Origin of the sequence: Blautia sp. HCP3S3_H10_2 (assembly GCF_052122375.1) — a bacterium.
In the GTDB taxonomy this organism is placed as follows: domain Bacteria; phylum Bacillota; class Clostridia; order Lachnospirales; family Lachnospiraceae; genus Blautia_A.
The window spans coordinates 57,672-115,342 of the sequence record NZ_JBQKCL010000007.1 but is presented as its reverse complement, the minus strand read 5'-3'; the positions used below and the strand labels follow the sequence as shown (position 1 = coordinate 115,342).

Genomic DNA, 57,671 nt, shown 5'->3' with positions numbered 1-57,671 from the left:
CTCGTCATATACGATAGCAGCTGCGTCATCTGTCATCTGGCAGCCATCTGGACCATAAGCCTTATATCCATTATATTTAGCAGGGTTATGGGATGCTGTAACCATGATACCTGCATTGCACTCATAATAGCGTGTCGCAAAGGAAAGTGCCGGTACAGGCATTAATGCATCGTAAATTCTGACCTTGATTCCATTGGCAGCCAGTACTCCTGCTGCATTTTTGGCAAATACGTCACTTTTCAGACGGCTGTCATAGCTGATGGCAACGGTCTGGGTACCGCCCTGTGTCTTCACCCAGTTGGCAAGTCCCTGTGTAGCCTGACGTACTACATAGATGTTCATACGGTTGGTACCTGCTCCCAGGACACCACGAAGGCCTGCTGTACCAAATTTCAGGGCTACTGCAAAGCGTTCCTTGATTTCTTCGTCGTTTCCTTCAATCTTAGATAATTCCGGTTTCAGATCTGCATCTTCGAGATCAGCTGCCAGCCAGCGCTTGTACTCTTCGTTATACATTTTAACCACTCCTGCCATTGTTATTCTGTTAATTTTGTCTATTATTACTACAGATATTAATAATATACCACATTTTTTACGAAACGGCAAGATGAGGGTGGAATTTCTGTCGGACAATTTTTCTCTATTTTTCGACAAATTCTGGCTATCCTCAGCACAAACATATCTGACGGTTGCAGGAACACCCACGACACATAGCAATACAATCCCATAATTTTTGATTTCCTCGTAAATTCCCTCATTTTTATATGGCACTCCCAGCATTTTTACGCTATAATAAGATAGTGTGAAAAAGAATTGTTAAAATGTCGAAATACTTTTCGTGAATTTCGCAGCTGCAGAACGGAGGATATTATGGAAATTGTTTGCTTAGACTTAGAAGGTGTACTTGTCCCGGAGATCTGGATCGCATTTGCCGAAGAGACCGGCATTCCGGAATTAAAAAGAACCACAAGAGACGAGCCCGATTACGATAAATTAATGAAATATCGTCTGAACATTCTGAAAGAGCATGGACTTGGGTTGAAGGAAATCCAGGAGACCATTGCAAAGATCGACCCAATTCCTGGTGCCAGGGAATTTCTGGACAAATTAAGAGCACAGACCCAGGTGATCATCCTCAGCGATACTTTTTCCCAGTTCGCAGGCCCTCTTATGAAAAAACTTGGCTACCCGACCATCTTCTGCAACACTCTGGTAGTCGGTGAAAACGGCGAAATCACAGACTTCAAGATGCGCTGTGAGAAATCCAAATATACCACTGTCAAAGCCCTGCAGTCTATTGGCTACGACACCATCGCCAGCGGCGACAGCCATAATGACCTTGGCATGATTCAGGCAAGTAAGGCCGGTTTCCTCTTTAAGAGTACTGATGCTATTAAGGTAGAATACCCGGAAATCCCGGCATATGAGACTTATGATGAGCTGTATGAGGCGATTATGGAGGCAATCCGCGCGTAAGACAAGCGCTTTTTACTATAAACCAAAAGATTTTTCCAAATATCTTTAAACGTGTCTTCCAAAGACTTGGGACAAGATATGCGTCACAATTTACTACAAACAGTATCAAAAAATAAAAATCCTGCTTTTCCAATTACCGAAAGCAGGATTTTTTATTTTTCCACATATCATTCCAAATCAATCATTTCGAACTGATTCTATATTTTCTTAACGCTTTTTCGCTCAATAAACTGGGTACACATCTGCATCTTGATCTTTGTACCGTCATTATCTTTCAGAATATCCCGCAGCCTGCGTACAACTGCCCTTCCCATCTCCTGCTTCGGCACCCGAAGTGTTGTCAGCGGCGGATAGGAAATAGAGGAAAAGGTAAGATCATCAAATCCCACAATGGAGATATCCTCCGGGATCCGGATTCCAAACTCTGCCATAGCCTTCATGGCGCCAAGGGCGATCATGTCATTGTCTGCAAAAAATGCTGTCGGCAGTTTCACCTTCTGGGTCAGGCAGTGCTTCATATCCTCATACGCCCCATCAATGGTAGTTGACATGGTAAAAATATAATCCTTATTCAGCCCTAACCCCGCCTTTTGTAACGCAGTCTGGTAGCCTGCAAAGCGGGACCTGAACGGTTTGATGCGGAAATTTCCGCGCAGATAACCGATTTCCTTATGTCCGTTGGCAATCAGGTATTCCGTTGCCATACGAGCCGAATCAGCATTATTGATCAGCATGGCATCGAAGCTCATGTCTTCTTTCCAATAATCGATCACAATAAACGGACAGGTCATTCCCCGGATCAGGTCGATATCTGCATCCACCATCTCTGTTCCAAGAAGGATCACGGCAGAAGCTTTATCATTCATGATCCATTTCGCCTGCTCCTGACATCCAGGATCACGTTTGTCCAGATTGCACATCTGCATTTCCATTCCACAGGCGCGGCATTCCTGCTCCACTCCGGAAATCAGCTGGATAAAAAACGGAGAATCCTCTACCACGGAGCCGTCCCTTTTGAACATTACGAATTTTATTTTGCGGATATGATTTTCTTCATAATAGCCAAGCTCCCGGGCAACTTTAAAAATCTTCGCGGATGTCTCAGCATTCACACCTTTTTTATAATTTAATGCATTCGATACGGTTGCCGGAGAAAATCCTGTAATCTCGCTGATTTTTCTCACACTTACCTTCATGTTGATTCCTCCTATGTAAAAAACATTTGCAATCTGCCAGCCCCACTTACTTATTTCGTCCTTTGGTAGGGTTCTAGTACAACATCAGGAATACAGATTGCTGGAATATTTAACAAAACATGTCTGGTCTCACTACTTGCAGAAACCAGCTTTCCCCAGCAGCAAATTATTACGCAAAAAGACGCTGCCAGACAAGTTCCCCCGTCTTTTGCAGCGTCTTCTCTCATCACCTTTATGCCGGGAAAGCAACTCCCGCTCTCAAAATTACATTCGGATACGGTGTAAATTCACCTGTGCGGATCGCAAATTTGCACTGTGCAGACATTTTCTTCAAGTCTATGTGGTCAATTCTGCTCTCCTCTGCCTCAGGAAGGCTCTGCTGAATATATGCAAGAAGCTCCGGATTCTTTTCCTCGATCTCATTGGCAATGGTGTAGGCTTCTACCTCAGTTTCCGCCAATACCGCATCCATTACCTGTTTAAAGGTAGGAACTCCTCCACATACAACCAGGTCAACAATCTCCACACCTTTGGGAATTGGCATTCCTGCATCACCGATCATAAACAGGTCTTTGTGTCCCAGCTCTGCAATGCAGCGGATCAGCTGGGCATTTAAAATTCCTGACTTTTTCACGCTTATTCCTCCTGCTTCTCTGATTTATTACTATAAATCTTTTTTTGATTTTTCGCAACTGTTTCGAATACTTAGATAAATATCCTCATTATCGCGACTGTTTTTAGCCACTTCCGGGCAATTACCAATTATTTATTCTCGTTTCTTGCCTGCAGTGCCATCTTCGCCTGGAGATTTCTCTGTGTCTGGTCGATTACAACTGCAAGAATGATAACCAGACCACGGATAACCTTCTGCCAGAACTCGGATACACCACACATTGTCATACCATCATTGATAACACCGATAACGAATGCACCAACTACAGTTCCAATGATGGTTCCGGAACCACCACTCATGGATGTTCCACCAAGTACAGTAGCTGCGATGGCGTTCATTTCCCATCCATCACCGGAAGCCGGATGTGCTGCGGAAAGCTGTGCGGTGTTGATCATACCAACCCATGCTGCACAGAAACCGGAAATCATGTAAACGATAATTTTGATCTTATCAGCTTTGATACCGGAAAGGCGGGCAGATTTCTCATTGCCACCAACAGCAAGTACATACCATCCAAATGGAAGCTTTTTCAGAATGATTACGGAAATAATCGCAAGAACTACGAAAATGTAAACACCGGTAGGAATACCTGCGATGTTGCTTCCGAGAACCTTGAAGCCTGTATTTCCCAGTCCGTCATAACCTTTGATGTCTGAGAAGGTTGCACCGTTGGAACGCAGGTTCGCGAAACCACGGCAGATATACATGGTACCAAGGGTAGCAATAAATGGTGCTACGCCTAACTTTGTTACAATAAGACCATTGACTGCACCGATGATACAGCCCACAACCAGCATGGAAATCACGATCACCGGAACGCTGAAATAAAGAGTTACACCAGCAAATTTCAGGGTAATACCTTCCTGGATCATACCGCCGGCAAGCATACCAACCAGTCCGACTACAGAACCTACAGAAAGGTCAATACCGCCTGTGATGATTACAAAGGTCATACCAAGTGCCAGGATTCCGTACAGAGCCACGTGCTTCGCAACCATGGTCAGTGTGGAAGCTGACAGGAATGTGGTACCTTTTACAATGGTGAAAAAGATAACCAGGAGTACCAATACGATAAAGGTACGTCCTTTTAAAAGGGTCATTAACAACTGATTATTATTTGATTTTTTGTTATTCATTATTTTGCTCCTCCCCGGCTTACGCGTTTCTTCCGGTTCCAAGTCCGGCATAAGATGTACGTACAAGTGTGTCTTCTGTGATCTCATCACCGGTCAGCTCGCCGGTCTTTTTACCATTGGACAGTACACAGATCCTGTCTGCGATGGCCATGATCTCTTTCAGCTCAGATGAGATAACGATAATGGAAAGTCCTTTTTCCGCAAGGTCGTGAATGATCTCGAAGACCTCTGTCTTCGCACCAATATCAATACCACGGGAAGGCTCATCCAGAAGTAAGATCTTCGGCCTGGTCAGAAGTCCTTTGCCAATAACGACCTTCTGCTGGTTTCCACCGGACAGAGACAGGATTGGAAGTCTCTTATCCGCCACTTTAATATGAATATCTTTGATCTGCTCGTCAACTGCCGCATCTTCTGCTTTTTCATTCAGGAACAGACCTTTTACATAATCCTTCAGAGAGGAAATAGATGTATTTTTTCCAATATCAAGAGTCTGGATCAGGCCCTGGCTCTGACGATCCTCAGGTACAAGGGCGAAACCATTCTTGATCTGGGTGGCAACATCCTTGATGTTCAGCTTTTTGCCCTCGTAAAGAACCTCGCCGGTATGTTCCGGATGAAGTCCCATCAGGCACTCGAACAGCTCACTTCGACCAGCTCCAAGAAGTCCATAAATACCGAGAACCTCGCCTTTTTTCAGATCCAGGCTTACATGGTCAAGAGTCCAGCCGCCGCCTTTTTTCGGAAGGCACAAGTCTTTCACTTCCAGCACCTTCGGCTGTTTGGAAAGGTCAATGCTTCTCTCGAAGCGGTGATACTGGGTATTCTTTCCAACCATATTTTCTACGATCCAGCTAAGCTCGATATCTTTTACATCAGCATCTGCAACGTATTTTCCATCACGGAGAATGGTTACGTGGTCACCGATCTCCATGATCTCTTCCAGACGGTGGGAAATATATACGATGGAAATTCCTGCTTCCAGAAGCTCTCTCATGATCTTGAAAAGGACCTTAACCTCTGCTGCGGAAAGAGAGGATGTAGGCTCATCCATGATCAGCACCCGCAGGTCATCCTGATTCAGGTTTCGCGCGATTTCAACCATCTGCTGCTGTCCCACACGAAGATCTCCTACCATGGTTTCCGGTGGAATCTCATGCTCCAGACGTTTCAGGATTTTCTTAGCGCCCTCTGAATGTGCTTTGTCATCCAGGAAAATACCTTTTTTCTTTTCATGTCCCATGAAAATATTCTGGTATACTGTCATATTCGGGAAAAGGGACAGCTCCTGGTGGATAATCCCGATACCTTTTGCTCTGGCAGCATTAGTATCTTTGAAGTAAACTTCCTGTCCATCCATGTACATCTTGCCTGCTGAAGGCTGCTCGATACCAGCGATCATCTTCATCAGAGTGGATTTGCCGGCTCCATTCTCTCCGATCAGAACGTTTACCTTGCCTTTGAGAAGATCGAAGGAAACCTGATCAAGAGCTTTGGTTCCGGGGTAAATTTTATCTATTTTTTCACAATGGAGAACAACATTCGGGTCGTCAAACATAATGCTTCCTCCTTTTATTCAATCGTCAGCTCGACTGCTGTAACAGATACTGCATCTTTACCGGCTTCTGCGCCGCCTGTGAATGTAACAGTCTTGCCGACTACACTGTCGTCAATTCCAAGTGGATCGATTACCTGTGAGAGCGCCTGCTTATTCAGCTCTTTTCCATAGCTGGACCATTCTGTCTGATTGGTAAAGCTCTCGAAGTTCTTCAGGGACTGAAGATCACGGATCGCGGTACTGGAGTTCGGGCCGTCTGTACGCACCTGGACTTCTGCAGTTCCAGTGTAACCGTCCAGTTCTACTACAAGATAATGTTTCGGGGTGTCTGTATTATATTCTTTGATTTTTCCTGTGCCTTTTACTGCGGTTGTTTCTGTAATGCCATCACCATTTAATACTTCTGCAAGGTCCTGTGCTTTTCCGGAAATGTCGGATACAACTGCTCCCCAGTCACCTTCGGATTCTGCTGCAGAATCAAATTCCTGCTTACCGGTATAGGAGCCTTCTTCTCCGATGGGAACTACGGTTACGACACCGCAGCCCGTAAGGGTTACTGCTGTACATGCGGCCAGAACTGCCAAAATTCGTCTGCTTTTCATAATTTTCTCTCCCTGCTTTCTATTATAAAAGGCGGCGCTGGCGCACCGCCTTCTAAATTCATACTATTGATTTTACCAAAGCTTCTTATTTTCTATTATTCAGCATCTGGCTCTGTGTAAACGAATGCGTTCAGACAATCTGAATTCTCAGCTGTGATAGCTACACAAGGAACAAGCTGTTTCTCTTCTTCCGGAGCTGTTCCGTTCAGATAAGCGTCTGCCTGCTCAACTGCCATCTCAGTAATCAGAGCGATCTGCTGAAGTGCGGTACCAACCATGTCACCAGATTTGATGTAAGCGTTTGCTTCGTCAGATCCGTCAAGGCCGATGATCTTGATATCGTTACGTCCTGCATCAAGGCAAGCCTGAACAGCACCACATGCCATTGTATCGTTACCACAGATGATACCTGTGATCTCTGGGTTAGACTGAAGGATAGCTTCTGTCTTCTCATAAGCTTCTGTCTGATCCCAGTTAGCTGACTGCTGAGCTACCATTTCAAGATCTTCATACTCATCAATTACGGAATGATAGTTATCAGAACGAACCTGACAGTTTGTATCGGACTCAAGTCCAAGGAGCTCTGCGTATTTGCCTTCGTAGTTCATTGCTTCTACCCAGCACTCAGCGATTGCTGCTGCACCCTGTGCGTTATCTGCTACGATCTGTGCTACTGCAAGTCCTGACTTGTTAATTTCACGGTCAATAAGGAAAGTAGGGATTCCTGCATCATATGCTTTCTGAACTGCTTCGATGGAAGCATCTGCTCCAGCGTTATCGCAGATGATTGCTGCTGCGCCATCATTGATAGCTGCTTCGAAAAGCTCAAGCTGTGTAGCAGCGTCATCATCATGGGAAGCACATTTTACTTCGTATCCAAGTTCTTCAGCTTTCTCCTTAGCGATTACCTGCTCGGTGTTGAAGAATGGGTTGGATGTGGAAGGTGTGATACAGTAAATGATCTTGCTTCCGCCGCCTGGAAGTAATTCAGCGTTCTCTTCTGCCATTACCGGAACTGCCATTAAACCTCCAACCATAGCTGCTGTCATTGCTAATGCCATTGCTTTTCTTGCTTTCATAATTTCTTCCTCCTTGAAAAAAATAATTTAAGATCTCGTTTGCAGTCATTTTCTTTTCTGTACTGCTGATATCTTGATTATAAACGTTTACACAAATATTTCAATTACTATTTTAGTTTTGTTTGGTACTTTGTATGTTTGCACAAGGTTTTTAGGTGTTTTTTAGTTATTTATTACTATAAATGTGGTGGTTTTATAGACTTTCATTGTTGTTTTACAAAAACATTTATATAAACGTTTATAAACATTTTAATAAGCTGGCGCGTATTTAAAAAGCTTTCTGGAAAATGCGCATCACGATTTGTGAGAGATTTATATCGCAATCTTATGAATACAGCCTGCAAATATTTTTTATGGATACGCTTTAAGTATTTCGTCAAAAAAATAGGAGCGAATTTTGCCTCGCTCCCATTTTTCCCTATTACTCAATCCCAAGCTCTTTCTTCACTTCCTCCGCTGTCGGAATAGAAGGGGTTGCCCCTGGTCTCGATACTGCGATAGAAGATGCCTTCGCTGCAATGCGAAGAGATTCCTGAATGCTTCTGCCTTCAATAAGTGATGCGATAAAGTATCCGGTAAAGGTGTCCCCTGCTGCTGTGGTATCCACTGCTTTTACCTTGAAAATGTCCTGGAAAACTTTCTCCTTACCGTCGTAATAAACAGCGCCATCACCGCCAAGTGTCAGCACAAACCTTGCGCCTGGAAATTTCTCTGCCATGGCATCCAGGATCTGATCTTTATCCTTACAGCCGGTGATCTGCTCTCCTTCAATTTCATTTACCAGGAAAAGATATACTTTTCCCAGGTCACAGCTGTTCAGCTTATCATCATATGGAGATGGATTCATTACGATCTTCATCTTTTTCTCATAGGCCTGGTCGATGATGTAATCCAGCATATTGATCTCATTCTGCAGGATCAGGTAATCTCCTTCTCCAAAGTCAGCCAGAACCTCATCTACAAATTCCCTGGTCTGCATCTGATTGGTTCCGCCGTAGAGGATAATGCAGTTCTGGGCGTTTTTGTCCACCTGAATCATGGTGTGGCCGCCTTTTACAGGCAGTCTGCGGATATATTTTGTGTTTACCCCAGCCTCTTTGCAGGCATCCAGAAGAATATCCCCATCATTTCCCACAATACCAGCATGATAAACCGGAACCCCGGCCTTCGCCAGCGCGATAGACTGGTTCAGCCCCTTTCCGCCGCTGAAAATCTCCATTTTGGATGAATGCTGTGTCTCGCCACCCACGATAATGTGATCTACGGAATACACGTAGTCTACGTTAAGTGAGCCATAGTTTAATACCTTCATGTAAAAATCCTCCGTTTTGTTTCACTTTTGCTGCACAGACTTTGCCTAGCAACGATTATGATTATATTATGTTGTAGAAATTGGGTTACGTCAACCGGATTTTAGAGAATTTTCCTGCAACAAAGTATTTTAACATCGTTCACCAGTAATAACCATATTTTAAACGATTGAAAAAGTTTCAGCAAAGCAGTTACCACTTATAAAGCATATTCCTGTAACAGCTTTTGCTGAAATTTTCGATCTGAAACAGACCGTAACAGCTCGTCCTGCCTATTATCAGCTAACAATAAACGATTCAATTGGTTAATCTGGTTTTTTCCACGGCGTTCGCCACGACGCTCTCCGTCTCTAACCATATCATCAAGAGCTTTACACATATTCCATCCTCCTTCCGCATTTTTCGCATCATCTTTTAGCGTCTCCAATATTGGCGATTTTGCCATTATTGCCAATAGATTGTATGTATCTTCCGCCAGATTTTCAAAGACATTTTTATTCTCTGTCACATACTTTTGCAATTCATCCTTGTTTTGAGCCTTTTGCAAAAATCCTATAACCCATTTTAGGTCTGTATGAAAATTATTTATATTTTCAAACCTTCGCATATCTAAAATATGAATAGGATACTTGGTAAGAATTCCTCTCATTTTCTCTGATTCTGCAACTTTTCCAAACAGATTCTGCGCAGATTCTGCAGCATCCCATTTTTTCTCTCCAAAGTACACGATTAAAATTAACAAAGGATTAATCCTATCGTTTCTGCCCATACCAGACAAAAATTCTGCCCCTTTTAAATCCTTTTTCTCCCTATGTTTTCTCTCTAGTTCTTTCCATTGGCTATAATATTCTTCTGCTTCCTCATTCATCGCCCGAATCGGCATAGCATAATGTATTTGTGTCTGATTTTGTAAAAAAACACCTATTCTACAGCCATCAATTTCCACGTTGCGAAATAAATCTACAACATTTGCTTTCGTTGATACTTTTGTACCTTTTCCTTTTATCTTTTGCAGCACAGGATCTCTTTCCTGGACACTTTCCCAATGAACGACTTCAGCGCCATTGAAAAAATAGCCATTCAAAAGATCCGCAAACCGTTTCGGGTTCTTAAAAAACTCTATAGAAACCGCATTCTGTGGCTTCATAAGCTCCTTCCCGGAATATTGTACTTATTCGTCGGCATTTCCTATTAATATATAATTTATATTTTTATTATATATCCATAGTCATACTAATACAAGTACTTTATTCCTATTTATGTTATTAAAATGAGTTATCTGGTCGATCTGACCACACTGACAAAATTAGAGCTTAAATTGAAGTTCCAAATGATTTTCAGATATCTGATTGATTTAGTATAACTCTCAAGTACAGGCTAAGTCAATCAGTAAAAAATAAATATTATCCTGTTCTTCCTGACATATCAAAAAGCTCCAGTCAGGTGGCGCCTTTGTGCAGCATTTCTGAATGGAGCTTTCATTTTTATAATTTTTTCAAACAGGCTCTAAGGCTGGCTTAACATACATTCTTACAATAGCATATAGATTGCAATACACACCGAAAATACCGCCACGAAAATCTTCAGGCCCTGGACTGGGACTTTTCCGGCGAAGCGGCTGCCAAGCCAGACGCCGATACCGTGAGTTACAATAATCAAAGCCAGAAGACCCATCACGCTTATCCAGTTAATTCGGGAAAGATAGCCGATGCAGGCTGGGATGGCGATGAATACGGAGTCAAAAAGTGCCACACCAACTGCAATTCTGGCAGAGACACCACAAGCTACAAGCAGAGGCATGACAAGGACGGGGCCTCCGGCTCCGGAGAGGGAACAAATAGCGCCAGTGACGATGCCGAGTACGAGAAGAAAGGCCATGTTGTCGGTAAGCGTGCTGGAAGCGATTTCAGTTGATACTTTGTTTGAATTGCTCTTTTCCCGTTTTTTCTCATTCCACATTCTTACCAGTATGGATGCCCCGGAAAACAGCACCACCAGGTAAAGAATGGTCTTCGCCGTACTCTTCTCGATCAATGACTGAAGAAAAACGCCTCCCACCGCACCGATCAGGCTGCCAAACCCAAGCTTTACGGACATTTTCACATCCAGATTTCCAGCCTTGTAGTAGTTCCGGGAACCGATAATCCCAGATACAAGAAAGGCCAGGAAGCTAAGTGCCAACGCATAGGTTACATCAAAACCCAGCCCACCAGTATAAAGCATAGGCAAAAGGAATCCGGCAATTCCGCAGATTCCGATGCAACCGCCTACTGCCATATTTGCAACTGCGATAATAATGATCGTCAATATTGTTAATTCACCCAATTTTTCATTTTCCTCACTTCTACTTCCAAATATTATGGTAAACAGATCATTCGTCTCATCTGCTCATATTTATCTACTTTCACAAACTTTATAATGCAGCAAAATATTCTTTTGCCTGCCACATAATCTTCTCCTCATCCAGCGTCTGCACCTGGCGGTTTCTCATAAGGATTTTTCCACCTACAATACTATCGTTTACATCATTTCCGCACACACACTCCAGAAGCGTATTTACACGATTATTTGTAGCAAAAAGCTGGGGCTGATTCCAGTTAATGGAAATCATATCTGCCTTAAATCCTTCTTTTAACAACCCAGACTGCTCTTCTCCCAATGCAACAGCTCCGTTTCTTGTCACTATCTCCAGGATTTTCTTCGCAGGCATAACTGCCGGGTCTGCATTTTTCACACCCCAGAAGGCATTCATCACAGAACGGAAAATCTTCATCTCATTCCAAAGACTTAGTCCGCCGTGGGCTGCTCCGTCTGTTCCAAGTCCTACCGAAATTCCTCTTTCCAGAAGATCCGGAGTATTTGGAACACCTTTTCCACAATTACTAAACGGACAGTGCACCACTTTTCCACCTTTTTCAGCCAGAAGTGCACGTTCCTGTGGAGAAAGCATGATTCCATGGGCAGCAACAAAGCGGTCATTTAATACATGAAGGGAATCCAGATATTCTACCGGGCGCATCTTATATTTCTCCAGAGTATAATTCACTTCTCCCGCATATTCATTCATATGCGCCTGAAAAAAAGTGTCTCTCTCACTGGCTCTTGCCGCTGTTTTCTCGATCAGATCCTGAGAACAATTCATCAATGCACGAAGGGAATAGAAAATTTTCAGATTTCCCTTTCCATGAAATTCTTCGAAAAGGTGGTCTTCTGTTTCCAAAACCTCTGCCGTTGTCTGACGGATTGAATCAGGAAAATTCCCCTGATCCATGGCAGAATGGGAAAGTGCTCCGCGAAGTCCGGATTGCTGGTACACCCTGGCAGCCTCTTCCATGTAGTAACTTCCTGCATCAATAAATCCGGTTGTTCCATTTTTGATCATTTCCAATGCTGCCAGTTCTGCTGAAAGACGCATTTTCTCCGGAGTAAGAGTGCTTTCAAAGGGAAGCATGATGCGCGTCCAGATCATAGGAAGTTCGTCCAGAACCGCTCCTTTCAAGAGCTGCTGTCCTGTGTGCATATGACCATCCACAAGACCGGGCATCCAGAGGAGATTTTCACCGTTAATAGTCTCAGTCGACAGAAAATCTGATTCAGAAAAACATTCGTCTTCCATCTGCTTTGCAACTTCTCCGGCGAACTTTTTCTTGCCTTTTTCTTTTACTATTTTCAGTATTTTTCCCTCTGAAATTGCAATAGAAACCTTATCCTGAACATAATAATTTTCATCCAGATAAGACGTATTTTTTATCAGTACATCGCAAGTTATCTTCTCTTTCATCTTTTCCTCATTTCACATTTGTATAGTTTTGCTAATTAGCTCACCGGAACGTTGCTCCGCATGGCGGTGAATATACATTGTAAAATCGCGTCCGGGTAACAACATCCAGCACATAAAATAGCAATAAAGCGGATCCATAAAGATCCGCCCTGTTATCAGATTACCCCTGTCAGCGATAAGCCAGCCTGCGCAATAATTGCAGAAAATGTAAATGTTCCGATCATAACAAGTGCCGCAATAATCAGCATTTTCCATCCCTGTTTCGCAAACTCTTTCAGCTGGTCGCTGATGGAAATTCCAGCGTATGCGCCAACCATAGTCAAAGGCGCTGTAAAATTGATTTTTCCAGCAGACTCAATAACGAAATCTCTGATCGGGCTTAAAGGACAAGCCAGAAACAGTCCCAGAAGAGAACAATATGCAATTACTGGAAGCTTAAGAGGAACAATCTTACTAATCACCACTGCTGCCAGTGAAATCAGAAGCAGAATCGCGATTCCCGGAAGAGAATCCACAAAGCTTACCTGAAAACCAACAAAATTCGCAAGTGCAATACCAAGACCTGCTACAAGAAACATAACTGCCCACTCTATATATCTCATTTATTTGTCTCCTTTTTTGCAAATTTATCATGAATCGGACCAAGTTTCGGCTCCAGGACTCTGTAGAGCCAGTTGCATAAAGGTACACCAATAAAGATTGCCATATAAATTCCGTCAATTCCAGAAATCGTCTCACTGGCACTTGCCAATGCGGAAATCTGATCTGCCATAGCCGGGAACATTGCGGATAGGCTTGCTGTAGCAGAAGCCATCATGATTCCAGCCCCAACACCAGATGCCATTCCAAGGGCATATGGATGAAAGATTCCGGTAGATGCAATTACAGTTGCCATAAATCCAAAGAAAATAGTTCCTACCATTCCACCAATAATGTAGATAGAAAGACTTCCACGGGCTTCCGCTGAATCCGGGCCAAACATGTCCTGCATAAGCGCCAGGTTTGTCTCTCTGTTGATGGAATGACATGCACCAACTGCTTCTCTTTTCAATCCGAAAAGAAGAGCAATCGGAAGAGATAAAAATATAGTTCCCAGGTTTCCAAACTCCTGAAGAAGCAGTGCCGGTCCTGCGGAAATAACTGTCTCTATACTTGCACCTGCGTTAATTCCAAGCTTTGCAATAAAAGGACAAATACATACGATAACAAGTTTTGAGGCTGCTTTTACTTCGGGCTTCTTAAAAACTTTCAGTACCTGCGGTCCCGAAAGGATTCCAAGAAAAATAGAATAAAAGATAGGAAACAGAATCAGTGTTCCCGGTCCCAACGGTACCTTGATCTGGCCGATGGAATCAGCGATCACAATAAAGATCAATGCGGCGAGGTAGATTTTCCATTCTTTTTTCAGGCGCTCGCCAAGGCCTGAATACATAAACTCCTGTTGCTTCATTTCTTTCCTCCCTGATGTGTGTTTGTTTCTAAACAGTAACATTCGCGGCAATTCTCCGGGGCTCCCATTCCTTAAGTAGAGCGTGTTTGAAAAACATTTCAACTGCTCATGAACAACTTCACAAAGCATTCTGTTTCTCTCGCATACTTTAGGTAAGCAACTGGTTGGATGCAGAAAACCGCCGTTATAACTGCATAGCAGTGTTTTTCATTTGGAACCGCAAAAATTTCAGCTCCTTCACACCAGGCACTTTACGCTTTTTTTCAGGATAAAAAAAGGACAAATGGATGTTTTTATTAAATTTTTCTAAAAATCATGGTATAATTTTCTGTATAAGATATGAGCAAATGGAGGTTCTTATATGACACTTGAAGAGCTGATAAAAACCTATCCTGACGTGGAAACCTACTTCAAATATATGCCAGAGGAACTGAAATCCAGGTACACGATCCGCAAATTTCCTCCGGGAACAATCATCCATCAAAAAGATTACGCCCTTGATTATTTTGGCATTGTAGTCAGCGGAGATCACCGGGTAATCAATGAATTTGAAAATGGCAATATTTTTATGATTGAAAAGAATGAAGCAATTGATTTTATCGGCGAAGTTGCCATTCTGGCCGAAAAAGCCACTACCTCCGTTTCTATTGAAACATTGACAGAATGCATTGTCTTCATGATTTCCAGAGCGGATTTTGAAATGTGGATTTCCCAGGACATCCATCTGCTCCGGCTTGTTGCTCACAAAATCGCCTACAAGCTATACCGTTCCTCTTACAACCGTGGGGCTAAACTTTTTTATCCCCCGACCTTTCTTTTCCTGGATTATCTGCTGAAATATGCATCTAACCACCATATTGAAGAGACTGGCGAAATTGTGTTAAAAAAGACCCGGGAAGGAATCCGCGAAGAACTGGGAATGACAGTAAAAACCATCAACCGGACAATCGCCAAGCTAAAAGAGGACGGACTTATTCATACTCGTAAGGGAAAAGTTGTTATGTCTCTGGAACAATATAAACTGGCACAGGAAAAAATCAGCACTTATGTAACATAACTTTATTTTCCAGCTAAAATCCGTATTTTTTTCCCATCTTTTTCTATGATGCCTTCATCTGCCAGTTTTTTCAGTTCCCGCATCATTGCGCTGCGGTCTACACTAAGATATTCTGCCAGAGTTGTATAAGACATAGGCAAAATAAAGCAGGCGCTTTGTTTTTCTGCCGCAACCGAGTTCAGATATGCCATAATTTTCTTCCGGGTGGAGCTCCTTGAAAGCACATAAATCCGGCTGGCCTGCTGACTGGCGCGCATGGCGATCATCTGGAGCAGGTTGCTGACCAGCTGGCTGTGGAATTTACAGGCATTTTCGCAACGCTTGATCACATGCTCGTAGTCGATAAACAGAACTCTCGTTTCTTTTTTCGCACAGACATAATAGTGCTGGGACTCTTCCGGAAGGAGAAAGGGTTCTCCAAAAACACTGTCCTTTTTCAGATCATCCAGCATATATTGATTCCCATCTTCATCGCAGCAATAGAGCGCCGCCTGCCCTTCCAGAATCAGCCCGATCTTCTTCATGGAACTGGCGTATTCCATAATCGTTTCATTATTCTGATAAGTAACCTCACGCATACAGAAACAAACGCGCATACGCTCCTGCTCCTCCGGGGTTATGTATGAAAAAAGTGTCACTGGGTTCATCCTGAAAATCCTCCGTTTCGTACATTGTAAAGTTTCGTTCACTACAAAATAGAATACATTATTTTGTTGTATTTGCAACAGATTTTATTCCAAAATTTGGTTATACTACAAGCATATTAAGGAAATGCCAGAGCATAACATAATAATCGACTTCATTTATGGCGATTTCTACGGAAGCAGATATATCCGTTTACTATGTAAATTGTAAGCAGTAGCAATAAATATCTCATGAAAAAGGAGACGAAAATCATATGAAAATCACAGATACCATCCGATATGCAGGTGTAAACGATCATCAGATTGACCTTTTCGAAGGACAATACAAGGTGCCAAATGGAATGGCATACAATTCCTATGTTATCCTGGACGAAAAAATTGCAGTCATGGATACCGTAGATGCAAATTTTACCCATGAATGGCTGGATAATGTTGACCGCATCCTGGAAGGCCGCAAACCAGATTATCTGATCGTACAGCATATGGAACCGGATCACGCTGCAAACGTGGCAAATTTCCTGAAAGTATATCCTGATACAACAGTTGTTGCAAATGCAAAAACCTTCAGTATGATTTACAACTTTTTTGGCCTTGAGCTGGAAGGCCAGAAGCTGGAAGTAACAAATGGAGCCACCCTCAATCTCGGAAATCATAATCTGACTTTCGTTTTCGCGCCAATGGTACACTGGCCTGAAGTTATGGTAACCTATGACAGCACAGATAAGGTTCTTTTCTCCGCAGACGGTTTCGGTAAATTCGGTGCTTTGGATGTAGCGGAAGACTGGGATGATGAGGCTCGCAGATATTTCATCGGAATCGTTGGAAAATATGGAGTACAGGTTCAGAAGCTGCTGAAGGTTGCCGCAGGATTGGATATCCAGATCATTTGTCCGCTTCACGGACCAGTTCTCACAGAGAATCTCGGACATTATATTGGCCTTTATGACACCTGGTCCTCTTATACACCAGAAACTGAAGGAATCGTCATCGCTTATACTTCTGTATACGGTCATACGAAAAAAGCCGTTGAAATTCTTGCTGACAAGCTCCGCAGCAAAGACTGTCCAAAAGTTGTTGTATATGATCTTGCAAGAGATGACATGTCACTTGCTCTGTCCGACGCTTTCCGCTACAGCAAGCTGGTACTGGCTACCACAACCTATAATGCAAGTATTTATCCTTTTATGCACGACTACATCACCCGCCTGGTAGAGCACAATTTCCAGAACCGCACTGTGGGTATCATCGAAAATGGTTCCTGGGCACCTCTGGCTGCAAAGGTTATGAAAGAAATGCTTTCTAATTGTAAGAAAATCAACTGGCTGGATACTACTGTGAAAGTACTTTCCTCAGTAAACCAGGAAAATAAAGATCAGCTGGAGGCTATGGCAAGTGAACTTTGCAAAGAATATATTGCACAGAGCGATGAACTGGCAAACAAGAACGATATGACAGCCCTTTTCAGAATCGGATATGGTCTTTATGTAGTTACCTCCAATGACGGCAAAAAGGACAATGGACTGATCGTCAATACTGTGACCCAGCTCACCGACACTCCGAACCGTATCGCAGTAAATATTAACAAGGCGAACTACTCTCACCATGTAATTCGCCAGACCGGAGTTCTCAATGTAAATTGCTTGTCTGTAGACGCTCCATTCTCCGTTTTCCAGCAGTTTGGCTTCCAGACCGGGCGCAGCGTTGATAAATTTGCCGGACAGAAGGTTTATCGTTCCGGTAACGGACTGGTATTCCTGGACAAATACATTAACGCATTTATGTCCCTGAAGGTGGAGCAGTATGTAGATCTGGGTACTCACGGAATGTTCATCTGCAGTGTCACAGAAGCCCGGGTTATGAACGACCTTGATACTATGACCTATACCTATTACCAGAAAAATGTTAAACCACAGCCTGAAACTGAAGGCAAAAAGGGCTTCGTCTGCAAAGTCTGCGGATATATTTATGAAGGCGATGAGCTTCCCGATGATTTTATCTGCCCGCTGTGTAAGCATGGGGCTGCTGATTTCGAGCCTATTGGATAATAAGTTGCATTGGTGATTTTCTAAGGGATAGTAAGACACATAATCAAACTTGTCTTACTGTCCCTTTTCAAATTAACTGTTCATAAATAATAACAGTTCCCACTACATCCACCAGGAAAAAGCGCAGATCTCATTTTTTCCTGAAATTCCGCTTCCAAAGCAGATTTCTCTAATATCTGCAAAGCGATTCGAAGATTACGGATATCTTTTTCCATATAGTCTGTGTAGTTCCCTCTGCCTACAAGCTTCAAATGCGTAATTCCAGCCTGCTTAAGGTGGTAAAGCGCACATAAACCACAACCGGTTTCACCGCACAGGTAGCCGCTGTCATCATACATATCTTTATTCAAATTCATTTTTGTTTCTAACATTATATCTGTGCTTTTATCTGTTTTTTGCACTCCCAATTCATAAGGAACCTTGCAAAGATATCCCATCTCATCACAATGAAGGGAATTGCAAAATGCACCGGTAAACTGACATTTCTCATTCAGAGCAAATGCCTCAAACTCCATGTCTTTTGTCTCTTTATTATTTTTACTGTTTCCTTCCAGGCTATTTTTCCCACATTGATCCACAACCGCTTTCATATCCTCAAACGTATTTTTCCTGTGAAAGATCACCCGTTTCAACTTTAGTTTTCCCAAAGTTTTTACCATCTGACTGTTCACTTCACCACATTCACCGCTTAGATGAATCTCACAGTTTATATCATTTTCTCTCAAATATACCAGCAATGCCGGATCTGCAATGATATAGCTTTTGAAACCAAGCTCCATACAATTCCGGATAATTTGTGCAATTTCCGGATACTGCTCTGGAATATAATACAGAGAATTAAAGGTAAGATGGACTGGTTTTTTGTATTTTTTCACCATTTCAGAGAGGATTTCCAGCTCGCTAAATGCACCCAGCTGGACATTGTAGCAGAGTACTTCCCGGCGGTTCAGAGGCAGAACAGTGCCATATTTTTTCGTCCAGGAGTATGGCACGTAGCCGCAAAAAAACTCATCTGCGCCAGCCTCTGCAAATCTGATATATTCATCTATGGAACCTAACCCGGCTACGATTTTCATGTGTTTCTCCCCTCACTTCAACTTTACTTTTTCCAAAGCACATGTCCAAAATCATCTGTATAATTCTCTCGCAAAATGGATACCACATATTACACAAATTATTTTTTTGGCATACTTACTTCCGCTTTCCAAGTTCCCAGAAAGCAACCGCACTTGCTGCTGCCACATTCAGAGAATCCACATCATGGGACATTGGTATTTTTACAGTATAATCACAGTCTGCAATGGTTTCACCAACAAGCCCGTCGCCTTCCGTTCCAAGGATAACAGCCAGCTTTTCTTCTGCATGAAGCGCAGGATCATCTATGCCCACAGAATCATCCCGAAGCGCCATGGCAACCGTCTTAAAGCCAAGTCTATCCAGCTGTTTCATCCCATCTCCCGGCCACTGTGTTTTCTTGTCAAAATAAGTCCAGGGAATCTGAAAAACAGTCCCCATACTTACCCTGGCAGATCTACGGTAAAAGGGATCACAACAGCCTCCAGTAAGCAGCACTGCATCCATATGAAGAGCTGCTGCCGAACGGAATATTGCCCCGATATTAGTGGGATTTACTACATTTTCCAGTATTGCGATCCTGCCTGCAGACTTGCAGATTTCTTCTACCGATGGCAACATCCGGCGTTTCAACACGCACAGCATTCCGCGTGTCAGCGCAAACCCAGTCAGCTTCACCAGCACACTATACTCTGCTGTATACACTGGAATATCAGGAAACTGCTCCAGGATTTCCTGTACCTCTCCGTTTTCCATCTCCAAATCTCTATGCTCTATAAGAAAAGAGACAGGTTCATATCCCGCATAAAGAGCACGTGCGATCACCTTCGGGCTTTCTGCAATAAAAAGCCCTGGTTTGGGTTCATTATATCTTAGCAGCTGCACCTCGGCCAATCTGGCGTATACATCCAGCTCCGGCGCATTAAACTCTTTTATTTCTATCCATTTTTTCATTTTATTTTCACCTTTTCACCAGTTATTCTCATTTCCTTTTAACATTCTATATAATTAAAAGCTTTAACAGCGTACACTCACAACAGCGAAACCACTACCCTGTCCACACCATTTTCCAGACACTTTTCCAACTTTTCATGCCTCTTCAGCATGTCCATGTCAATTCCAAATAATGAATTATACCGTCCCACCATATGCAGGTCTTCCGGATACAAAAGTGCATATTCTGCACAATACTGCGGACACTCCTTTGCAAGGTTCTGCCGTCCTCTTTCCCCGTTTATACAGATTGCCCGAAGGGGGCAATACTGGGAAGTATTGGTCTGGTAAAGTGGAATATGCAGACTGTTTTTCCCCTCTGGAAACTGCTGTTCATAGCCACAGGATTCCCATTCGAATCTCTGGATCCGAAATTCATTTGCAAGATGATTCCGGTAAAAATCAGCATTCAGATTGTTCATTTCGAACAGCTTCTGGTCGCCTTTTTTATACGAAATACGGGGATCCTTTTTCCGTTTATTCAACAAAATGCCAAGACACGGGCGCAGATTTTTTAGTCCAAATGCCCCGGCCATTCCCCAGTCATTTACAATCACCTCAACCGTGCAATTTTTCTCCTCGCACCAGTCATTAATCTGAGACAGCAGATTTTTCACAGAATCCAGCATATATTCGCGCACATAAGTAAAAGCAATTGTAATTCCTATCCGCTCATATAGTGCTTTTTCCATCATCCGAAACAAAATTTCTCTATCTGGAAACAGAAGATGACAGAATTGGTTTCCAATATAAAGGCGATCCGGCATCTCTCCGGACAGGATACGTTTCCGAATCAAACCCCTGCATGTGCCAATGCTTCTTTTCGCACTTTCCTGTAAAAATACGGCTAATGGTTTATCCAGATAGCTGCGATACAGTTCTGGTCTGTCCAATGCCAGGCAAAACTCCCATCTCGTAGGCTTGTTTTCCATTTTTTCCAGACTTGCTTTCTCGCGCTCTTTTTCTGTGCCTGCGTCAATCTCCCTCTGCCAGATACCCACCTGTTCTTCCAGACTTTTGTATTTCACTTCGTCCAAATTCCCCGCATAACCAGTCATACATTTCGTCAGCAGGCTGTCGTCATCCTCCAGCTTCAGATGAATATATCTGTTATACTGGCAGAGCAGTCTCTGAACCGCCTGCACATAGTTTTCCTGCTTCACCGCGACCTTATATTTCACAAAAAAATCGGAATATTCTTCTTCCAGCTTCTGGATTTCAAACTCCCGGATTTCCACTTCGTTATATTTTCCATACTCTATATCATAAAAACTGACTTTTAATCCAGAAAACTGCATTTTTTCAGTCTGGGCTTTCCCCAATCGAAAGCAAAAGCCAGTATCATCCAGCTCAGTTATCCGTACTTCTTTTTCTCCCACACAGCCAGCAAGCAGCCCGAACGGAATCATAGAAACCATTTTCCTCACCCCTCAGTTCCAGAGCCTGTCCCAAGCCCCGGTCCTTCCATTTCCTAAAATCGCAGTCACTTTACAGAAAGCCTTTTCCAAACACGTTCTAATAAAGAATACTACAAGTATATCCTATAAAATATAATTATACAATCTTTCTCCAAAACCTTTTTTTCTTCACAAAAGAGTGCTACAATTATATTGAATACACTATAAAATAAGGAGTCTGCTCCACCATGAAACAAAATCTCAAACGTATAATTTCTGCAGCTGTCATTGTCATAATCATTGCTGCAGCCTCTCTCGTGCTGTACTATAAGGTTATGAAACGGGAAGAGAACCGCTGCTGGAATACTCTGAAAGATTCTGCGAAATCAGTCACCTCCGAGCTTCAAATGAAATTCCAGGATAATATCACCACACTTGGCCTGGCTGCCAATGCCATGATCCAGGAGGACAAAATAGCTCCCGAAAAAATCCCATCCCTGCACCTGGATGTATTCGAAGAAAATACCCTGTTTTCCAGGATTGACGTTATTTATCCTGACAACACTCTCCTGCTGGAAAATGGTACTCTCGAACCTCTCCGCGGCGACATTACCTTCGATGATATTGCCTCCCGTGGCGAACATATTTCCACCAGAATGAACGATTCCGAGACAGGAAATGAATCTGTTTATTACTTTCTTCCTGTAGAAAAAGGCGGAGAAACGCAGGCCATTCTCACCGGTGTTATCGACCTGACTATCCTGCCTGATGTTTTCCAGATTTCCATTTATAATGGCCATGCAGCACTCTGCATTATCGACAGTAATGACGGAAACTATGTTATGGATACCTGGCACAGCACACTGGGAAATGCCTACGATGAACCTGACAGAGCACCGCTCAGTGGCTATCAGGATATTAATTTAAAAGAAGAGATCCGCAATCAGAACACTGGCACCGTTGCCTTTCAGTCTGAAACAAATGGACAGGACACATATATGTATTACACCCCGATTGGTCTTTTTGATTGGGAAGTCCTGGTCATTTCCCAAAAGAATATTGTATTTTCCAATCTGTTGTATTTGAGAAAATTGATGATTTTTGTTGGTATCATTGAATTCTTTCTTCTATTTATTTACTTTGCCTGGAACCTGTATACCGCTAACCAGCTGTCCAGAAGTCAGAAGGAAACAAGCGAACAGCTGAAGATTTCCAATACACTGATCCAATGCGTCACAGAGCTTTCTTCAGACAAGGATATTAATATTTCCATCCAGAATCTGCTGACGATCATCAACCAGTATTTCGATTCGGACCGTACTTATGTCTTCGAACTGAATCCGGAAAAGGATATTCTAACCAACACCTATGAGTATGTAAGAGGCGGCGTCAGTGTACAGATTGACAACCTCCAACAGGTTCCAATATCCGTTTTACCCAAATGGATGGAAAGCTTTTACAGATTCGAACCATATTATATTTCCGATCTGGAGCAGGAGCGTGGTTACGATTCCTATGACATGCTGAAAGAGCAGGATGTGAACCGGCTGATTGCCGTTCCTCTTGGTAAAAAGGGTGATCCCATCGGCTTCGTGGGTGTAGATAATCCAAGACAGTTCTATGATGATGCTACCCTGCTTTCCTCCATCCAGTTCTTCCTTACCAACAGCCTGGCTACCAAGAAACAGCAGGAACAGCTTCAATATATGAGCTACCGCGACATGCTCACATTCCTTTATAACCGTAATAAATATATTGAGGTACTGGATTCTTATAAGGGAAAAACGCTTGAAAAAGTGGGCGCTGCTTATATTGACCTGAATGGTCTGAAACAGATCAACGACAACCAGGGGCATGAGGCAGGAGATACCTTTATCCGAAGCGCAGCCCATGTCCTTTCCAGTATTTTCCCGGAAAACACTTACCGTATCGGCGGTGACGAATTCGTTATCATGGTGCATGATATTGATGCTTCTGAATTCCACGATAAGATGACGAAGCTTCAGCAAAATATGCAACAGCAACGGATCAGTATTTCTATCGGTTTTCTCTGGAAGGATTCCTGTGAAAATCTGGAAGAAATGCTCAAAGAAGCAGATCACCGAATGTACAAAGCCAAGAAAGCTTATTACCAGACAGCCGACAGACGGACACATAACCACTGATTAAAAAAAGATTCCCTGATCTTTGGGAATCCTTTCTGTTTCATATATCACTATTACAAATCATAACTCTGAAACCTGTAAAAAATATTTCTGGAGTCAATACACTTTAGAAGTTGAAGCCTACAGATTTCAAACTTCCATCTGTGCTCTGTGCGGTTACATCCTGGGCTACTACGCCTTCTTCTGTCTCCTGGATGTGAAGAGCACTCTGTGAGGTGTTCTCTTCTGCTGCTGTCTTGAACTCCATGCTGATTACTACTGCTTCGTCTGGAATTTCAATCTCAACACCATCTACGGTAAAGGTTACATCATAGAATGTGTACTCATCATCTTCTTTGGTACCAAGATCTCTGATGGAAGCCTGCTTCGCTTCTTCATATTTCTCGCTGCCAGCTTCAAGCTTAACGGCGTTCATTACGGTATTCTCCGGAATAGCTGTCTCGTCGAAAACCTTCGCTGTGATAATTACTTCATCATTCTCGAAACGGAAATCTGCAGCAGCTGCAGGTGCAACTGTCTCTTCTTCGCTCTCTGTTCCGTCTGTGAAAGCATTCATCTCGTCATCTGCGGAGCCATCTGAAAAACCATCAAGGAAGGCCTGGTCTTCTGTGTAGGCTTCGGTTCCCTGAAATTCCTCGGTCTGGGATGCTTCCGGCTGAGCTGTCTCCTGAACTGCCTCTGGCTGTGCTTCCGGGGTCTGTGCTGCTTCTGGCTGAGCTTCTGTAATCTCTGCCTCAGCTGCTCCTGTGAAGGCGTCCATCTCTGCCAGTGTCTCCGCATCAGTGAAATCTTCTGCTGAAACCATTGCGTATCCAGTAGTCATCATTGCTGCTGAAATTATAACTGCCATCGCTTTTTTTAATGTATTCTTTCTCATAATGGAAACCTCCTGATCTTCAAGTCTGTTACGTCATTTCCAAATGTAATCTTCTTAATGTAACTTCATTATATCAATAGGAGTGTTTCGTCAACTCTTTCTTCGGGGTGTTTTTTACTTTTTTTCTAATCTTTTTTTACCCAAGACTGCAAGACAAGCCAGAAGCTAAATTGCACACCTCTCTTTAAATGGTTATGGTTCTCAAAAAAGTTTTTCCCAGGAACAAAGAGAAAGCCCACAGAACGCTATATTCCGGGGCTTTCGTCTTTACTATCTTTCTATTGCCTGTTTGAGTGCTTCCTAGTTACTTCCTGTTTCTTCTGCGGCGTCTTTCTGTTTCTGCTGCGATCAGGGCACCAGCTGCCAGAAGGAGCATCAGATAGGTTCCGATCGGAGTATCATCTCCAGTCTTCGGAGACTTGGAGCCGTAACCGCCGGAATGATCTTCTGAGTATCCACCGCCCTCTTCTTCGTCCGTAGACGGAGTAGGTGTAACGGTCGGTGTCACAGTTGTCTCTTCCTGGTTGGTGATCACCACTTCTGCATTCAGATTGTTCTCATCAATTGTAACAGAATCTGCGCTTACGGTTACCTTATAGCCAAAGTCTTCAGAACCTGCAACTGGTTTTCCATTTGAATCTGTTTCGGTTACATACAGGGTTACTGTAGCGCCAGTCTGGGCGAGACCTACACTGATGGTCTCACTTACTTCATAACCTCCATCCATACTAAGCTGAATAATGTTCTGCTCAACCTGGGAGGAAAGCTGTGTATGCTCTGGATCATCAAAGATACCAGCATAGAATACTTCATCACTGTTCTTTGTGTCACCATCTGCACCCAGAACCCGTTTAGTAATGGTCAGCTTACCTTCCTTATAGAATCCATCTGGTGGGAAGCTGCTAAATACGTTCTCGAAGGAAACCGTTGTGATTCCATTCTCGTCGGTTACGGTTGTAGAATTACCATCACCAAATACTGCTTCATAAGTGGTTCCATCTGCAAGTGAACCGATAACCTGAGCGGTACCATCTTCTGTACACTCTCCAATGTAGTAGGTCTTACCGGCCTTAATATTATCAGAGAATACTACAGTGGAAGAATCCGCATTCTTGAATTCAAGTGCTTTCACATCGGAAACTCTCTTTGTGCATTCTTCATCGGAATACAGGGCTACATAGAAGGTCTGATCTCTTGCAACCAGATTATCTCCAATGTAGGTAAGTCTCTTTGTTACCGCAATGGATGCGGAATTTGCCAGGCTATCCTGTACAAGTAAAACACCGTTTTCAGAAACTGTAGTTGTTTTTTCTGTATCTACGGTTCCATCTTCTTTCAGAACAAATGTAGTGTCATTTGTCAGTAAATATCCATCTGGAGCTACTGTCTCGCGGAGGGTGTAGGTCTTACCGGTTTTCAGTTTCTCGGTAACATGAGCTTCCTTGGTGGAATCCCACTCATCTACAATGTTTCCATCCTGGTCAATGATCTGGATATGAGCACCTTCCAGCTCTTCTCCATCAGAGATGTCTACCTTGCTTACCTTGACAGATGTTCTGCTGTCTTCTACAAGAAGAGTTCCATCGTCTGTCATGGTTGTGCTGGTGTTATCCTTGTCAACGGTTCCATCCTCTTTCAGGGTGAAGGTTGTGTCACCAGTTACGGTGTATCCGTCTGGAGCTATTGTCTCACGTAATGTATAGGTTTCTCCAGGCTTCAGACCTGTTACTTCGTGAGCTTCCCATGTGGAATCCCACTCTTCGACTACATTTCCATCCTTGTCGATCACCTGGATATGGGCGCCGGCTAATTCTTTCTGGTCAGTGATATCCACTTTGCTGATCTTTACGGAAGTAATGGTATTTGTAATGATAAATCCTTCTGTTGCATTGCCTGTTACTGCGGAAATATAACCAGCTGCTTTACCAGTTTCCTCTACTGTATAAGCGATGTCTTTTCCAGCTTTCTTCTGGTCAAGGTCTGGCCATGTGTAAGTCCAGTTATTTTCTGCATTCAGAGTGATTTCTTCACCGCTGTTCTCTCCATCCGCTTTCAGCTGGACTTTGATTTCGTCTGGTCTGTGACCATCGCGGTTATTGTTGTCAACCCATGCCTTGGTAACGGTTACACTGGTCTTGCCAGGTGCATAGCTGTTGGTAATGTCGTAGCCGCTGATCTCGGTTGTATAATCAGCAACTGCATCCTCGGTTACAGTGTAAACGATTTCGTCACCATTTTCATATTTCGGCAGATCAGTGAAGCTGTAGCTCCAGATTCCCCTACCATCCGGGCTTACGGTCTTGCTCTGGATCTGGGTTCCGTTTGCAAGAAGGTTGATGGTTATGCTCTCCGGACGGATTCCGTCCTGGTTATCTGCGTCATCCCAGGTCTTGGTTCCGTTGATTTCGGTTGTCTCTGAGATGTGAGTGTTGGTTAAAGTAGTTACGGTTCCATTCTTGTCAGTCTTGGTCAGTTTATAGCCATCTACCTCTGGCTCCTTCCAGGTGTAAGTGATAAACTCGCCATTTTCTTTCTCTGGTAATCCAGTTACAGTCTCGGTCCAGTTGTTGTCTGGTTTCAAAGTAACTGTGGTGTCTGTTTCTTTTCCATTTGCAAGAAGAGTAACTGTGATGCTGGCCGGACGGATTCCATCCTGGTTATCAGCATCAGACCAGAGTTTGGTGATAGTTGCGCTGGTCTCACCTGGAGTGTAGCTGTTGACGATGTTGTAGTCATCGTAGGTTGTGGTGTAGCCCTCTACTTGAGTCTCGGTTACTGTGTAGGTGATTTTTCCATTCTCATTGTACTCTGGAAGTTTCTCAAATTTATAATTCCACTTTCCATTTCCATCAGGAGTTACCTTCTGGTCTCTAACTTTCTCACCATTTGCAAGAAGGTTTACAGTAATGCTTGTTGGACGGATTCCATCCTGGTCACTATTATCATTCCAGGTCTTGGTTCCAGCAATCTCGATTTCTCCTATATAAGTATTTGTGAAATCAATGGAATCTACCTTCTCACCATTTTTCTTAATAACCCGACTTACATTCAGGGTTCCATTTCCGGCATCTGTTACAGTTGCTTCTACTGTATAAACATTTTCGTCATAAGTAACAGTTCCATCTTTTCCCTTAACTTCTGATACTGTGTAAGTATGAGTACCGACATCCGCAAGCGTATAGTTGATTGCCGCAAATTTCACAGCTCCACCAGCTTCATTCGGAACTTTCTGAAGGACATTTTCACTCTCGTCCTTCAGTTCAAAGCTGAATGTGTCTGCTTCAAGAGTTTTATTCTTCAGAGTCTTATTTGCTTCCAATGTGAGACTTCCAGCAGCACTGTAAGTATTTGTAAATACGGTTCCACCTTCAGACTCAGTTTTGGTAATAGCCAACTTACCATCGCTACCCTCTGCTACATTTACTGTTATTGTTCGGGTTGCGTTTGAGTCGTTGGTTACGCCTTCTCCGCTTCCACTTTCTGTAATTGTATAGGTATAAGTCTTTCCAACATCCGCAAGACTGTACTTGATCTTACCAAATTCCAGCGCCTGGCTATAGCCGCTGGTTGCGGTCGTTGTTACACTTGTCTGGGCTGGCATTGGGGTATTGGCGGTTCCTCCCTCCAGGGTGAATGTCCATGCATCCCCTGCCTTGAATTCCCGGCCGCTTAATACCTTGGTTACTCCAAGTGTGGTCTCACCTTCTGCGTACTTGTTTGTAAAGGTTAAGCCATTCTTATCTTCTGTCTTTTGAACATTAAGGGTTCCGTCTCCGTTGTCAGTGACTGTAACCGTTACAGTTCTTGCTGCAATTGGGTCATTCTCCACGTTGGTCACGTTTCCACTCTCGGTGATTGTGTAAACATAAGTGCCAACTTTGTCGAGTGTGTAGTTAATCTTTCCAAAATCAAGTGTTTCGCTGTTTCCACTGGTTGCACTTGTGGTAATGACTGGATGTTCTGGCATCGGGGCTCCCTGGGTATCACAGGTCACTGTGAATGTCCACTTGTCTCCTTCTCGGAATTCCCTTCCCACCAGCTGCTTCTCTGCCTTCAGTTCTGTTTCCCCGGCTGCACTGTAGGTATTGGTAAAGGTTACTCCTCCTGTCGGCTCTGTCTTCGTAACAGCAAGCTTTCCGTCACTGCCTTCTGCTACTGTTACCGTTACGGTACGGCTTGCGTTTGGATCGTTGGTTACGCCTTCTCCGCTTCCGCTTTCGGTAATCGTATAGGTGTAAGTTTTTCCAACATCTTTAAGTTTATACTTGATCGTGCCAAACTCCAGTGTCTGGCTGTTTCCGCTGGTTGCGGTCGTTGTTACACTTTTCTGGGCCGGCATTGGGGTATCAGCGGTTCCTCCCTCCAGGGTGAATGTCCATGCATCCCCTGCCTTGAATTCCCGGCCGCTTAATACCTTGGTTACTCCAAGTGTGGTCTCACCTTCTGCGTACTTGTTTGTGAAGGTTAAGCCATTCTTATCTTCTGTCTTTTGAACATTAAGGGTTCCGTCTCCATTGTCAGTGACTGTAACCGTTACAGTTCTTGCTGCAATTGAGTCATTCTCCACGTTGGCTACGCTTCCACTCTCGGTGATTGTGTAAACATAAGTGCCAACATTGTCAAGTGTGTAGTTAATCTTTCCAAAATCAAGTGTTTCGCTGTTTCCACTGGTTGCACCTGTGGTAATGACTGGATGTTCCGGCATCGGGGCTCCCTGGGTATCACAGGTCACTGTGAATGTCCACTTGTCTCCTTCTCGGAATTCCCTTCCCACCAGCTGCTTCTCTGCCTTCAGTTCTATTTCCCCGGCTGCACTGTAGGTATTGGTAAAGGTTACTCCTCCTGCCGGCTCTGTCTTCGTAACAGCAAGCTTTCCGTCACTGCCTTCTGCTACTGTTACCGTTACGGTACGGCTTGCGTTTGGATCGTTGGTTACGCCTTCTCCGCTTCCGCTTTCGGTAATCGTATAGGTGTAAGTTTTTCCAACATCTTTAAGTTTATACTTGATCGTGCCAAATTCCAGTGTCTGGCTGTTTCCGCTGGTTGCGGTCGTTGTTACACTTTTCTGGGCCGGCATTGGGGTATCGGCGGTTCCTCCCTCCAGGGTGAATGTCCATGCATCCCCTGCCTTGAATTCCCGGCCGCTTAATACCTTGGTTACCCCAAGTGTGGTCTCACCTTCTGCGTACTTGTTCGTGAAGGTTAAGCCATTCGCACCTTTTGTCTGCTGTACACTAAGGGTTCCGTCTCCATTGTCAGTGACTGTTACTGTTACTGTTCTTGCTGTAACTGGGTCATTCTCCACGTTGGCTACGCTTCCACTCTCGGTGATTGTGTAAACATAAGTACCAACATTGTCAAGTGTGTAGTTAATCTTTCCAAAATCAAGTGTTTCACTGTTTCCACTGGTTGCACCTGTGGTAATGACTGGATGTTCCGGCATCGGGGCTCCCTGGGTATCACACGTTACTGTGAATGTCCACTTGTCTCCTTCTCGGAATTCCCTTCCCACCAGCTGCTTCTCTGCCTTCAGTTCTGTGATTCCACTTGCTTTATACTTACTATTAGTAAATTCCGCAGCTGCCGTATTAGATGTATCCTTCCCTTTACTATAAGTTACAGTAGGTGTTCCAAGTCCTTCCGGTACAGTCACTGTAACAGTCCAAGTGCTATTATCATATGTAATACCAGTTTCCGCATTTGAAGAATCTTCTGTAACTTTATAAGTATAAGTTCCTGCTTCTGTATATTTGATGTTTCCAAAACTCTTAATGTCATCATTTTGAGACGCATTAATTGACTTCACGCCATTCTCAGTACCTTTTGGCATTGGTGCATTTCCGTCTGGAGTCAATTTAAAGCTAAACGCTTTATCTGCTGAACCATTAGTAAATGTTTTCCTTACGTTAATACTTGCGGATGTTTCATTTTCTTTTTTCGTATTATTAAATGTAGGGATAGTTACAGTTGCACCATCTTTAGAACCTTTGTGGTAAGTAACATTTGCGTTTTTGCTGATAATCACTCCATTGTTAGAAACAGCTGTTACTTTTACTTCCGCATAATACTCAGTTGTATCTCTTGTATACCCTGCTATATCTCCTTCTTCTGTTATCTTATACCAATAAGTTCCTGTCTCTGTGATGTTTCCAAATGTATCAAATAAAACCAGGCCTCCATCACCATTTGTTTTGGCATCAACAGGAGTTGCATTTCCTTTATCATCCAGTTTATATAACTTAAATGTAAATTTTCCGGTCTCATTTCCAACAGGTGCTTTGCCATTGACAGTCTTTTTAGCTTTTAATGCATAGGATGTCACAGTTGGAATATCCTTTGATAAATTATGCCACTCTGCACCTCCACTTGTTACAGAATTTGCAATAATCCATCCAGCACCTACAGCCTTATTTTCAAAAGATCCCCTTGGAACTAACACTATTCCATGTATCTGATCTGACGTAACAGAACTCGCTTGGTTTAAATTAAAGATGATATTTTCACATGCCTTCTCACCAATTCCCCCATTTGCATAACCACTAATATTAACTTCCTGCCCATTAATCCAAATTTGATACTGCTTTAATTTAACTGTATCATCAGGAATATTTAATACGATATTTTGATTCTCAGTAATTTTAAATTTTAAATGTGTATTTGCATATTCTCCGTTTTCAAAATTAATGTAATATGTTCCATCTGAAAGCCCAGTTAAATCAAGTACACCATTTTCTTCCGCATCAGAATATTGAATTCCATATCGCTGTCCATTAGTTACTAGCTCATCACTTGTATTTTGAGCTTCATTTACCATGTTGGATACAATCTGCTGAATTTCCTGTCTACTGTATGTCTCAGTATCAATAGTTACTCCCTTATCTTTTATATCGCTGCTAAATTTTTTTGCAGCTTCTGGGGTCGTGTAAAGAATAAGGTCACCTTTGCCGCCTTCAGGATTTTTAAAAATATACCAGCCAGATTCAGTATACGCACCAATTAAAGTAGTTCCATTACCGCCATTATTTTTACTACTTTTCATACTACCAGAGCCATGCAATGTACCAACAGCAAGATTTGCCTCCAAATCCCCCTTACATGTAAACTCATTCGCAACAATACCAAAATGTAAAGAACTTCCTAATATAGATTTATAATCTGCGCTCGGTCCTGGCTGAAGCTGCGCTTGTATCTTTTCTATATTTACCGTCAAATTATTGGTATTGTCTTTATCTGCCGTTACAGAAATTTTAAATTTCTTATCCCCTTGTCTAATTTTATCTCCATTTTGCTTTACATCCTGCATCTCATACTGATATATTCCCTTAACTAAATAGAGATTAAAATTACCTATTTCGCTTGTTGTAAGAGAAACAGACCCGGCTTGAAGCGGAACTACATTTGATTTTGCATTAACCGCTTGATATTGTTCTTTTGTACCTAAAGTAATATACTTGTATTCCAAATTAGCCAAATCTAATTCAGATGATATATTTACCTGTATATTATACTGCTTACCATTAGCCTGCACCGCAGCCTGCTGGTTCTCCCCCTTCTGCTGCCGCACCATTCCCACTGTCGCCGCAAACGTGGTCACCGATGAGTCGGCCATGATCATCACCAGAGTGAGAAACAATGCTAGAAATCTTCTTACATACCCATTCTTCTTCATAAATTCTCATTCCTTTCTTGAACTTAGAATTGTGCATTTATTTTAACCGAATATGGATTGATTTCGAGTCATATTCGCGTATTATAAATGAAGCATTTTTTTGATACATTATATAATCTGGGTTCATTGTACTATTTTAACACATTGTACCATTTAGGCTCTTTCTCCAGCTCTTTCATTTCCGAAACATTTTAGCAAAATTAAAAGTTCCTTCTATATAAATACACTATATACTTCTTGTATAAGCCTTTATATTCCTCTTATGAAGTTCTTCGATCAACTATAACACCGTCGCTCTCGCACACCTCACCTACCGATGCCACGTAGAAATCCACCTGCGGAGATTTCTTCTCACCGGAGCATTTACGAAAGGCTTTTTCAATTCGCTTGGAAACTATCGGGCAGTTTTCCTGGCTGATTCCAATCAGCATGATTATGTACTGCCGCATATTGTATTTTGTATAAAAATCCCCTTTACGAACCGAGGACTGTATGGCTTTCTTAAGGGCATGGGACATGTCCCGCTCTTTTTCTTCTGAGACCTCATTTTTCTTATAATCCAAGGTACAGAGCATAACGAACACGGACAGTCCGGAGCGCTCCATCATACGGCAGAACACATGGTAAATGTCAATAAAGCTTGGGAACGGGCAATAGTAAGCACCTACTTCCGCATCTTTTTCCCGGAGCCTTTCCTTGATATCCTCAATGGCACCTGCTGCCTGGGAGGTACGCTCACCCATAAGCTGGAACTGCTCCAGCATCCGCGCAGACGGGGCAACTCCCAGCTCTTCGAACAGAAGCCTTTCTGTATTTTTGTAAACCTCCAGACCTTCTTTATATCTGGACATTCCGATCAGACTGTCGATCTCCCAGATCTGCCATTCGTCAAAAGGATAGATTTCCGCTGTCATATGGGAAATCCGGTGCAGATCCTCGTACCGCTCGTTGTTTTTCAGCCACTGGCATAGCTGGGTGGTAACCTGGAAATATTCATCCCGGCACTGGACATTTTCCACAGCCGCCCAGTTCTCCCCGATCATATCCGGGAGGAATTCGCCTTTATAGATTTTCCAGATCTTCAGCCACAACTGCAGTCGGTCATCCTCTCTTTTTTCCACTTTAGCCTGTTCTACCAGCTTCTTAAATTCACATACATCCACCCAGACCTTAATGTTCTCGTCCCAACAGCACATCCCGGACTGGATGTTAATGTATTTGCTCTCTGGCAGGCCGATGTCCTTCAGCTGCTTCCTCAAACGGAAAATGGTGTTATTAAGGCTGCCGTTTTTGTTCTCAACCTCCACCCGTCCGTAAAGTGCCTCGATCATAGCCGCTTTAGAGATTCCACCGTCCTGTGTGTGAAGCATAAGCAGCTGGAAAAGCTGCGTTGTTTTCGATCCCTTGTTGCGGTCTAATACCAGTTCTTTCCCTTCATATTCCAGGGAAAAGGTTCCCAGCATACAGACCTTTAGTATATTTTTCTCCATTTGCTTTCTCCATTAATGATATTAGCAATCAACATTATATAATATTCATTCTTCTGCACAATAATGCTATTTGTCAGCATCATGTTAAGGGAAAATCTTTTGATCTGATGTTTTTTCTTTCATAGGCAAAAGTTTCCCTTATAACTCCATAATATATTTTTTCTCTTTACGCGTCAATAAACATGGGACAAAACAACAGGAAAAAGGTTAAAATAAGACCCCAGTGCTGCAACACTGGGGTTTTTACTTGCTTCCCGGTAAATTCCTGTTTTTAATCAATTACTTCATATTGCATCATCTCATATTTCAGCTTCGTACCTTCCTTGATTTCTGCTGGCAAAAGTGCTCTGGCAACCAGCTTCAGTTCCGGGGAATCAATATCGGTTCTGCGAAGATTTGCATAATCTCCGTCAATTGACACTACCTCATAGTACCAGGTTTCTAAGATCATCTCTCTTCTCCTTTTCAATGGTCAGAATCTCTGAATTGAGCGTTTGCATTTCTGCTTTCAAGATTACGCATTCTCCGCTTCCATCTCTGCGTTGATCGTATCTTCGCTTTCTGCCATCGCCTGTAAAGTCATGGTCAGCAGCTTCTCCAGATCCCAGCCCAGCTGCTCGGCACCTCTCTGGATCACTTCACGGGAACATCCTGCTGCGAAACCTTTGCTCTTATATTTCTTCTTAAGGGATTTCAGCTCCATATCCTTGGTGCTCTTGGACGGGCGCATTAATGCTGCTGCCCAGATCAGTCCGGTCAGTTCATCTGCTGCAAAAAGAACTTTCTCCATTTCATGCTCCGGAGCCACATCAATGGTTGCACCACAGCCTACTGTAATGCCATAACCATGAGATACCACTGCATGGATCACCTCTTCGCCAACGCCAGCTTCCCGAAGCATCTCCGGAGCCTTCAGACAATGTTCCTCTGAGTAAAGTTCAAAATCAATATCATGAAGAAGTCCTACGATCCCCCAGTATTCTGCGTCATCTCCATAGCCAAGTTCCTTTGCGTACCATTTCATAACAGCTTCTACCGTCAGGGCATGCTGGATGTGAAAGGGATCCTGGTTGTATTTTTTCAGTAAATCAAATGCTTCGTCTCTTGCTATTGTCTGCATGTCAGTCTCTCCTCGTACGTCTAAATCATTTTTTATATATTTGCATCGGTTTCTGCATATCTGCATCAGCTTCGTATATCTGAATCATTTTCCGTATATCTGCATCCGTTTTCTTACATTGGGCATCTGCTTTTCACAGGCATATCCTCGCCTTTTACATATCTGCTGTTAAATTCCATATTAATCTGGCGGAGTTCTTTTTTGCCATCAATGTAATCCTGATACATCTCTGCCAGACCGGCCATGCAGCCGTCACAGCTGGCTTCTATGTTTCCCAGTGACTCTGCCACGATTTTCTCCCGCTCCTCACGGGTTGTTTCTGCAATTAAATATCCAGCCATTTTTCCCTCACTTCAAAATTTCATCTTTCTTATTCAGTAATGCCTCACAGGCTGCGCAAGCCGGACAGTCACAATATTTCTCTCCTGCAGCTTTGCGCTCTTTGGCGTGAGCCAGAATATTCTTCGCCCCATCTGCACCAAATACTTGCGCTCCCATGTCAGATTCTGCGAAGGAAATAAGCCCCTCAAGAGGCATGATATCTGCTTCCAGCTCTGCCACATAAGCTTTCGCTGCGGCTGCCTCGCCCTCTTTTCCCACTGCATCCAGATAGTTCTGGGCTGCCTCTTTCACCTCTTTGCATGCGGATGGTGCTGCCAGTAAATCTGCTGTTAATTCCTGAATTGTCTTTGCCATGGTAAAGTCTCCCTTCTGTGATTTATGCCTGATTCATTTCTTTATTTGGTTTACTTCTTAACTGGTTTCTTTTTTACCTTACCTTACTTTGCAACTTGCTTTAACTTCACAACTTGCTTTATTTCTTAACTTGCTTTCATTGGCTCGAGATTACTTTTTATGACATCTATTATAGCCTACTTTTCGGGGAAATCAACCTGTTTGTGACGGCACAGTTTCCATCTACTACATACTGCAAATTTCAATACCTTTTTTGTTTTGAATGTCCACTTTTTCGTTTCGAATGTCCACTTTTTTGATCATAAGCATCCACTTTTCCACTTCTTATTGCAACCCACTCCCCGAACTGTTATAATCTGAACAGACCTTATTACGCATCTATAGAAATATCAGAACTTATTACTATCTGAACAATTACAAATTTTCTTATAAAAATTCAGGAGGAATCTATGGAAAAGAAACGAGTAGGTGTGATTACCTTCCATAATTATGATAATTACGGCGCGATTCTGCAGAGCTATGCCCTTCAGAAGAAGCTGCGCGAGATCGGTACACAGCCAGAGATCATTGATTACCGCTGTGATTATATCAGTAACCCTTTCCGTCTTGTTAATCTGAAGAAGAAAGGGCTTTTTAACTATATTTACGGTGCTATCGGCCATATCTGCTATATTCCACGCCGCTTCAAGTGCAACAAATTCCGTAAACACATGCGTTACAGCCAGCCTGTGACCCAGGGTAAAATGCAGCCGGTTGCTGGCAAATATGACATTTATATTGCAGGAAGCGACCAGATCTGGGACTATAAGCTTACCAATTTTGATACCACTTATTTCCTCGATTTTGTAAAAGAGGGGAAAAAGAAATGCAGTTATGCCGCAAGTATCGGCGAGAATCTCCCCCCGGAAGATTACCAGCAGAAGTACAAAGAGCTTCTTTCTGATTTTGATGAAATTCTTGTCCGTGAGGATTATGGCGCTGATATCGTAGAGAACCTGACAGAGAAGCGTCCCGAAGTGGTCTGCGACCCCACGCTTCTTCTCACAGCAGAAGAATGGGATAAGCTTCTGGTGGAGCCGAAATATAAAGAGAAATACATCCTGGTATACCAGCTTGGCATTAATAAAGAGATCGTGGATTTTGCACGCCGTCTTCACGATAAGACCGGTTACCGTATTGTTTACATTCCATTCCCGCTTGTGGGACTCCTGAAATGCGCTTGTAAGATCACTGTAGGACCGGCAGAATGGATGGGTCTTTTCAAAAATGCAGAATATGTGATTTCAGATTCTTTCCATGGCGTTGTATTTTCCCTTATTTTTAACCGCAAATTCTTCGCCAAGGTAAACGGGCACCATATGAACCGCCGTGTACAGCAGCTTCTTAATATGGTAAATCTTACCGACCGGACTATGGATAATGTTTCCTACGAGAAGCTTACCGAAGAAATTGATTTCACCTATGCCAACGAGCAGATTGCCCGTTTCCGGGAGCATTCTATGGAACAGCTCCGCAAGATGGTGGAAATGTGCTAGATCTTACTACCACGGAGGTTTTTACCATGCTTACACCCGATCAAAAAAAGCAGGACTGCTGCGGCTGTATGGCCTGCAGTTTTACCTGTCCCAGATTCGCCATCTCCATGAAGGAAGATGAGTGCGGTTTCGTTTATCCTGAAATCAATCAGGAATTATGTGTTCACTGTAATCTTTGTACCAAGGTCTGTCCCCTTCAGGAAAATTATACTGGAGCTGAGGCAGTTCCGGATATTTACGCCCTGCAGAATCACCAGAAGGATATTGTAAAGGAGAGTTCTTCCGGTGGTATGTTTTCCCTGCTTGCAGACTGGACGCTACAGCAAGGCGGTGTTATTTATGGCGTAGCTTTTGACGAAGGTTTCCAGGTACGCCATATGCGTGCAGATTCTGCTGCAGGAGCCGCTGCTTACCGCACTTCCAAATATGTCCAGAGTGATCCTTCTCAGGTTTACCAGACTATCTGTGAAGACCTGGAAAATGGTCTCACTGTACTTGTCACAGGCACCCCATGCCAGATTGCAGGAGTGAATCATTTCCTGGAAATGAAGCATGCCGATACCAGCAGATTTTATACCTGTGATAACATTTGCCATGGTGTTCCAAGTCCAGGCGTATGGCGGGATTATCTGAAAATCCTGAGCACCCGGCATATGGCTCCGGATACTCAGATCACAGCCATTAATATGCGCAGCAAGCGTCTTTCCTGGAAGAAACACATTATGGATGTGGAGACTTCAGCCGGAACTCTGGAAGCTGTCAATGAATTTTCTTTCGATGACATTTATCATAGCAACTACCCGGTACGTCCTTCCTGTGCCCACTGCCATTATACAAGCTTTAAGCGTCCTGCTGATTTCACACTGGGTGATTTCTGGAATGTAGACAGTGCCGGAATCAAATTTGATGTCACCGGTGGCGTCAACGAAGTACTTGTAAATACCCCTAAGGGAAAACAGCTGTTTTCCCAGCTTAAAGAAAAAGCAGCCAGCCAACCGGTTTCCAAAACAGCAGGATGGCAGCCTCATCTGGAATATTCTGCAAAAGCCCCGGGAAACCGTGACGCATTCTGGGCAGAATATACAGCCGCTGCTTCCCTGGATGAAAAAGAGACGATTCTCCGGAAATACATGAAGGGCTCTGCCCTTACGCAAATCATCCGCAAGGTAAATCCTATTCTCCAGAAAACAGGATTATACAGTGTTGCCGGAAAACTCTATAAAGCAGTATTTGTAAAAGGATCTAATAAATGAATAAAGAAAAAAATGTAAAAAAAGCTTTTTTATGGAATATGATCGGAAGCACCTGTTATTCTGGTTCTTCCTTTCTGTATCTTCTTGTTGTAACCCGTATCTGCGGGGCACAGCTGGCTGGTTTTTATTCTCTCAGCTATGCCACTGCCCAGCTGCTCCTCCAGGTTGGACGCTACGGTGTCCGAACCTACCAGGCCACAGACCTGAACCGTAAATATTCTTTTTCTGAATACAAATTGTCCCGTCTGATCACCTGTGCCCTGATGATGCTGTTCGGAATCGTATACAGTTCCTATAGCTTCAGCGGCGAATACATCATCATCAGTATTTTTATCATCATGATGAAAATGATCGATGCAGTAGAGGATGTTTTCCATGGCAACCTGCAGCAGAAATATCATGTGGAGCAGATGGGAAAATCCCTGGCAATCCGCAACATTTACTCAGCTGTATTTTTCACAGGCGTTCTGATCATCACCAAAAGCCTGTACATAACCTGTGTCGCCACCGCCATTACTTCCTTGATTCTTTGCCTGGCTGTTAACACCTGGTTTTCAGGCAGATACGGAACCCTCGGGGAAAAACAGGGATCGCCTGCCTTGTCCCATGTATGGGAGCTTCTTAAGATCTGTACCCCTATGTTTGTAGGCACTTTTCTTTCCCTGCTCCTTTACAATGTTCCGAAATACGCCATGGCAGGTGTTATGACCGATGAATACCAGACCTATTATAGTATTCTTTTTATGCCATCCTTCGTCATTACCTTAATGTGCGAATTTGTGTTCAAGCCTACGATTACTACAATTGCTGAGCTTTGGTGGGAAAACAACATTAAGAAGTTCGTGACTTACGTACTCCGTATTATCGGCATCATTCTTGTATGCTGCGTAGGAATCGTAATTGGCGGACATCTTATCGGCAGAACTTTACTGGAGATTATTTATGGGGTAGATCTTTCTCCATTTAAATTGCAGTTTATTGTACTTCTTGTAGGCGGCGGAATCAGCGCAGAGGTTTATATGCTATACAACATCCTGATTGCCATCCGCTGGGGAAAATGTCTCCTTCCGGTATATTCCATCACAGCAGTTCTTACCATTGCCGTGGCCCGTACCATGGTGAAACAGTGGGGAATTATGGGGGCCGCTTTGAATTATCTGCTCTCCTGCTCCATTTTGTTTATTCTGTTCACGGGAATTCTGGTTTTCGTTATTCTGAAGAAAAAAGGGCAGAAGAACACTGCCCAGTAGTTTTTTAGAAGTTTTTTAGAAGCTTTTATTTAAGCTGATATTTCCGGATTCCTTTATATCCAGATAGCGCAAGCAACAAAAGCAGATCACGCTGCGGGCCTTTCCAGGACTCCACATGCTCATACCATTCGTGAATCGTATGCTCTCCGCCGCCTTTTCCGCCCCAGCCCACAGTGATTGCCGGGATTCCAAGGCTGATAGGGATATTGGCATCTGTGCTGGCAGCGCCGATATAGACTGTCTCCATGCCAATTGCCTGGTTCGCTGCATCAGCAGCGCGGACGATGAGACAGTCTTTCTCCTGGCTTCCAGCCGGGCGCTTTCCTTTCTGCTGGAAGGTTACACTGATACTTTCTTCTGTTCTTCCCGAATTCACATAGTTCCAGCGCGCATTTTCCTCCTGAACAGCCTCTTCCACCGCCTGGTGAAACTTTCCAGACAGCTTCGCCAGCTCACCTGCGTCCACAGAGCGCATATCGATCAACATGGAGCATTCTGCTGGGATTACATTTACGGAGGTCCCACCATTTACAACGCCTACGCTGAAAGTGGTTTTCGGATTCTCCGGCACCTGGAAATCACTGATTTTCCCGATTGCCCGTCCCATTGCATGAATCGGATTGGGGATTCCGAAACCAGTGAAACTGTGCCCACCGGTACCATGAAAAGTTACCAGATAGCGCTCACTTCCAACGGCCTGGTAAATGATTCCGGCAGTATTCTTGTCATCTATGGATACAAAGCCATCATACTTATCCGCAGTCGTTCCTTCAACCCAGTTCTCCTGACAATCTCTCTCGCTCGTCCGTGAAATCCTGTCTGCGCAGTCATTTTTTCCTATACTATTGTTTCTGTCAGTATTTGCTCCAAATGCATGCTTGGTTCCACGCAGATCGCCTAAACCTTCTTCGCACACATTTGCACAGAAAACAATATCTCCCTCACCATGGATTCCTGTGGCTTTCAAAGCTCTCGCCAGGGTAAGAAGTTCCGCCACAGCTCTGGTATCATCCCCGATTCCCGGGCAACTGTAACGGTTTCCCTCTTTTTTCAGAGTAAGATCTGTCTCTCTTGGAAAAACAGTGTCCGTATGTCCCGCGATCATGATCCTTGGCCCATTCCCGCTTCCTTTCCAGGTTCCAAGCACATTTCCCACTTCATCTATACGCACATTTTCCAGCCCGGCCTCTTCCATCTTGCCCCGGACATACTCTGCTTTTTCCCGCTCTTCATAAGAGGGCGCTGGAATCTGGCACATTTCAAGGTGTTCCTTCAGAGATCTCTCGTCGTCCTCCTTTAGGAACTGTAAAGCATTCTGTACTTCTATACAATTAAGCAATTCGTCCATCGTTTTGCTCCTCGGATATAAATCCTGATTTTTCTATATAACACGAAAATTCAACTCGATAATTATCTCTACCAGACTGTTACTTTTTGCAAAAGATTTTACCGGGTTTCATTTTTAAACGGATTTTAAAATATGTGGGAATATTTTCCCTACACGCTATATTACAACCTCTCCAGCAATTTCTCCAGATCTTCATAGCTGCTGATATTATTGGATTCCCTGCGAAGCCCTGCGCTGTGTGGCATTCCCGCGGTATACCAGGCCACATGCTTGCGCATCTCCCGGATTCCGATAAATTCCCCTTTTAATTCAATCTGGGCTCTGGCATGTTTCAGGATCATTTCTTTAATCTCCGGCAGAGATGGTCTGGACATCTCCTCACCAGTTGCAAAATAGTGGTTCATCTCCCGGAAAATCCAGGGATTCCCCTCTACAGCACGCCCGATCATCACGGCGTCACACCCTGTCTGTCGAAATAAAGCCTCTGCTTTCTTGGGAGAATCCACATCCCCATTTCCGATAACCGGAATAGAAACAGCTTCCTTGATTCTGGCAATAGTCTCCCAGTCTGCCGTTCCTGAATAATACTGCTGTCTTGTCCTTCCATGGACTGCGATTGCCGCAGCTCCGGCATCTTCCACACGCTTCGCGATTTCTACAATATCTACCGGTTCATTTTCAAAACCGATACGTACCTTCACCGTAAGGGGCTTCCTGATCGCAGACGAAACATTCTTCACAATATCCACGATCAGATCCAGATTCTTCAGAAGCGCAGAGCCTTCCCCGTTATTTACCACCTTCGGCACCGGGCATCCCATATTGATATCCAGGATATCAAAAGGCTCCTCCTCGATTTCTTTCGCCACTTCTGCCATCAGCAAGGGCTCGCTGCCAAAAAGCTGGAGGGAAATGGGATGCTCCACAGGGTCTATTTTCATCAGCTCCCTGGTATTTTTATTCTTATAAGAAATTGCCTTGGCACTGATCATTTCCATACAGAGAAGCCCGGCCCCCTGCTCCTTACAAAGCCTGCGGAAGGCAAGGTCTGTAACACCTGCCATCGGGGCGAGGACAAAACGGTTAGGAATCTCCACATTTCCGATTTTCCAGACTGGGGACTTTGGAAGTTCATGTCCGCCACCTGCCAGGCTATTTTCTTCAAATTTCAAATTGCTATCCATATCACCTTTTGCTTTCACTTATTCTCCCTGGTTATCGTTCTCCATCTCTTCCCCAAGGAAAAAGACACGGTAATACATTTCCAGGGATTCCAGAAGCTCCTGCTTCTCATTGCGCAGCTGCTTGATCTTCAATGCGCCGCCGATATCGTCATAAAATCCATCAGCTTCAGCTGCCTCTGTCTTAAACTGCAGATTCCCATGATCATCGAATTCCAAAGTAAAAATCCCACCGATCTCCTCTGTGTAAAGAACGCACATAATCTGAAGCTCTTTTTTCACATGATCTGGCAGAGAATCAAAATCTTTATTAAAATAATATTTCTGCTCATAAGCGCTTGCACCGCAAAGCACTACATTCTCCTGATACAAGTACATACCACCTTTCTTTGATAAAATATATCCGTTTACGCAGATATCGCCATGACTGAAAGCCAATTACTCCGCGCCTTTATACATAACTATACAGTCCACGCACCGAAACCTCTCCGGCGCTGACTGCCTCTATAGTTCCATCCTGCTTTTCCACCAGCAGTTCACCGCCATCTGTGATTCCTCTGGCAATCCCCTCATAAGGTTCTTTCGCCAGCACACGGACCGGCTGGTTATAATTTGCAAGAATGCTTTCGTATTCTTTCTTTAATCCGCTGAGATCACAGGTCGCAGCAAATTTCTCATAATATTCTTCAAAGGCTTCCATCACAAGGCCCGGGATCTGGCTCCGGTCAAATTCCCTGCCGCTTTCCAGGTAAAGGGATGTTGCCTTATCTGCCATCTCCTCCGGAAATTCCCGTATATTTACATTAATTCCCACTCCGATGACTGCATAATCGATTTTTCCATCACGGACCCCCATTTCAGTAAGGATTCCACATATTTTCTTACGTGAAACCACCACATCATTGGGCCACTTAATACTTACATCAAGCCCAAGGGTCTTCACTGCCTTCGCCACTGCCATTCCCATTACAAGAGTCAGTGTAGGCGCATATCTTGGCTCAAATTCCGGCCGCAGAAGAATGCTCATCATAACGGAAGTTCCTTCCGGCACCTCCCAGGATCTGCCAAGGCGTCCTCTGCCTGCTGATTGGAATTCAGCCAAGGCAAGGGTTCCCTGAGGCGCACCCTCCTTCGCCAGCCGCTTGATCCATAAATTGGTTGAATCAGTTTCTCTTGCAAAATGGACGGTTTTGCCCGCCCATTTTGTATGTATCTGATCTGAAATTGTTACTTCATTATACGCGCTGCTTTCCGCAGCTTTTTCACAAGTGCCGCTTCCCACAGCTTTTTTCCGTAATTCATTCTCGGAAATCATTTCTCAGATATCCTTTCTTCTGATGCCAGCTTCTGCCTTTATTGCACTTCCAGAATCTATTGCCGGCTCCAGAACCATTTCTCTTGCCTGTTACGCACCTTGTATTTCCTAAAGCTGCGTCTTTTCAGGTCTTATTTTCCTTATTTGCTCTCCGGCTCGCCAAGTGTAGCAACCATAACAGCCTTGATGGTATGCATACGGTTCTCAGCTTCATCAAATACTTTGGATGCCGGGGACTCGAATACTTCATCGGTTACTTCCATATCTGTCAGGTTGAAACGCTCGCCCATCTCTTTGCCGATCTTTGTCTTAAGATCATGGAAAGCTGGCAGACAGTGAAGGAAAATCGCTTTCTCTCCTGCGTTTTTCATAACTGCAGATGTTACCTTATATGGAGTCAGATCATGGATTCTCTCTTCCCATACTGCATCCGGCTCGCCCATAGATACCCATACGTCTGTGTAAATAACATCAGCATCTTTGGTTCCTGCTTCCACATCCTCAGTAAGGGTAATGGTAGCGCCAGACTGTGCGGCATACTCTTTGCACTGTGCTACAAGCTCATCATTCGGGAAATATTTCTTGCTGGTGCAGGCTACAAAATGCATACCAAGCTTGGAGCAGGCAACCATCAGGGAGTTACCCATATTGTAACGGGCGTCACCCATATATACCAGCTTAATACCTTTCAGATGTCCGAAATGCTCACGGATGGTAAGCATATCTGCCAGCATCTGTGTCGGATGATATTCGTTTGTCAGACCATTCCATACCGGAACACCTGCGTATTTCGCAAGATCCTCAACGATCTCCTGGCCGAATCCACGATACTCGATACCATCATACATTCTTCCAAGAACTCTTGCGGTATCTGCGATGCTCTCTTTCTTGCCGATCTGGGAACCTGTAGGATCCAGATAAGTGCTTCCCATTCCCAGATCATGTGCTGCTACCTCAAAGGAACAACGTGTTCTGGTACTGGTCTTTTCAAAGATCAGGGCGATATTTTTGCCCTTGTAATACTCGGTAAGCTCACCAGCTTTTTTCTTTGCTTTTAACTCAGCGGATAAATCAAGAAGATACAGGATTTCCTCTGGTGTAAAGTCTTTCAGTGTCAAAAAATTTCTGCCTTTTAAATTCATGATAATTCTCCTCTATCTTTAGTCTTCCTTCTTCTCATCCACCACAACTTCCTTCAGGGAAGCAGCAAGCCCTGCCAGATTCTGAATCTCTGACGGGATAATAATCTTGGTAGACTTACCGTCTGCCACTTTCGCAAGAGCCTCGAAGCTCTTCAGGGTAAGGACTGCATTGTCAGCTCCGGCTTCTTTGATCATACGGAGACCTTCTGCATTCGCTTTCTGAACCTTCAGGACAGCCTCTGCCTGACCTTCAGCCTCTTTGATCATACGCTCCTTCTGAGCCTCAGCCCGAAGGATAGCAGCCTGTTTCTCAGCCTCTGCGTCAAGAATCGCAGATTCTTTTTTACCTTCTGCAACAAGAATGGTGGATTTCTTCTCACCTTCTGCGATCAGGATTGCTTCACGTCTCTCACGCTCTGCCTTCATCTGCTTCTCCATTGCTTCCTGGATAGCAGCCGGAGGAATGATATTCTTAAGTTCCACACGGTTCACTTTGATTCCCCATGGATCTGTAGCCACATCAAGAGATGCGCGCATTTTGGTATTGATCACCTCACGGGAAGTAAGGGTTTCATCCAGTTCCATGTCTCCGATGATATTACGCAGTGTCGTAGCAGAAAGATTCTCAATCGCCATAATCGGATTCTCAACACCATATGCATAAAGCTTCGGATCTGTAATCTGGAAAAATACAACAGTGTCAATCTGCATGGTTACGTTATCTTTGGTGATAACCGGCTGCGGTGGAAAATCTACAACCTGCTCTTTCAGATTGACCTTTCTTGCCACACGCTCTACAAATGGAAGTTTAAAATGCACACCGGTTCCCCATGTTGCCTGATAAGCGCCCAGGCGCTCAAGTACGATCGCATATGCCTGTGGTACGATACGGATGCAGGATGCAAGAATCCATAACACCAAAACAATGACGATCAATAGAATTAACACACTTCCCATAATTACGCCTCCTTCTGCTCCACGATCAGTCTCACGCCGTGGACTTCTTTGATTTCTACTACAGTGTCAACCGGAATTGTTACGCTTTCATCAGATGTCCGTGCCATCCACTCGATGTCGTTAATGCGAACCTGCCCGGTTCCCGCCAGGTTATTAATCTGCTGGATCACAACCGCACTCTTCCCCAGAAGACTGTCTACATTCGTTTTCTCTGTATTCTTATTCAGAAGCTTCATCGCTGCCGGTCTTGTAAAGAACAGCAGGATCAGCGAAACAAAGAAAAACAGAAGCAGCTGCGGCACAATTCCAAACCCCAGGCCTGCAGCGATTGCGGCCACCAGTGCACCACCTGCAAACCAGATGGTGGTAAGCGCCGTGGTAAGCCCTTCAATAACCAGAAGCACAGCCAGGATACCCAGCCATATAATAGGTTCCATAAGACTCCCCCTTTCGAACAGGCGTCTGTCAAAATCTGTAAGATTCTACAGTCACGCTCTCTTCTACCGTCTCTGTCTTGCAGCCTCGTACATCAGGACACCTGCAGCCATGGCTGCATTCAGGGATTCCACTTTACCACACATGGGAATCCGGATCAGACAGTCAGCCGCTTCTGCTGCTTCTTCTGTCAGCCCGTTTCCTTCATTTCCTATAAGAAATGCTGTGCCGCCCTGATAATTCTCCTGATCGTAGGCATTTTCCCCTTTCAGGTGCGCTGCAAAGGTACGGATACCTTTTCGTTCCAGTTCTGCCTTTAATGATACCACATCCTCTACATATAGGAAAGGCATTCTGTAAATAGATCCCATCGTGGAACGGATCACTTTCGGATTGGTAATATCCACACAGGTTTTGGTAAGAAAAACACCGGAAACACCTGCTCCCTCACCAGTCCGGAAAATAGTTCCCGCATTTCCCGGATCCTGAAGATCCTCCAGAACCATCACCAGCGGGGATTCCTCTTTCAGGATATCTTCCGCCGTCCACTGGGGTTTCTTCAATACGGTAAGGATTCCCTGTGGAGTCTTGGTGTCACACATCTGGCGGAAAACATTGTCTGCCACGATTTCTCTCTTTTCTTCCGGAAGTGTCAGCACCTGTTCCATCAAGGATGCGTCAGTGGTCAGCGCCTCTGTCACATAAACCTTGGAAATCCAGTCTCTTGGTGCTTCGCCGAACATCTTCCGTCCCTCAGCCACAAACAGCCCCTGTTCCCTGCGGGCTTTGGCTTTCTGATTTAACTGTATGATGTTTTTTACCTGTGTATTATTTGCACTGGTTATCATAAAATTCCCTCATGTTGCTTTATAACTTTCATTTTCGGGAAACGCCCGCATTAACAGCCATTTCCGTTTATTATGATTTTCAGTTACTGCGCCCAAAATAAACAATACCATTTATAATGGCTTCCTAAACCGGTTCAGGTCCTCATTCCTGCCAACTGCCACCAGTACACTTCCTGCCTCCAGCTTCTCTGCCGGATCCAGATTTACGTTTACTGAATCGCCCTTTTTAACAGCAACCACATTGATGTTATGCTTCTCACGGGTCTTAAGTTCGGAAAGGCTCTTTCCTGCCCAATCCTCTGGAATGAGGAATTCTGCCATGCTGAACTCTGTAGACAATTCAAATACATCCTCAAATCCACTGGCAGTAAAATTCCTGGCCACACGCACTCCCATGGAACGCTCTGGAAAGATCACCTGGTCAGCCCCGATTTTCTCCAGGATACGGCCATGAAGAGTGTTCATGGCTTTCGCCAGGATCAGCGGTACCCCCAGGTCCTTCACCTGCATCGTTGCTGTGATACTAGCTTCCATGTTCTCTGCAACTGCAATGATCGCAACATCTACATTCTGCACGCCCAGGGATTTCAAGATTCCAGGCTCGCGCACATCCGCACGTACCGCATAGGTCACAGAATCTGCGATCTCCTGGATATTTTCATCTTTATCATCAATTGCCAGTACATCATAATCCGCATTTGCAAGCTCTTTCGCAAGAGTCATTCCAAACTGGCCCAGGCCAATGACTGCAAAGGATTTTCCACTCATCATTGTCTCCTTTATCCGATCATAATATTCTCTTCTGCCAGATGCACCTTCTCCACCCGCTTCTGCGCCCGGGATACCACAGCTGATCCAAGTGTCAGAGGTCCAATACGTCCAACATACATGGTAAATATAACGATCCATTTGGCTGGTGTATTCAGAACAGACGTCATCCCTCTGGAAAGTCCTACCGTTCCTACCGCAGAAGTCAGCTCATAAAACGCATCTACAAAATCCGCTTCCGGCATAACTGCAAAAAGTGCAAGTAGTGAAACAAACAGGACTCCCACAGCCATCCCAACAACAACCAGCGCGGAACGAATATAGCTGCTCCGGATTTTTCTTCCGCATGCTTCCACGTCTTTCTTACCACGGAGGTTGGTGATCGTGCTCAGTACCAGTACCGCAAGAGTCGTGGTCTTTACGCCGCCTGCCGTTCCCATGGGAGAACCGCCAACCAGCATAAGGAACAGACAGATCATAACAGTCCCGTTGGTAAACGCAGCCTGGTCAATGGTTAAAAATCCCGCTGTTCTTGTGGTAACAGACTGGAATAGAGAAGCCATAAGTTTCTGTCCGAAAGACAGATTCCCCATAGAGTCCGGATTATGGTACTCAAACAGGAAAATCAACACAGTTCCGCCAGCCAGCAAAATCCCGGTGGTAACCAGTACGATCTTGCTCTGCAGACGAAGTGTCCTGTAAAATCTGCGGGCTGAAAGCTTCTTCCGGAAAACCAGTTTCATATTTTTCCAGATATCCCACCATACAGGAAACCCAAGTCCGGAAGCAATGATCAGACCTATGGTTACTATATTTATCCATGGATCTGTCACATAGTCTGCCAGGCTGTTCTCTCCCAGCACATCAATTCCTGCATTACAAAAAGCAGAAACTGCAGTGAAAATCGCCTGTGCAACGCCTTTCACCAGTCCAAATTCCGGGACAAAACAGAAAGCATAGCCGATAGCGCCAATTCCTTCTGCCGCAAACACACAGAGGATTACTCTTCTCACTACACTTACCAGACCGGACATCTGCTCCAGATTGTAGGATTCCTGGATCATCCTGCGGTTCCTCATGCTGATCTTTTTATTCAGCGAAATGAAAATGATGCTGGCAAGGGCGATCAGGCCGATTCCACCGATCTGTATAAGCAGAAGGATCACCAGTTTCCCGATCAAGCTCCAGTGGGTAGCCGTAGTCACAGTCACAAGCCCGGTCACACATACACAGGTAGTGGCTGTAAACATGGCATCTGAGAACGAAGTGGTCTGTCCAGCTGCCGCACAGATGGGCAGCCACAAAATTAGTCCTCCTACAAAAATTACCCCCGCAAAGCTGAGGGTAATTATCTGTGCTGTATTCAATTTATGCAATCTGTATTGCAGTCTTTGAATAAACATAAGCATTCTTTATTATTTCTTATAATTATGAGAAAGGGACTCACAAACTTCCCACATGTATGGAGTTACGCTCTTCTCCATTGCAAGAGCCTCATTGATATCGAAATCAACGAAATCACCATGGCGGTATCCAACAACACGGCTCTTCTTGCCTTCCAGAAGAAGGTCTACTGCCATAGCACCCATCATAGATGCATATACACGGTCTTTACATGTCGGGCTTCCACCACGCTGCATGTGACCAAGAATAGTAGCACGTGTCTCGATTCCTGTAGCTGCCTCGATACGTGTCGCCATAGCCTGTGAATGACCGATACCCTCTGCATTGATGATGATGTGGTGCTTCTTACCCATCTTACGGCTCTCAATAATATTATTGATCAGCTTCTGCTCATCATAGTCATATTTCTCAGGGATCAGAACGTCCTCAGCTCCATTGGCAATACCGCACCACAGTGCCAGCCAGCCAGCTCCACGTCCCATAACCTCGATGATACTGCATCTCTCATGGGAAGTAGATGTATCACGGACCTTATCGATTGCTTCCATAGCAGTATTAACAGCGGTATCGAAACCGATGGTGTACTCTGTACATGCAATATCAAGGTCGATAGTTCCTGGAATACCAATGGTATTGATTCCAAGGTTGGCAAGCTTCTGTGCTCCGGCAAAGGAACCGTCTCCACCGATTACAACAAGTCCGTCAATACCGTGCTTACGGCAAATCTCTGCACCACGCTGCTGTCCTTCCGGTGTACGGAACTCAGCACATCTTGCAGTGTAAAGAATCGTACCACCACGCTCGATGGTGTCAGATACGTCTCTTGCTGTCATGTCAATGATCTCTTCATTTAAAAGACCATTGTAACCTTTCTGGATACCTTTTACTTTAAGTCCGCTGGAAAGTCCACGTCTTACAACTGCACGAATCGCAGCATTCATTCCAGGAGCGTCACCGCCGCTGGTAAGGACACCAATGGTCTTAACTTTGTTTTCTGCCATAATAATCTCCTCCATCTTATGAATCGCCGGGAGCTGTGTCTCCGTTTCAGAAGAACGCCCTCGTTTTTTTATACACATATTCAGTGTTTAGTTTATAGCATTTCTAAAGGTTTTTCAAGACTTTTTCCACCACTTTAACATTGTTCTCACCATATTTTTTCATCATCTGGCAAAGCCAGTCATCCTGCGGGTTCACATGGTATGCTGCGGAGAGTTTTTTCATGGCTTTTACGTCTCTGAGATAGATCACTACACTGTCCGTTCCCTGGGACTGGCGCAGATCCTCCAGAAGTTCTTTCTCCTTCTGGCTGTAATCAGCCTTGCTCTCAAACTGGATCCAGAGTTCCCGTGGGATATCGGAAAATGCGCGGACTTTTTCCAGGATCAGTTTGCTGGCTTTGTCATCCTCAGCGGATACGCGGCCCTGGATAAACACCCTGGCATCTTCGTTGATCATATTCTGCCATTTCTCATAGTCTCTTGGGAAAACCATGACCTCCACAGTCCCAAGCAGATCCTCCACGGTAAGAAATGCCATTACCTTATTCGTCTTCGTATATTTTATACTTTTTTCAGTGATCATTCCGCCGATGATAACCTTCTGGTTGTCCCTTACCTTGGACTCATCCGGTTCGCCGCCTTCACGGTCGTCCTCATCTGCCGGCTGGAAATCTATGGTTCTTGCAGTGATCATTTTCTCCAGCATGTTCCGATAACGATCCAGTGGATGTCCGCTTAAGTAAATGCCCAGAACCTCTTTCTCATAGGCCAGAACCATCTCTTTGTCATACTCCTCCAAATCCGGCATCCGGATCTCGAATTCCTTTTTATCTTCTTCACTGGCAATATCAAACAGACTCAGCTGGCCTGCCATGGACTGCTTCTTATTACGGGAAATATCATCCATGATCTGACTGAAAACGATCATCTTCTGGTGGCGGTTGCCCTCCAGGCAATCCAGTGCACCGGCCTTGATGAAGTTCTCAATGGCACGCTTGTTCACAGTATCAATATTTCTCTCAATGAAGTTCTTCATGGAAAGATATTCGCCATGTTCTCTTCGCTCTGCCACAATTGCCTCGATTACCGGACGTCCCACACTCTTGATCGCAGAAAGGGCGTAGAGAATGGCTCCATCTGATACGGAAAAGCCATATTCTCCCTTGTTAATGTCTGGCGGCAGAATGGAAATGTTCATCTGACGGCAGACCTGAATGTACTCTGCCACCTTGGTAGGTTTGTCAATAACAGAGGTCATCAGGGCAGCCATATATTCTACCGGATAATAATATTTCAGGAAAGCAGTCTGGTACGTGACATAGGCATATGCTGCCGCATGAGACTTGTTGAATGCATACTGGGCGAAATCGATCATTTCATCGTAAATCTTATTTGCGACCTTCTCATCAATTCCATTTTTGATACATCCCGGAACGCCTTCTGCTTCATTTCCGTACACAAAGGCCTGTCGCTCTTTTTCCATGACGTCCAGCTTCTTCTTGGACATGGCACGACGGAGAAGATCGCTTCGTCCCAGGGTAAATCCGCCAAGGCTCTGTACGATCTGCATAACCTGCTCCTGATACACAATACATCCGTGGGTCGCTTTCAGGATAGGCTCCAGCTGCGGACAATCGTAATGAATGGTATCCGGACGGTTTTTGCCCCGGATATACTGGGGAATAAAATCCATAGGACCCGGACGGTACAGGGAAATTCCGGCGATCACATCCTCAAGGCTGTGAGGCTTCAGCTCCTTCATGAAGCCTTTCATCCCACCGCTTTCCAGCTGGAACACACCATCTGTGCGGCCTGTTCCAAGGGAATCCAGCACCTTCTGGTCGTTATAATCTATTTTCTGCATATCCAGGGATATGCCATAATTCTTCTTGATGCTTTTTACTGCATTATTAATTACTGTCAGGGTACGCAGCCCCAGGAAATCCATTTTCAGAAGTCCCAGCTCCTCCAGTGTGGTCATAACAAACTGGGTGACAATGGTTCCGTCCTGCGCACGGGAAAGAGGCACATATTCAGAAACATCCTTCTGACTGATCACCACACCAGCTGCATGCATGGAGGTATGTCTCGGAAGTCCCTCCAGACGCTTGGCCATATCGATCAGATGATGGATATCCGGCTGTTCGTCGTATGCCTTTTTCAGCTCCGGATTTACTTCCATTGCTTTATCGATGGTTACAAGCTTCACATTAGGGATCTTGGCCGGAACCATCTTGGCAATGGCATCCACCTGCGCATAGGGCATGTCAAGGACACGTCCCACATCACGGATCACACCGCGGGCCGCCAATGTACCAAAAGTAACGATCTGAACCACACAGTCTTTGCCGTATTTGCGCACAACGTAGTCGATTACCTCCTGTCGCCGCTCAAATCCAAAATCCACGTCAATATCAGGCATGGATACACGCTCCGGATTCAGGAAACGCTCAAACAGTAGGTCATATTTAATAGGATCCAAAAGAGTGATTCCCAGGGTATAGGCTACAATACTCCCGGCTGCGGAGCCACGTCCCGGTCCTACCTCGATTCCATTCTTACGGGCATAGTGGATAAAGTCCCATACGATCAGGAAATAGTCAACATAGCCCATGTTTTTGATCGTATTCAGCTCGTATTCCAGGCGTTCCCGAAGCTCTTCGGTAACCGGATCGTACAGACGCTCCAGCCCCTCGAAGCAAAGCTTATTCAGGTATTCCCAGGAAGTATAACCATCTGGCACATCAAATCTCGGCAGCTTGGTAACGCCGAATTCGATTTCCACATGGCAGCGATCTGCGATCTTCTGGGTATTCTCCAGTGCTTCCAGTGCATATGGGAAAAGCCTTGCCATCTCTTCCTCGGATTTCACATAATACTGGCCGCCTTCATAACGCATACGGTCAGTGTCGGACAGCTTCTTGCCAGTCTGCAGGCAGAGAAGAATATCATGGGGATCTGCATCCTCTTTATAAGTATAATGGACATCATTGGTGGCAACCAGCTCGATGCCAGTCTCCTGATGCATGCGGAGCAGCTGCTGGTTCACATTCTGCTGTTCCGGGATTCCATGATCCTGCAGCTCCAGGAAAAAGTTCCCTTTCCCGAAAATATCCTGGTAACGGAGAGCAGCCTTCTTCGCATCCTGGTACATGCCTCTGCCCAGAAAACGGGCAACCTCTCCGGCCAGACAGGCGCTCAATGCGATCAGGCCTTCATGGTATTCGGAAAGAAGCTCCAGGTCTACACGAGGTTTATAATAAAAGCCTTCCTTGAAGCTCTTGGATACGATTTTCATAAGGTTCTGGTAGCCCTGGTTATTCTCGGCCAGAAGCACCAGATGGTAGTAGCGGTCGTCTCCGCTGCCAATTTCCCTGTCGAAGCGGGAACCGGGAGCCACATAGACCTCGCAGCCCAGTATGGGGTTGATTCCGGCTGCATGTGCTGCCCGGTAAAAGTCGATAACGCCATACATGACACCATGGTCTGTAATGGCGGCGCTGTCCATGCCAAGCTCCTTCACCCGGGCAACGTATTCTTTTATTTTATTTGAACCGTCCAATAAACTGTACTCTGTGTGGACGTGAAGGTGGGTAAATGCCATTTAAAATCTCCTTTTGTGTATTTCGTGAAGTCACATATCTGTTTCTTGCATCGCTACTTAGTAGTTTACCACAAGTCCAATTTCAGGTAAACGCCCGTTCGTATTTTTTCAAAAAAACAGCATACCATATCCACAATATTACACAGTCGAAATATGGTATGCAGCTTTCATTTTTATATCCGGTTAATGTTATTTTTTATAAATCCGCTTATCCTTAATCTCAATCTTTCCCTCTTTCAGAAGGTGTCCTACTGCACGTTTAAACGCATTCTTGCTCAGGCCGAATTCGCGTTTGATCACTTCCGGGGAAGCTTTGTCGTCGAAGGGAAGGACTCCGGCGAATTCTTCGATCACGCTTAATACACTTTCAGCATCCTCATTGATCTGAATGTAGGCCTTCTGGCGGTCGGTGACATTCATTTTGCCGTCCTCTTTTACTTCGGAGACGCGAAGACCAAGAACTTCACCAGGGCGGTATTTGCCAGCAGCTTCACGGGCCGGAATCAGGGCGGAATATTTATCATCAACTGCCACAAATACACCGAAGCGGTCACTGATCTCGTATACACGGCCTTTTACGGAATCTCCTGCTACATATGGGGTTCTGGTGGAAAGGTAATGGTAAACCTTCATGGTTGCGCAAAGACGTTTGCTCTTATCTACATAAAGCGCCACCAGACATTCCTGGCCTTCTCTTACACGGCTGGTCTGCTCGTGATAGGGAAGAAGCAGGTCTTTCTCCAGTCCCCAGTCAAGAAAGGCGCCGATCTTCGTCACCTGAAGGACTTTCAGTACTGCAGTCTGTCCCACCTGGAGAAGGGGCTCTCTGGTGGTGGCGATCAGGCGGTCTCCGGAATCCTTGTAAATAAATACATCCAGGGTATCGCCCTCTCTGGTTCCCTCCGGAACCTGTTTCGCAGGAAGAAGGACTCTGTCTTCCTGTCCTGCATTTTTATCCTCAGCAAGATAAACACCGAAATCTACGGTTTTGGCTACAATAAGCTTTTGTTTTTTTCCTATTTCGATCATGGATTCTCCTTATTTTTCCTGAGTTCAGCACTCAAAAGTGCACTCGAATACTTACTTTCTAATGCCTCAATATTCTGTTAATTAAATTACTGTTTGTTTTTCATTATAGCATATATCTACAGTTGCTGTGAATACAAACTTATGCAAGATTTACAGCAAGTTTTCTTTGAATGAACGTCGATTGTTCTGTGCCTTTGGCCCTCCTCAGCTGCTGACTATATTCGTAACTCAGGCCTTCGCACAGACTTCCATGGTATAAATATAACAAAATCCCTATTTTCTATTATGATGCCACGAGGCGCCAGATCAGGAAGCTATTCGTGCTTGCACAATAAAGCTTTTCATCTTTTGCCCCTAGAGCCTGTTAAAAAAACATTCCTGCAATCTGCACACCCCACTTTGCGGGAGATTGCAGAAATCCTTTTTCAAACATGCTCTAACATCATTATTAATAGAAAATAGGGATTTCTTGTTTTTTACTTGCAGTTATTAAAATACAATTTTCAAAAATTCTATTTCTGGAATTTTCACGCATTACGGAAGCGGCTTAAAAACTCTTTTGTCAGCGGATCCTTTGGGTTTTCGAACAGTTCCTTCGGCGGTCTGTCTTCTACGATTACGCCGTTTGCCATGAAAATCACCCGCTTGGACACGTCCCGGGCGAAGGCCATCTCATGGGTTACGATAATCATGGTAAGACCTTCATGGGCAAGATCCCGCATAACCTCCAGAACCTCACCTACCATCTGTGGATCCAGAGCAGAGGTCGGCTCGTCGAAAAGCAGGATCTCCGGTTCCATGGCAAGTGCTCTCGCAATTGCTACACGCTGTTTCTGACCACCGGAGAGCTGCTTGGGCTTGGCATTAATATAAGGTGCCATTCCAACTTTTTCCAGATAATACAGTGCTTTTTTCTCAGCTTCTTCTTTGCTCTTTTTCAACACCTTAACCTGGCCGATGGTACAGTTCTTAAGAGCCGTCATATTGTTAAACAGGTTAAAATTCTGGAATACCATTCCCACCTTTGAACGGTATTCGGGAACATTTACATTCCTGCTGGTAATGTCTGTTCCGTGATAATTGATCTCACCTGCAGAAGGAGTTTCCAGCATATTCAGGCAACGGAGAAGGGTGGATTTTCCGGAACCGGATGGACCGATGATACAGGTCACATCTCCCGGGCTTACGGAAAAATCAATATCCTTCAATACCTGATTGCTACCAAAGGCTTTTCCCAGATGTTTTACTTCAAGGATTTTTTCACTCATGATCATTTCTCCTCCTTTTTCTTAGGATAGGAATACAGACCACTTGTGTGAGCCAGTGTATCCGTTGTGGCAAGATCATAGTTCTGCGGACCTTCCATCTTGCGTTCCAGCACACGGAGCAGTCTGGAGCATACGAAGGTGAGAATAAAGTACATTACCATGGCAATGGTAAAGGCTTCAAAATAGGTGTAATAAGCTCCGGCAACGCCCTTTGTGGTGTAGAAAAGTTCTACGATTCCGATGATGGAAAGAACACAGGTGTCCTTGATGTTGATGATCAGGTTGTTTCCGATCTGTGGCATTATGTTTCGCAGCGCCTGGGGAAGGATTACATTCATCATGGTCTGAACGTGAGTCATTCCAATGGCTTTTGCCGCCTCAGTCTGACCTTCATCCACTGAAAGGATACCGCCGCGGACGGTTTCTGCCATGTAAGCTCCGGTGTTGATGGAAACAACGAAAAATGCTGCAAACCACATGGACATGTTGATGTTAAACAGGTAAGCACTTCCATAATAAATGAACATGGCTTGTACCATCATCGGAGTGCCACGGAAAAATTCCACATAGCAGGCCATAATAAATTTGAGAATTCCAACCAGTGTCTTTTTTGCTGCAGAATCTCTCTTATCTACTGGAATTGTCTGGATAATTCCAACTATAAAGCCAATAAGGCACCCTAAAAAGGTGCCTACAATGGCTATGATCATTGTATTTCCGGCGCCTGACAAAAATGAGGTGCCGTATTGCTGGAGCAGATACTGGATCCGGCCCCAGAAGGTTTCAGGAAGCATAATTTTCTCTCCTATCTATTATACAAAACATTGGAAACACGTACCACAAAATCTCCTTTAAAGTGAAGTGTGAAGATTGCGGGAATAATTTTGGGGGCACGTTTTAGTATTGCAAAAATCACTCAGAAAGCGGCTGTACAGAAATTGCTTCGTCCATCATCGCTGTGTAATCATCCTCTGTCATTTTATCCAGCACGCTGTTCAGGGCATCCAGAAGCTCTGTGTTGCCTTTCTGCACGGAAATACCAATGTTGATGTCTTCATCAGATACCTCAAAAGCTCCGTCTGTACCAGAGAAGTCAAGGAGCTTGAAATCAGGATAAGCTACGCAGGCAGCCATTCCGGTAGGCATGTCCGTTACAACAGCATCGCATTTTCCAGATTCCAGGGCAACCAGCATGGCAGGTGCACTTTCCTGTGCGGGAAGAATATTTGCATCTTCGATCTGCGGCAGGCAGGAATCATACCAGATGGTGTTCTGCTGGGAAGTACAGGTTACGCCCTTCAGATCAGCTACACTTTTCGCGTCTGCATAATCTCCGTCACTTTTTACCAAGGTGATGATAGATGCGTAATAATATGGTTCTGAGAAATCTACCATCTGCTGACGTTCAGAGGTAATAGACTGACCTGCGATTACGCAGTCAACCTTTCCTGACTGAACAGCCGGTACCAGGGAATCCCAGTCCAGTTTCACAATTTCCAGATCGTAGCCAAGCTCATCGCAGATCTTTTTCGCCATCATAACGTCGTAACCATATGCATAATCTGAGCTTCCGGAAATGGGGACGGCTCCGTTGGAATCATCTGGCTGGGTCCAGTTGTATGGTGCGTAGCTGCACTCCATTGCTACTTTTAATGTTTTCTTTTCTTCTGCCTGTACCATTGTAAGTCCAAGTCCCGGCATTGCTGTCACGGTAACCGCTGCTGCCATAAGACCACTTGTCATTTTCCTCCATAAATAGTTCTTCTTCATTTCTCTTTCCTCCTCTTGATAAAAGACTCATTAATCACAGCACAACCGGTATTTTACCGGTGTATTTCCCCTGTT

Annotated in this window: 48 protein-coding genes (1 of these 48 only partly in view); 7 read left to right on the top strand and 41 right to left on the bottom strand. The window is 44.3% G+C overall.

Features of this window, described 5'->3' with window-relative positions; all coding sequences use genetic code 11:
* Positions 1 to 516: the 5' end (the start) of a phospho-sugar mutase gene (locus tag ACTQWB_RS09475; protein WP_441501013.1), read on the bottom strand. The gene continues 1,167 nt to the left of window position 1, outside the view; only the first 516 of its 1,683 coding nucleotides appear in the window; the start codon lies at positions 514 to 516; the stop codon falls past the left edge of the window.
* Positions 517 to 870: 354 nt separating this feature from the next.
* On the opposite strand from ACTQWB_RS09475, the gene thrH reads away from it, so the two are divergent.
* On the top strand, positions 871 to 1,476 hold the full coding sequence (thrH, locus tag ACTQWB_RS09470) for a bifunctional phosphoserine phosphatase/homoserine phosphotransferase ThrH (RefSeq protein ID WP_441501012.1): 606 nt from the start codon (positions 871 to 873) through the stop codon (positions 1,474 to 1,476).
* A gap of 197 nt (positions 1,477 to 1,673) precedes the next feature.
* Here thrH and ACTQWB_RS09465 read toward each other — a convergent pair whose 3' ends face one another.
* From ACTQWB_RS09465 to ACTQWB_RS09410, 12 genes are all read right to left on the bottom strand, one after another.
* Positions 1,674 to 2,672 (bottom strand): LacI family DNA-binding transcriptional regulator, encoded by a 999-nt coding sequence (locus tag ACTQWB_RS09465; RefSeq protein ID WP_441501011.1) that lies wholly within the window; start codon positions 2,670 to 2,672, stop codon positions 1,674 to 1,676.
* A gap of 232 nt (positions 2,673 to 2,904) precedes the next feature.
* On the bottom strand, positions 2,905 to 3,306 hold the full coding sequence (rbsD, locus tag ACTQWB_RS09460) for a D-ribose pyranase (RefSeq protein ID WP_441501010.1): 402 nt from the start codon (positions 3,304 to 3,306) through the stop codon (positions 2,905 to 2,907).
* 128 nt (positions 3,307 to 3,434) lie between these two features.
* Entirely contained in the window at positions 3,435 to 4,481 is a 1,047-nt protein-coding gene (locus ACTQWB_RS09455; protein WP_441501009.1) for an ABC transporter permease, read from the bottom strand.
* A gap of 19 nt (positions 4,482 to 4,500) precedes the next feature.
* Entirely contained in the window at positions 4,501 to 6,039 is a 1,539-nt protein-coding gene (locus ACTQWB_RS09450) for a sugar ABC transporter ATP-binding protein (protein WP_441501008.1), read from the bottom strand.
* Between the two features lie 14 nt (positions 6,040 to 6,053).
* On the bottom strand, positions 6,054 to 6,641 hold the full coding sequence (locus tag ACTQWB_RS09445; protein ID WP_441501007.1) for a DUF2291 family protein: 588 nt from the start codon (positions 6,639 to 6,641) through the stop codon (positions 6,054 to 6,056).
* A gap of 95 nt (positions 6,642 to 6,736) precedes the next feature.
* Positions 6,737 to 7,720, bottom strand: coding sequence for a D-ribose ABC transporter substrate-binding protein (locus ACTQWB_RS09440; RefSeq protein ID WP_441501006.1), 984 nt, complete (start codon positions 7,718 to 7,720; stop codon positions 6,737 to 6,739).
* Between the two features lie 421 nt (positions 7,721 to 8,141).
* The gene (locus ACTQWB_RS09435; protein ID WP_441501005.1) at positions 8,142 to 9,032 is read right to left on the bottom strand and encodes a ribokinase; all 891 of its coding nucleotides are present in this window, start codon (positions 9,030 to 9,032) and stop codon (positions 8,142 to 8,144) included.
* 197 nt (positions 9,033 to 9,229) lie between these two features.
* On the bottom strand, positions 9,230 to 10,177 hold the full coding sequence (locus tag ACTQWB_RS09430) for a hypothetical protein (RefSeq protein ID WP_441501004.1): 948 nt from the start codon (positions 10,175 to 10,177) through the stop codon (positions 9,230 to 9,232).
* 383 nt (positions 10,178 to 10,560) lie between these two features.
* Positions 10,561 to 11,355: a sulfite exporter TauE/SafE family protein gene (locus tag ACTQWB_RS09425; protein ID WP_441501003.1), complete on the bottom strand. Its 795-nt coding sequence runs from the start codon at positions 11,353 to 11,355 to the stop codon at positions 10,561 to 10,563.
* Positions 11,356 to 11,443: 88 nt separating this feature from the next.
* Positions 11,444 to 12,811, bottom strand: coding sequence for an amidohydrolase family protein (locus ACTQWB_RS09420; RefSeq protein ID WP_441501002.1), 1,368 nt, complete (start codon positions 12,809 to 12,811; stop codon positions 11,444 to 11,446).
* Positions 12,812 to 12,966: 155 nt separating this feature from the next.
* Positions 12,967 to 13,413 carry a hypothetical protein gene (locus ACTQWB_RS09415; RefSeq protein WP_441501001.1) on the bottom strand — a complete coding sequence of 149 codons (447 nt, stop codon included), beginning with the start codon at positions 13,411 to 13,413 and terminating at the stop codon, positions 12,967 to 12,969.
* The gene (locus ACTQWB_RS09410; protein ID WP_441501000.1) at positions 13,410 to 14,261 is read right to left on the bottom strand and encodes a DUF3100 domain-containing protein; all 852 of its coding nucleotides are present in this window, start codon (positions 14,259 to 14,261) and stop codon (positions 13,410 to 13,412) included. Before ACTQWB_RS09410 ends, ACTQWB_RS09415 begins: the two co-directional genes overlap by 4 nt.
* 361 nt (positions 14,262 to 14,622) lie before the next feature.
* On the opposite strand from ACTQWB_RS09410, the gene ACTQWB_RS09405 reads away from it, so the two are divergent.
* The gene (locus ACTQWB_RS09405; protein ID WP_441500999.1) at positions 14,623 to 15,318 is read left to right on the top strand and encodes a Crp/Fnr family transcriptional regulator; all 696 of its coding nucleotides are present in this window, start codon (positions 14,623 to 14,625) and stop codon (positions 15,316 to 15,318) included.
* A 2-nt stretch (positions 15,319 to 15,320) separates the two neighbouring features.
* Here ACTQWB_RS09405 and ACTQWB_RS09400 read toward each other — a convergent pair whose 3' ends face one another.
* Positions 15,321 to 15,965 (bottom strand): Crp/Fnr family transcriptional regulator, encoded by a 645-nt coding sequence (locus tag ACTQWB_RS09400; protein ID WP_441500998.1) that lies wholly within the window; start codon positions 15,963 to 15,965, stop codon positions 15,321 to 15,323.
* A gap of 251 nt (positions 15,966 to 16,216) precedes the next feature.
* On the opposite strand from ACTQWB_RS09400, the gene ACTQWB_RS09395 reads away from it, so the two are divergent.
* The gene (locus ACTQWB_RS09395) at positions 16,217 to 18,007 is read left to right on the top strand and encodes a flavin reductase (RefSeq protein ID WP_441500997.1); all 1,791 of its coding nucleotides are present in this window, start codon (positions 16,217 to 16,219) and stop codon (positions 18,005 to 18,007) included.
* 80 nt (positions 18,008 to 18,087) lie between these two features.
* On the opposite strand, the gene ACTQWB_RS09390 is transcribed toward ACTQWB_RS09395, so the two are convergent.
* From ACTQWB_RS09390 to ACTQWB_RS09380, 3 genes are all read right to left on the bottom strand, one after another.
* On the bottom strand, positions 18,088 to 19,083 hold the full coding sequence (locus ACTQWB_RS09390; RefSeq protein ID WP_441500996.1) for a U32 family peptidase: 996 nt from the start codon (positions 19,081 to 19,083) through the stop codon (positions 18,088 to 18,090).
* Between the two features lie 115 nt (positions 19,084 to 19,198).
* The gene (locus ACTQWB_RS09385) at positions 19,199 to 20,035 is read right to left on the bottom strand and encodes a TrmH family RNA methyltransferase (RefSeq protein ID WP_441500995.1); all 837 of its coding nucleotides are present in this window, start codon (positions 20,033 to 20,035) and stop codon (positions 19,199 to 19,201) included.
* Between the two features lie 77 nt (positions 20,036 to 20,112).
* Positions 20,113 to 21,483: a hypothetical protein gene (locus tag ACTQWB_RS09380; RefSeq protein ID WP_441500994.1), complete on the bottom strand. Its 1,371-nt coding sequence runs from the start codon at positions 21,481 to 21,483 to the stop codon at positions 20,113 to 20,115.
* Between the two features lie 236 nt (positions 21,484 to 21,719).
* On the opposite strand from ACTQWB_RS09380, the gene ACTQWB_RS09375 reads away from it, so the two are divergent.
* Positions 21,720 to 23,636 carry a diguanylate cyclase gene (locus tag ACTQWB_RS09375; RefSeq protein WP_441500993.1) on the top strand — a complete coding sequence of 639 codons (1,917 nt, stop codon included), beginning with the start codon at positions 21,720 to 21,722 and terminating at the stop codon, positions 23,634 to 23,636.
* 106 nt (positions 23,637 to 23,742) lie between these two features.
* Here ACTQWB_RS09375 and ACTQWB_RS09370 read toward each other — a convergent pair whose 3' ends face one another.
* From ACTQWB_RS09370 to ACTQWB_RS09340, 7 genes are all read right to left on the bottom strand, one after another.
* Entirely contained in the window at positions 23,743 to 24,513 is a 771-nt protein-coding gene (locus ACTQWB_RS09370) for a hypothetical protein (protein WP_441500992.1), read from the bottom strand.
* A gap of 304 nt (positions 24,514 to 24,817) precedes the next feature.
* Positions 24,818 to 32,182, bottom strand: coding sequence for a Spy0128 family protein (locus ACTQWB_RS09365; protein WP_441500991.1), 7,365 nt, complete (start codon positions 32,180 to 32,182; stop codon positions 24,818 to 24,820).
* 260 nt (positions 32,183 to 32,442) lie between these two features.
* Positions 32,443 to 33,672, bottom strand: coding sequence for an AfsR/SARP family transcriptional regulator (locus ACTQWB_RS09360; protein ID WP_441500990.1), 1,230 nt, complete (start codon positions 33,670 to 33,672; stop codon positions 32,443 to 32,445).
* A 271-nt stretch (positions 33,673 to 33,943) separates the two neighbouring features.
* Positions 33,944 to 34,123, bottom strand: a complete 180-nt coding sequence (locus ACTQWB_RS09355; RefSeq protein ID WP_441500989.1) for a chorismate--pyruvate lyase — start codon at positions 34,121 to 34,123, stop codon at positions 33,944 to 33,946.
* 63 nt (positions 34,124 to 34,186) lie between these two features.
* A complete protein-coding gene (locus tag ACTQWB_RS09350; protein ID WP_441500988.1) occupies positions 34,187 to 34,792 on the bottom strand; it encodes an HDIG domain-containing metalloprotein in 606 nt (201 codons plus the stop codon).
* A 113-nt stretch (positions 34,793 to 34,905) separates the two neighbouring features.
* Positions 34,906 to 35,133 (bottom strand): purine biosynthesis protein PurH, encoded by a 228-nt coding sequence (locus ACTQWB_RS09345; protein WP_441500987.1) that lies wholly within the window; start codon positions 35,131 to 35,133, stop codon positions 34,906 to 34,908.
* A 7-nt stretch (positions 35,134 to 35,140) separates the two neighbouring features.
* On the bottom strand, positions 35,141 to 35,488 hold the full coding sequence (locus ACTQWB_RS09340) for a molecular chaperone Hsp90 (RefSeq protein WP_441500986.1): 348 nt from the start codon (positions 35,486 to 35,488) through the stop codon (positions 35,141 to 35,143).
* Between the two features lie 449 nt (positions 35,489 to 35,937).
* On the opposite strand from ACTQWB_RS09340, the gene ACTQWB_RS09335 reads away from it, so the two are divergent.
* From ACTQWB_RS09335 to ACTQWB_RS09325, 3 genes are read left to right on the top strand one after another with little or no spacing between them, the layout of a single operon-like run.
* Positions 35,938 to 37,023, top strand: coding sequence for a polysaccharide pyruvyl transferase family protein (locus ACTQWB_RS09335; protein ID WP_441500985.1), 1,086 nt, complete (start codon positions 35,938 to 35,940; stop codon positions 37,021 to 37,023).
* Positions 37,024 to 37,049: 26 nt separating this feature from the next.
* Positions 37,050 to 38,276 carry a Coenzyme F420 hydrogenase/dehydrogenase, beta subunit C-terminal domain gene (locus ACTQWB_RS09330; RefSeq protein ID WP_441500984.1) on the top strand — a complete coding sequence of 409 codons (1,227 nt, stop codon included), beginning with the start codon at positions 37,050 to 37,052 and terminating at the stop codon, positions 38,274 to 38,276.
* Positions 38,273 to 39,526, top strand: a complete 1,254-nt coding sequence (locus tag ACTQWB_RS09325; protein WP_441500983.1) for a lipopolysaccharide biosynthesis protein — start codon at positions 38,273 to 38,275, stop codon at positions 39,524 to 39,526. The genes ACTQWB_RS09330 and ACTQWB_RS09325 overlap by 4 nt, the downstream gene beginning before the upstream one ends.
* Positions 39,527 to 39,551: 25 nt before the next feature.
* Here the strand turns inward: ACTQWB_RS09325 and ACTQWB_RS09320 are convergent, their stop codons facing one another.
* From ACTQWB_RS09320 to ACTQWB_RS09240, 17 genes are all read right to left on the bottom strand, one after another.
* Complete coding sequence (locus ACTQWB_RS09320) at positions 39,552 to 40,874, bottom strand: M20/M25/M40 family metallo-hydrolase (protein WP_441500982.1); 1,323 nt, start codon at positions 40,872 to 40,874, stop codon at positions 39,552 to 39,554.
* A gap of 161 nt (positions 40,875 to 41,035) precedes the next feature.
* Complete coding sequence (gene dusB, locus ACTQWB_RS09315) at positions 41,036 to 42,076, bottom strand: tRNA dihydrouridine synthase DusB (RefSeq protein ID WP_441500981.1); 1,041 nt, start codon at positions 42,074 to 42,076, stop codon at positions 41,036 to 41,038.
* Positions 42,077 to 42,427 carry a DUF6145 family protein gene (locus ACTQWB_RS09310; protein ID WP_441501131.1) on the bottom strand — a complete coding sequence of 117 codons (351 nt, stop codon included), beginning with the start codon at positions 42,425 to 42,427 and terminating at the stop codon, positions 42,077 to 42,079. It abuts the gene before it with no gap.
* Positions 42,428 to 42,506: 79 nt separating this feature from the next.
* Positions 42,507 to 43,370, bottom strand: coding sequence for a biotin--[acetyl-CoA-carboxylase] ligase (locus ACTQWB_RS09305; protein ID WP_441500980.1), 864 nt, complete (start codon positions 43,368 to 43,370; stop codon positions 42,507 to 42,509).
* 140 nt (positions 43,371 to 43,510) lie between these two features.
* Complete coding sequence (gene argF / locus ACTQWB_RS09300) at positions 43,511 to 44,512, bottom strand: ornithine carbamoyltransferase (RefSeq protein ID WP_441500979.1); 1,002 nt, start codon at positions 44,510 to 44,512, stop codon at positions 43,511 to 43,513.
* A gap of 18 nt (positions 44,513 to 44,530) precedes the next feature.
* The gene (locus tag ACTQWB_RS09295) at positions 44,531 to 45,469 is read right to left on the bottom strand and encodes an SPFH domain-containing protein (RefSeq protein ID WP_441500978.1); all 939 of its coding nucleotides are present in this window, start codon (positions 45,467 to 45,469) and stop codon (positions 44,531 to 44,533) included.
* Positions 45,470 to 45,471: 2 nt separating this feature from the next.
* On the bottom strand, positions 45,472 to 45,906 hold the full coding sequence (locus ACTQWB_RS09290; RefSeq protein WP_441500977.1) for an NfeD family protein: 435 nt from the start codon (positions 45,904 to 45,906) through the stop codon (positions 45,472 to 45,474).
* A gap of 63 nt (positions 45,907 to 45,969) precedes the next feature.
* Entirely contained in the window at positions 45,970 to 46,752 is a 783-nt protein-coding gene (locus tag ACTQWB_RS09285) for a TrmH family RNA methyltransferase (RefSeq protein WP_441500976.1), read from the bottom strand.
* Positions 46,753 to 46,863: 111 nt separating this feature from the next.
* Complete coding sequence (locus ACTQWB_RS09280; RefSeq protein ID WP_441500975.1) at positions 46,864 to 47,520, bottom strand: potassium channel family protein; 657 nt, start codon at positions 47,518 to 47,520, stop codon at positions 46,864 to 46,866.
* Positions 47,521 to 47,531: 11 nt separating this feature from the next.
* Complete coding sequence (locus ACTQWB_RS09275; protein WP_441500974.1) at positions 47,532 to 48,824, bottom strand: TrkH family potassium uptake protein; 1,293 nt, start codon at positions 48,822 to 48,824, stop codon at positions 47,532 to 47,534.
* A 111-nt stretch (positions 48,825 to 48,935) separates the two neighbouring features.
* On the bottom strand, positions 48,936 to 49,925 hold the full coding sequence (pfkA, locus tag ACTQWB_RS09270) for a 6-phosphofructokinase (RefSeq protein WP_226822218.1): 990 nt from the start codon (positions 49,923 to 49,925) through the stop codon (positions 48,936 to 48,938).
* Between the two features lie 103 nt (positions 49,926 to 50,028).
* The gene (locus tag ACTQWB_RS09265; protein ID WP_441500973.1) at positions 50,029 to 53,529 is read right to left on the bottom strand and encodes a DNA polymerase III subunit alpha; all 3,501 of its coding nucleotides are present in this window, start codon (positions 53,527 to 53,529) and stop codon (positions 50,029 to 50,031) included.
* Positions 53,530 to 53,718: 189 nt separating this feature from the next.
* Complete coding sequence (locus ACTQWB_RS09260) at positions 53,719 to 54,558, bottom strand: CvfB family protein (RefSeq protein ID WP_441500972.1); 840 nt, start codon at positions 54,556 to 54,558, stop codon at positions 53,719 to 53,721.
* Positions 54,559 to 54,922: 364 nt separating this feature from the next.
* The gene (locus ACTQWB_RS09255) at positions 54,923 to 54,991 is read right to left on the bottom strand and encodes a DUF6783 domain-containing protein (RefSeq protein ID WP_441501130.1); all 69 of its coding nucleotides are present in this window, start codon (positions 54,989 to 54,991) and stop codon (positions 54,923 to 54,925) included.
* A 94-nt stretch (positions 54,992 to 55,085) separates the two neighbouring features.
* Positions 55,086 to 55,826 carry an amino acid ABC transporter ATP-binding protein gene (locus ACTQWB_RS09250; protein ID WP_441500971.1) on the bottom strand — a complete coding sequence of 247 codons (741 nt, stop codon included), beginning with the start codon at positions 55,824 to 55,826 and terminating at the stop codon, positions 55,086 to 55,088.
* 2 nt (positions 55,827 to 55,828) lie between these two features.
* Positions 55,829 to 56,620 carry an amino acid ABC transporter permease gene (locus ACTQWB_RS09245; RefSeq protein WP_441500970.1) on the bottom strand — a complete coding sequence of 264 codons (792 nt, stop codon included), beginning with the start codon at positions 56,618 to 56,620 and terminating at the stop codon, positions 55,829 to 55,831.
* A 118-nt stretch (positions 56,621 to 56,738) separates the two neighbouring features.
* On the bottom strand, positions 56,739 to 57,554 hold the full coding sequence (locus ACTQWB_RS09240; protein ID WP_441501129.1) for a transporter substrate-binding domain-containing protein: 816 nt from the start codon (positions 57,552 to 57,554) through the stop codon (positions 56,739 to 56,741).
* Positions 57,555 to 57,671 lie beyond the last annotated feature (117 nt).

Bases quoted from the DNA above. Each gene is read 5' to 3' on its own strand.
- thrH (WP_441501012.1), top strand. From the start codon at position 871: ATGGAAATTGTTTGCTTAGACTTAGAAGGTGTACTTGTCCCGGAGATC.
- ACTQWB_RS09465 (WP_441501011.1), bottom strand. From the start codon at position 2,672: ATGAAGGTAAGTGTGAGAAAAATCAGCGAGATTACAGGATTTTCTCCG.
- ACTQWB_RS09455 (WP_441501009.1), bottom strand. From the start codon at position 4,481: ATGAATAACAAAAAATCAAATAATAATCAGTTGTTAATGACCCTTTTA.
- ACTQWB_RS09450 (WP_441501008.1), bottom strand. From the start codon at position 6,039: ATGTTTGACGACCCGAATGTTGTTCTCCATTGTGAAAAAATAGATAAA.
- ACTQWB_RS09445 (WP_441501007.1), bottom strand. From the start codon at position 6,641: ATGAAAAGCAGACGAATTTTGGCAGTTCTGGCCGCATGTACAGCAGTA.
- ACTQWB_RS09440 (WP_441501006.1), bottom strand. From the start codon at position 7,720: ATGAAAGCAAGAAAAGCAATGGCATTAGCAATGACAGCAGCTATGGTT.
- ACTQWB_RS09435 (WP_441501005.1), bottom strand. From the start codon at position 9,032: ATGAAGGTATTAAACTATGGCTCACTTAACGTAGACTACGTGTATTCC.
- ACTQWB_RS09430 (WP_441501004.1), bottom strand. From the start codon at position 10,177: ATGAAGCCACAGAATGCGGTTTCTATAGAGTTTTTTAAGAACCCGAAA.
- ACTQWB_RS09420 (WP_441501002.1), bottom strand. From the start codon at position 12,811: ATGAAAGAGAAGATAACTTGCGATGTACTGATAAAAAATACGTCTTAT.
- ACTQWB_RS09415 (WP_441501001.1), bottom strand. From the start codon at position 13,413: ATGAGATATATAGAGTGGGCAGTTATGTTTCTTGTAGCAGGTCTTGGT.
- ACTQWB_RS09410 (WP_441501000.1), bottom strand. From the start codon at position 14,261: ATGAAGCAACAGGAGTTTATGTATTCAGGCCTTGGCGAGCGCCTGAAA.
- ACTQWB_RS09405 (WP_441500999.1), top strand. From the start codon at position 14,623: ATGACACTTGAAGAGCTGATAAAAACCTATCCTGACGTGGAAACCTAC.
- ACTQWB_RS09400 (WP_441500998.1), bottom strand. From the start codon at position 15,965: ATGAACCCAGTGACACTTTTTTCATACATAACCCCGGAGGAGCAGGAG.
- ACTQWB_RS09395 (WP_441500997.1), top strand. From the start codon at position 16,217: ATGAAAATCACAGATACCATCCGATATGCAGGTGTAAACGATCATCAG.
- ACTQWB_RS09390 (WP_441500996.1), bottom strand. From the start codon at position 19,083: ATGAAAATCGTAGCCGGGTTAGGTTCCATAGATGAATATATCAGATTT.
- ACTQWB_RS09385 (WP_441500995.1), bottom strand. From the start codon at position 20,035: ATGAAAAAATGGATAGAAATAAAAGAGTTTAATGCGCCGGAGCTGGAT.
- ACTQWB_RS09380 (WP_441500994.1), bottom strand. From the start codon at position 21,483: ATGATTCCGTTCGGGCTGCTTGCTGGCTGTGTGGGAGAAAAAGAAGTA.
- ACTQWB_RS09375 (WP_441500993.1), top strand. From the start codon at position 21,720: ATGAAACAAAATCTCAAACGTATAATTTCTGCAGCTGTCATTGTCATA.
- ACTQWB_RS09370 (WP_441500992.1), bottom strand. From the start codon at position 24,513: ATGAGAAAGAATACATTAAAAAAAGCGATGGCAGTTATAATTTCAGCA.
- ACTQWB_RS09365 (WP_441500991.1), bottom strand. From the start codon at position 32,182: ATGAAGAAGAATGGGTATGTAAGAAGATTTCTAGCATTGTTTCTCACT.
- ACTQWB_RS09360 (WP_441500990.1), bottom strand. From the start codon at position 33,672: ATGGAGAAAAATATACTAAAGGTCTGTATGCTGGGAACCTTTTCCCTG.
- ACTQWB_RS09355 (WP_441500989.1), bottom strand. From the start codon at position 34,123: ATGATCTTAGAAACCTGGTACTATGAGGTAGTGTCAATTGACGGAGAT.
- ACTQWB_RS09350 (WP_441500988.1), bottom strand. From the start codon at position 34,792: ATGCAGACAATAGCAAGAGACGAAGCATTTGATTTACTGAAAAAATAC.
- ACTQWB_RS09345 (WP_441500987.1), bottom strand. From the start codon at position 35,133: ATGGCTGGATATTTAATTGCAGAAACAACCCGTGAGGAGCGGGAGAAA.
- ACTQWB_RS09340 (WP_441500986.1), bottom strand. From the start codon at position 35,488: ATGGCAAAGACAATTCAGGAATTAACAGCAGATTTACTGGCAGCACCA.
- ACTQWB_RS09335 (WP_441500985.1), top strand. From the start codon at position 35,938: ATGGAAAAGAAACGAGTAGGTGTGATTACCTTCCATAATTATGATAAT.
- ACTQWB_RS09330 (WP_441500984.1), top strand. From the start codon at position 37,050: ATGCTTACACCCGATCAAAAAAAGCAGGACTGCTGCGGCTGTATGGCC.
- ACTQWB_RS09325 (WP_441500983.1), top strand. From the start codon at position 38,273: ATGAATAAAGAAAAAAATGTAAAAAAAGCTTTTTTATGGAATATGATC.
- ACTQWB_RS09320 (WP_441500982.1), bottom strand. From the start codon at position 40,874: ATGGACGAATTGCTTAATTGTATAGAAGTACAGAATGCTTTACAGTTC.
- ACTQWB_RS09305 (WP_441500980.1), bottom strand. From the start codon at position 43,370: ATGATTTCCGAGAATGAATTACGGAAAAAAGCTGTGGGAAGCGGCACT.
- argF (WP_441500979.1), bottom strand. From the start codon at position 44,512: ATGAATTTAAAAGGCAGAAATTTTTTGACACTGAAAGACTTTACACCA.
- ACTQWB_RS09295 (WP_441500978.1), bottom strand. From the start codon at position 45,469: ATGGGAAGTGTGTTAATTCTATTGATCGTCATTGTTTTGGTGTTATGG.
- ACTQWB_RS09290 (WP_441500977.1), bottom strand. From the start codon at position 45,906: ATGGAACCTATTATATGGCTGGGTATCCTGGCTGTGCTTCTGGTTATT.
- ACTQWB_RS09285 (WP_441500976.1), bottom strand. From the start codon at position 46,752: ATGATAACCAGTGCAAATAATACACAGGTAAAAAACATCATACAGTTA.
- ACTQWB_RS09280 (WP_441500975.1), bottom strand. From the start codon at position 47,520: ATGAGTGGAAAATCCTTTGCAGTCATTGGCCTGGGCCAGTTTGGAATG.
- pfkA (WP_226822218.1), bottom strand. From the start codon at position 49,925: ATGGCAGAAAACAAAGTTAAGACCATTGGTGTCCTTACCAGCGGCGGT.
- ACTQWB_RS09265 (WP_441500973.1), bottom strand. From the start codon at position 53,529: ATGGCATTTACCCACCTTCACGTCCACACAGAGTACAGTTTATTGGAC.
- ACTQWB_RS09260 (WP_441500972.1), bottom strand. From the start codon at position 54,558: ATGATCGAAATAGGAAAAAAACAAAAGCTTATTGTAGCCAAAACCGTA.
- ACTQWB_RS09250 (WP_441500971.1), bottom strand. From the start codon at position 55,826: ATGAGTGAAAAAATCCTTGAAGTAAAACATCTGGGAAAAGCCTTTGGT.
- ACTQWB_RS09245 (WP_441500970.1), bottom strand. From the start codon at position 56,620: ATGCTTCCTGAAACCTTCTGGGGCCGGATCCAGTATCTGCTCCAGCAA.
- ACTQWB_RS09240 (WP_441501129.1), bottom strand. From the start codon at position 57,554: ATGGCAGCAGCGGTTACCGTGACAGCAATGCCGGGACTTGGACTTACA.